The organism is Streptomyces sp. SirexAA-E, from assembly GCF_000177195.2.
In the GTDB taxonomy this organism is placed as follows: domain Bacteria; phylum Actinomycetota; class Actinomycetes; order Streptomycetales; family Streptomycetaceae; genus Streptomyces; species Streptomyces flavovirens.
The window spans coordinates 5,137,872-5,193,791 of the sequence record NC_015953.1 but is presented as its reverse complement, the minus strand read 5'-3'; the positions used below and the strand labels follow the sequence as shown (position 1 = coordinate 5,193,791).

Genomic DNA, 55,920 nt, shown 5'->3' with positions numbered 1-55,920 from the left:
CTCGATGCCCCAGTGGAGTGGCCGCCAGGGTCTCTCCACGGTGGCCACCTGGCCGAACGCGGCCAGGACGAGGGCGGCGGCCCCGATGCCGATGATGTCGACGGCCCCGTGCAGCAGCCCCTGCCGCCAGCGGTGCCGGCGGGCCGTGCCGACGAGCACCACCACGACGAGGCTGACCAGTCCTGCGGGCACCCAGCCGTACAGCAGCAGCACCGCGAGGGTGAGGGCGGCGCCGGAGCCGGTGCCGCCCCACCAGCGGTCGCGCCCGAGGGCGACGAGATGGCCGACGACGACGCCGGTGAGCACCGCGAGCGACCAGCCCGCGGTACCGTCCGGGAAGAGGGCCCGGCCGTCGCCGACCGCCTGGTAGAAGCCGGTCGCGAGCTGTGCGGTGGCGACCGCCACGACGAAGGCCCCCACTGTCGGGATCGTGCCCGTCCGCGCGGGGACCAGTTTCCTCGCGAGGTCCGCCAGACCCCTCGGCCGCGACACCGGTGCGGCGCTCTCGGTCGGTTCCATTCCGTCCCTCTCACAGCCGGCGGTGCCGATGTCCCACGGTGGCTCCCGCTCCCATGCCACCGCGGCCCGAATCCCACCACGCGGCCGGGGCACGGCAGGTGCACGTTCAACAGTAGGCCGCGAAGGGCTCCGAGGGGCAGCGCTCTTCAGCTCTTGCCCGAATGCGGACCTGACACCCGTCACCGTCTGATATGCGCCGAACGGGTGGTGTGCGTCGCCGTTTCCTTCCCTGCCCGCCCGCTTTCCTCCGTTCCTTTCCCTTCTCCCCCGCCGTCACGCGCCGGCGGTGTATCGATCGAGCCTCGATCAGGCCTCCTCGGCGGGCACGGCTGCCTCCCGGGCCGCGTCGGGCCCCTCGTCGAGGAGGACGGCGAACCCGGCCTCGTCGAGGACGGGCACCTTGAGCTGCATCGCCTTGTCGTACTTGGAGCCGGGGTTCTCGCCCACCACGACGAAGGAGGTCTTCTTCGAGACGGATCCGGTGACCTTCGCCCCGAGGCTCTGCAGCGCGTCCTTCGCCCCGTCCCTGGTGTGGGAGGCCAGGGTGCCGGTGACGACGACCGTGAGTCCTTCGAGGGGCCGGGGCCCCTCGTCCTCGCCCGCGCCCTCGTCCTCCATCCGGACCCCGGCCTCCCGCCACTTGCGCAGGATCTCGCGGTGCCAGTCCTCGGCGAACCACTGCTTGACCGAAGCCGCGATGATGGATCCGACGCCGTCGGCGGCGGCCAGCTCCGCCTCGGACGCCTCGTCGATGCGGTCGACGGAGCGGAACTGGCGGGCCAGCTCCACCGCGGCCACCGGGCCGACATGGCGGATCGACAGCCCGGTGAGGATCCGGGCCAGCGGCGCCTGCTTGGCGGCCGCGATGCCGTCGAGCAGGGCGAGGGCGTTCTTCTTCGGCTCGCCCTGCTGGTTGGCGAAGACCGTCGCGATCTTCTCCTCGCCGGTCTTCGGGTCGCGCCGGGGCAGACCGCTGTCCGGGTCCAGGACGTAGGCCCGGATCGGCAGCAGTTGGTCGATCGTCAGGGAGAACAGGTCGCCCTCGTCCCGCAGCGGCGGCTCGGACGGCTCCAGCGGCTGGGTGAGGGCCGCCGCCGCCACATAGCCGAAGTGGTCGATGTCCAGGCACTTGCGGCCGGCGAGATAGGCCACCCGCTCCCGCAGCTGGGCCGGGCAGGACCGCGCGTTGGGGCAGCGGAGGTCGACGTCGCCCTCCTTCATGGGGCGCAGCGGTGTCCCGCACTCGGGGCACTCGGCGGGCATGACGAACTCGCGTTCGCTGCCGTCCCGCAGGTCGACGACCGGGCCGAGGATCTCCGGGATGACGTCTCCGGCCTTGCGGAGCACCACCGTGTCGCCGATCAGGACGCCCTTGGCCTTCACGACGTTCTGGTTGTGCAGGGTGGCGAACTCGACCTCGGAGCCCGCCACCTCGACGGCCTCGACCTGGGCGTAGGGCGTGACCCTGCCGGTGCGTCCGACGCCGACGCGGATGTTCACCAGCTTGGTGTTGACCTCCTCGGGGGCGTACTTCCAGGCGATCGCCCAGCGCGGGGCGCGGGAGGTCGAGCCCAGGCGGCCCTGGAGGGGGATCTCGTCGAGCTTGACGACGACGCCGTCGATCTCGTGCTCCACGGAGTGGCGGTTCTCGCCGAAGTACCGGACGAACTCGCGGACGCCGTCGAGGGAGTCGACGACCTTGTTGTGCCGGGCGGTCGGCAGGCCCCAGTCGCGCAGCAGGTCGTACGCCTGGGAGAGCCGGTCGATGTCGAGGCCCTCACGGGCGCCGATGCCGTGCACCACCATGTGCAGCGGGCGGGTGGCGGTGACCTTCGGGTCCTTCTGGCGCAGTGAACCGGCCGCCGCGTTGCGCGGGTTGGCGAAGGGCTTGTCACCGGCCTCCACCAGACGGGCGTTGAGCCCCTCGAAGGCCTCCATCGGGAAGTAGACCTCGCCGCGGATCTCCACCAGGGCGGGGACGCGGTCGCCGGTGAGGCGGTGCGGGATCTCGGCGATCGTACGGATGTTGGGGGTGATGTCCTCGCCGGTGCGGCCGTCGCCACGGGTCGCCGCGCGGGTCAGCCTGCCGTGCTCGTAGGTGAGGTTGACGGCGAGGCCGTCGACCTTGAGCTCGCACAGGAAGTGGTAGCCGGGGCGGCCCACGTCCTTGGCGACGCGCTCGGCCCAGGCGGCGAGCTCCTCGTCGTCGAAGGCGTTGTCCAGCGACAGCATCCGCTCGCGGTGCTCGACGGAGGTGAACTCCGTCGTGTACGGCCCGGCGACCTTCTGGGTCGGCGAATCCGGGGTGCGCAGCTGCGGGTTCTCGTCCTCGACGGCCTCCAGCTCGCGCATCAGCCGGTCGAACTCGGCGTCGCTGACGACCGGCTGGTCCTTCACGTAGTACCGGAAGCGGTGCTCCTCGATCTGCTCGGACAGCAGCGCGTGCCGCTCCCTCGCCTCCGCGGACACACCCGTCAGCTCCCGCGCCTGCTGTTCGCCGGCCATCGTCCCGTTCCTCCCGTCGACCCGACCCCGTTACTCAGGGTTGTTCGCGAGTGACCTCGCGGCCCGGACGCAGTGGGCGAGCGCGGTCCGCGCGTAGGCGGGTGACGCCCCCGCCAGCCCGCAGGACGGGGTGATGACGACGGACTCGGCGAGAGTCCCCGGATTCAGCCCCAGCCTGTTCCACAGCGTCCTGACCCCCATGACGCTACCGCCCGGGTCCGACAATGCGGCCGAGGCGGCGTCGAGGGAGGGGACGACGCCGAGCAGGAGCTGGGTGCCGTCCTCGACGGCCTCCCCGATCGCCTCCTCCTCACGCTCGGTGAGCAGCGAGAAGTCGAACGAGACGGACCCGGCCCCGGCGCGGCGCAGCAGGGCGAACGGTACGTCGGGGGCGCAGGAGTGGACGGTCGTCGGCCCGCCGTCATTGACCGCCAGCAGGTCGCGCAGGGCCCCTTCGACGACCTGGCGGTCCACGGCGCGGTAGGTCCGGTAGCCGCTCGCGGAGCGGACGCGCCCTCGCAGTACGGCGGTGAGGGAGGGTTCGTCGAGCTGGAGGACGATCTCGGCGCCGGGGATCCTGCGGCGGACCTCGGCGAGGTGCCCGCGCAGTCCTTCGGCCAGTGAACCGGCCAGGTCGCGGCAGGCGCCGGGGTCGGCGACCATCGCCTCGCCGCCGCGCAGTTCCAGGCCCGCCGCCAGGGTCCAGGGGCCGACGGCCTGGACCTTGAGCAGTCCTTCGTAGCCCTGCGTGAACTCCTCCAGGGCGTCCAGGTCCTCGCCGAGCCAGGAGCGGGCCCGGCGGGTGTCGCGGCCGGGCCGGTCGCTGATCCGCCAGCCGCTGGGCTCGACGTGGCCGTACATCTCCTCCAGCAGTCCGACGGTCCGCCCGATCATGTCGGCACCGGGCCCGCGGGCCGGGAGTTCCGGCAGATACGGCAGTCCCTGCCCGTCGGCGAAGGATCCGACGACGGTCTTGGCGGCCTCCCGGGCGTCGCCTCCCGGCATGGATCCGATGCCGGTGGCGCCGTACGCGCTGAACTCGCTCTTCTCGCTCACCCGGAAAGCCTACGGGCCCGGGAGGGTCCGGCCGGTCGGGGCCGCGGTCCCGGTCGGGTCGGGCCGGACCCGGCCCGGGTCGCCGCCCCGGCCGTCAGCGGCCCGGGCGGACCGTCAGGTCGTTGATCTCGGCGTCCCGAGGGAGGTCGAGCGCCAGCAGGATCGTCGTGGCGACCGATTCCGGGTCGATCCAGCGGGAGGCGTCGTACTCCTTGCCCTCCTGCTGGTGGACCTTGGCCTGCATGGGGCCGGCGGTGCGGCCCGGGTACACGGAGGTGACCCGGACGCCGCTCGCGTGTTCCTCGTGGCGCAGCGAGTCGGCGAGGGCCTTCAGGCCGTGCTTGCTCGCGGCGTACGCGCCCCACTCGGCGTTCGCGGCCAGGCCGGCACCGGAGTTCACGAAGACGACGTGCCCCTGGCTGACCCGCAGCTGCGGCAGCAGCAGCCGGGTCAGCTCGGCGGGGGCGACCAGGTTGGCGTTCAGCTGGAAGTGCCACGACTTGGGCGTGAGCTCGCCGATCCGGCCGAGTTCGACGACGCCCGCGATGTGCAGGAGGGAGTCGAGCCGTTCGGGCATCGGCTGCTGGCCGAAGGCCCAGGAGAGCCGGTCGGGGTTGCCGAGGTCGCCGACGAGCGTGCGTGCTCCGGGGTGGAGCGCGGCGAGCTCCTTGGCGCGGCCCGCGTCACGGGCCAGCAGCACGAGGTCGTCGCCGCGTTCCGTCAGGCGGCGGGCGACGGCCGCGCCGATACCGGAACCGGCGCCGGTGATGAGATGAGTAGGCATGCCCACATGCTCGCATCACCGCAGGTCGGTGCGGCGTCCGCCCGGGCTCACCGCATCCCGGCGGACTCCTCCAGGTAGGCGAGCGCGCCCACTCCGTCCTCGGCGAAGAAGACCAGGTCGGTGAGGGGGACCGGCAGGAAGCCCTCGTCCTCCATGCGCTGGAACTGCTGGCGCAGACCGTCGTAGAAGCCCGCGGTGTTCAGCAGGACGACCGGCTTGGTGTGCTTGCCGTGCTTCTTCAGCTCCAGGATCTCCGTGGCCTCGTCGAGCGTCCCGGTGCCGCCGACCATGATCACGACGGCGTCGGACTTCTCCAGCAGCAGCGCCTTGCGCTCGGCCAGGTCCTTGGCTATGACCATCTCGTCCGCGTTCTCCCGGGCCTTGGCGGCGAGGAAGTCCACCGACACGCCCACGAGCCGCCCGCCCGCCTCCTGCACCCCGTCGGCGACGACCTTCATCAGTCCGCTCTCCGACCCTCCCCAGACCAGGGTGTGCCCGCCCCGGCCCAGCAGTGCGGCGAATTCACGCGCGGGCCCGGTGTAGCGGTCGTCGAGGTCGGCGGCGGAGAGGAAGACACAGATGTTCATGTCGCATACGGTACGGGCCGCCGCCGACATCCCGACCCGGGCCGGGAAGAAACGGGGGCTGCCCTCGGCTGACAAGGGAATGAGGGATATTCCAGGACACCGCATCACCGTCGAGCCCGGCACCGAGCACGTGCGCGCGGTCCGGGACGGACAGGTGCTCGCCGAGAGCCGCCGCCCGCTCGTGCTGCGCGAGACGGGCTGTCCGGTGCGCTACTACCTGCCGCCCGAGGACGTGCGCACCGAGCTGCTGACCCCTTCCGACACGCACACCCACTGCCCGTTCAAGGGGGACGCGTCCTACTGGTCGCTCCCCGGGGCGGCCGATCTCGTCTGGGCCTACCCGGAGCCGAAGGAACAGGTCGCCGGGATCCGCGGCCACTTCTGCTTCTACGACACCGAGGTCGTCCCCGACTGACCTCCGACACGTTTCTCCGCCGCACCGATGAGTTCCGCGCGGCCCACCGGTCCACCTCCACATGGACAAGACTCTCTCCTTGGACGGCACGCCGATCGCGTACCGCCGGCGGGGCGACGGGCCACCGGTGGTGCTGGTCGGCGGTGCGCTGAGCACCGCGGCGGACGGGGAACCCCTGGCGGCCCTGCTGGAGCGGCACTTCACGGTGGTCACGTACGACCGGCGGGGGCGCGGTGCCAGCGGGGACACCGGCCCGTACGCGGTGCGCCGCGAGATCGAGGACCTGGCGGCGGTGGCCGCGCGGGCGGGCGAGCGGGTGTCGGTCTTCGGCATGCTGTCGGGCGGGGCGCTGGCGCTGGAGGCACAGGCGGCGGGGGTGCCCGCGGTCCGGCTCGCGGTCTTCGAGCCGCCCTACACCCCGGGGGCCGCAGGCCGGCTCCACAAGGCGCGCTGCACGGCCCGGCTGCGCGAACTGCTCTCGGCCGGTGACCGGGCGGGGGCGGTGGCGCTGTACCTGTCCCGGACGGGCGTCCCGGAGCCGACGGTCGCCCGGATGCGCCGCGCGCCCCTGTGGTCGGGCCTGGAGGCGGTGGCCCACACCCTCGCGTACGACGACGCGGTCCTGGGTACCGGCGCGGTCCCGGGAGAGCGGTTCGGCGCCGTGACGGCGCGCACCCTCGTGGTGACCGGCGGCTTCAGCACGGAGCGGGCGCACCGAACGACACGCGCCCTCGCGGACGCGATCCCCCGGGCACGGCACCGCACCCTGACGGGCCAGACCCGCGAACTGGCGCCGCACGCGATCGCCCCGGTGCTGACGGATTTCTTCACCCGGGAGGTCTTCGCGCACCGATGACCGCCGGCGCCCGTGCCCCGTACCCCTCCACCGGCACGATCACGATGCGCGGCGGAGCACTTAAGGTGCTCCTGATCATGTGACCTCTTGATCATGTGACCTACGGAAGAGGGAGACGTCATGCGCATATCGGTGAAGACGGCGGTAGCGGGCCTGGCCGCCGTCGCGATGGTCGGGCTCGCGGGCACGACGGCCACCGCGGCCCCGCACGCCCGGAAGGACGCGGCCGCCGTGGCGCCGGCCGCCTCCTGCTACGTGCACAACGTCTCGGGGTCGGTGCTGAACATCCGTAGCGGTCCGGGCCAGACGTACTCCGTCCTCGGCACGCTGGCGGCGGGCGCCAAGCTCTCGTGCGGCTCGAAGCTGGACACCCAGACCAAGGGCCAGAGCTACACGTCGTGCGGGGGCGGGACGTACTGGTCCACGATCCGGATCAACGGCCGTGACGGGTGGGTCGCTTCGGAGTGCGTCGCGTTCGGGGCGTGACGCGGTACGACGGGCGGTAGCGGTCGGGTCCGCGGGGCGCTCCGCGGACCCTCGCACCGTCTCGGCGCCGTGCGGCGGCCGGTGCCGGGGTGGCCGCCCCGGCCCTGTCCGGTCAGCCGGACGCGGCCGCCGTCTCCCGCCGTACCGTCGTCGCGATGGTGGCCGATCCGACGACCCGGGTGCCGTCGTAGAGCACGACCGCCTGCCCCGGGGCCACGCCCCGTACCGGTTCGGTGAAGGAGACGTTCAGCGTGCCGTCGACCAGCTCCGCCGTCACCTCGGTCTCGCCGCCGTGGGCCCTCAGCTGCGCGGTGTACGTGCCGGGCCCGGACGGGGCGGTGCCGCACCAGCGGGGGCGGATGGCGGTGAGGGCGGTGACGTCCAGGGCCTCCACAGGACCGACGGTGACCGTGTTGTTCACCGGGGAGATGTCCAGGACGTAGCGCGGCTTGCCGTCCGGGGCGGGGTGGCCGATGCGCAGGCCCTTGCGCTGGCCGATCGTGAAGCCGAAGGCGCCCTCGTGGGTGCCGACCTTCGTCCCCGCCTCGTCGACGATGTCGCCCTCGGCGGGACCGCCCAGGCGGTTCGCCAGGAATCCCTGGGTGTCGCCGTCGGCGATGAAGCAGATGTCGTGGCTGTCGGGCTTCTTGGCGACGGCGAGGCCGCGGCGCTCGGCCTCGGCCCGGATCTCGTCCTTGGTGGTCAGGGTGTCGCCGAGCGGGAACATCGCGTGGGCGAGCTGCTTCTCGTCCAGGACGCCGAGCACGTAGCTCTGGTCCTTGGCCATGTCCGAGGCGCGGTGCAGCTCCCGGGTGCCGTCCTCGGTGAGGACGACGGTGGCGTAGTGGCCGGTGCAGACGGCGTCGAAGCCGAGGGCCAGCGCCTTGTCGAGGAGCGCGGCGAACTTGATCTTCTCGTTGCACCGCAGGCACGGGTTGGGGGTGCGCCCCGCCTCGTACTCGGCGACGAAGTCCTCCACGACGTCCTCGCGGAAGCGTTCCGCCAGGTCCCAGACGTAGAACGGGATGCCGATGACGTCGGCCGCGCGGCGGGCGTCACGGGAGTCCTCGATGGTGCAACAGCCGCGCGCGCCCGTCCGGAAGGACTGCGGGTTGGCGGAGAGGGCGAGGTGCACACCGGTCACGTCGTGGCCTGCCTCGGCGGCGCGGGCCGCCGCGACGGCGGAGTCGACACCGCCCGACATGGCGGCGAGCACACGGAGGGGGCGCTGGGAGGTCTGAGTCATAGCTCGTCCAGGGTACGGGGCCCCGGGAACCGAATGCTCGCCGATATGCGTTGTCGCTCCCATGGGGACCAACAGGAACGCCGGGCCGTCGGGGAAGGGACCCGGGCGCGGCATCAGCAGGCGCTCGCTGCTCATCGGCGGTGGCGCGGCCGTCGTGGGCGGCGGCGCGCTGGCCGCGGAGCAGATCCGGCGCGTCTGGTGGCGGGTGCCCGGCGTCGACAAGCCGCGCGAGCCCGGTGAGCTGGACTACGCCGGAGCGCGCTGGATCGCGGCCTCGGAGGCGAACTGGCGGCGGGCCGACCGCCCCGGCGACTACGACGTGGACCGGGTGATCATCCATGTCACGCAGGGCAGCTACGCCAGCGCGGTCAAGGTCTTCCAGGACCCGGCGCACCAGGCGGCGACCCACTACATCGTGGGCCAGGACGGCGGGGTCACGCAGATGATCCGCGAGCTGGACGTGGCGTACCACGCCGGGAACCGCTCGTTCAACGAGCGCAGCGTGGGGATCGAGCACGAGGGCTTCGTCGACCGCCCGCAGGACTTCACGACGGCGATGTACGAGTCGTCGGCGCGCCTGACGGCCTCCATATGCGCGCGGTACGGCATCCCGGTGGACCGCGAGCACATCATCGGGCACGTGGAGGTGCCGGGCACCGACCACACGGATCCCGGCCCGCACTGGGACTGGAAGCGCTACATGAAGCTGGTGCGCGCGGCGTCCACCGGCCCTTCCGCCGGTCCCTCCGCCGCCTCCTCGGGCCCTAGCTGAGCCCGGCGGTCCTGGCGCGCTCCACGGCCGGGCCGATGGCGCGGGCCAGGTCCTCGACGTCCCTCTTCGTCGAGGTGTGGCCGAGCGAGAAGCGCAGGGTGCCCCGGGCCAGGTCGGGGTCGGTGCCGGTCGCCAGCAGCACATGACTGGGCTGGGCGATCCCCGCCGTGCAGGCCGAGCCGGTGGAGCACTCGATGCCCTGGGCGTCGAGCAGCAGCAGGAGGGAGTCGCCCTCGCAGCCCGGGAAGGTGAAGTGGGCGTTGGCGGGGAGCCGGCCCCCGGGCGCCGGGTCGCCGCCGAGCAGGGCGTCGGGGACGGCCTGCCGCACGGCGTCGACCAGCGTGTCGCGGAGCGTTCCGACCTCGTGGGCGAACTCCTCGCGGCGTTCGGCGGCGAGCCGGCCGGCGACCGCGAACGCGGCGACGGCGGGGACGTCCAGGGTGCCGGAGCGCACGTGCCGCTCCTGCCCTCCGCCGTGCAGGACGGGGACGGGGGTCTGGTCCCGGCCCAGGAGGAGGGCGCCGATACCGAACGGGCCGCCGATCTTGTGCCCGCTGACGGTCATCGCCGCCAGCCCGGACCGGGCGAAGTCGACGTCCAGCTGCCCGAACGCCTGCACCGCGTCCGCGTGCATCGGTACGCCGAACTCCCGGGCGACCTCGGCCAGCTCACGGACCGGCATGACGGTGCCGATCTCGTTGTTGGCCCACATCACGGTGATCATCGCGACGTCGTCGGGGTCGCGGAGGATCGCCTCGCGCAGGGCGTCCGGGTGGACGCGCCCGTAGCGGTCGACGGGGAGGTGCTCGACTCGCGCACCCTCGTGCTCGGCGAGCCAGTCCACGGCGTCCAGCACCGCGTGGTGCTCGACGGGACTGGCCAGGACCCGGGTGCGCCGGGGGTCGGCGTCGCGGCGGGCCCAGTACAGGCCCTTGACGGCGAGGTTGTCGGCCTCGGTGCCGCCGGAGGTGAGGACCACCTCGCTGGGGCGGGCGCCGAGGGACTCGGCGAGGGTCTCCCGCGACTCCTCGACGGTACGGCGGGCGCGGCGCCCGGCGGCGTGCAGGGAGGACGCGTTGCCGGTGACGGCGAGCTGCGCGGTCATCGCCGCGATCGCCTCCGGAAGCATCGGCGTGGTCGCGGCGTGGTCGAGGTAGGCCATGATGCCCCGAGTCTACGAGCCCGCGGTGGGGCTCACGGCAGGCGCATGGCCTCACCGCCCCACGGGGCGGACCGGCCGGGGCGCGGCGGCGCCCGGGGTCAGCCCCCGAAGCTCCAGGAGACGGTGCCGTTCACGGTGACCAGGACGGCGAGGACCACCAGGTCGGCGACGCCGAGGGCGAGGCCGAGCAGGGCGCGGCCGCGCCGTGCGGTGGAGCGGGCCAGCGCCATGGACGCCATCACGATGGCGGCGGGCCCGAGCAGGATGTTCATCACGAGCAGGCCCAGCAGCCCGAGGACGAACGAGGCGACGGCGAGGGAGTCCGCCTCCCCCGAGGTCTTCGCGTGGTCGGTGGTACGGCGGCTGCGGCGGCCCGGTGCGGTGGCGAGTGCCATGGTGCGGACACCTCCGGTTCCGGTGGCGGGAAGACGGTCGGGAACGGCCGGGGAACGGCCGGACAGCGGTCAGGGTTCGGCCGGGAGGGCGGCGGTTCAGCGGGTCCGGCGGGCCAGCCCCTCACGGACGCCGAAGGCCACCAGCCACAGGCCGATCACGCCCGCGGCGGTCAGGGCCAGGGGCACCGGCAGGTGCGCGACGGCTCCGAGGACCACACCCAGCAGGAGCAGGGCGGCGACGAGGACGAACATGTGAGCCCCTTTCCGCGAACAGTTGGGAGTACGACTGTTCACTGACTTTCAAGTCTAGTACGTGTACCCCTTCCTGCCGTCGGAGAACGGTTGTTTACTGAATGGCATGAGTCACACCCCCGGCATCCGCCAGGCCCAGAAGCTGAAGACCCGCCAGGCCCTCCTGGACGCGGCGCTGACGCTGCTGGAGGAGAAGAGCCTGAGCAGCCTGGGTCTGCGTGAGGTGACGCGAGCCGTGGGGGTGGCCCCGACCGCCTTCTACCGCCATTTCGACGGGGTGGCGGCGCTCGGTGTGGCGCTCGTCGAGGAGGCCCTGGGCAGCCTGCACGGCATGATCGGCGCCATCCTGGCGGACACCGGGGACAGCGAGGAACGCTTGGACCGCAGTGTCGTCCTGATCGCCCGTCACGTCGCCGAGCAGCCCGCCCACTTCCGTTTCATCGCCCGCGAGCAGCACGGGGGCGTGGGCCCGGTCCGGGAGGCGATAGCCGCCCAGTTGCGCGCGTTCACCGAGGAGGTGGCACGGGCGATCGCCACGGAGCCTCAGTCGGCCGGCTGGGACCGGCAGGACCTGCTGATGCTGGGCGGCCTGTACGTCGACCACATGGTGCTCACCGCCTCCGCGCTGCTCGACGCGGCGGGGCCCGAGGACGAGCGCGAGGTGGTCCGCACCGCCCGGCGCCAGCTCCGGCTGGTCACCCTGGGCCGGGCGCACTGGCTGGACTCCTGAGCCAGCGCGGGCGCACGCGGGGGCGCACAAGGGGCGCACACCGCAGCGGTACCGACCCCGGGGCCGTACGGGGACAGCCCTTAGCCTCGTCGGCATGAGCGACGACTGGATTCTCGACCGGACCTTCGACAGTTCCTCGGGCGAGGTGCGCTGGGCCGTGCTCGGCCCAGCGGACGCACCGCCCGTCGTCCTGGTGCACGGGACGCCCTTCTCCTCGTACGTCTGGCGCGGCATCGCCCGTGCGCTGGCCCAGGACCACCGGGTCCACGTGTGGGATCTGCCGGGCTACGGGGTGTCCGCCCGGTACGAGGGCCAGGATGTGTCGCTGGGGGCCCAGGGCCGGGTCCTGACCGAGCTGCTCGGCCACTGGGAGCTGCCGGAACCCGCCGTGGTGGCGCACGACTTCGGCGGCTGCGTCGCCCTGCGCGCCCACCTCCTGCACGGCGCCCGCTACCGCCGCCTCGCCCTGGTCGACCCGGTGGCGCTGGCCCCGTGGGGTTCACCGGCCTACCGGCTGCTGGGCGGCCGCTCCGACGCCTTCGGCGCCCTGCCGGCAGCGCTGCACCGCGCCCTGGTGAAGGAGTACGTGAGCTCCGCGAGCCACCCGGGGCTGCGCCCGGACGTGCTCGACCGGCTCGTCGATCCCTGGTGCACCCCGGCCGGACAGCCCGCCTTCTACCGGCAGATCGCCCAGAACGACCAGCGGTTCACCGACGAGATCCAGGGCCGTTACGGGGAGCTGGACCTGCCCGTACTGATCTGCTGGGGCACCGAGGACACCTGGATCCCCGTCGCCCGCGCCCATGAGCTGGCCGCGCTCGTACCGGACGCCGAACTGCGGCTGATCGACGGGGCGGGGCACCTCGTGCAGGAGGACGCGCCGGCCGAACTGACCGCCGCGCTCACCCGTTTCCTGCGTACAGCTCCATGACGGCCGCCGCGGCCTCGGCGAGCAGCCCGCGGGCCTCGGGGGGTGAACACACCTCCAGGTTCGGCCCGAAGGAGATCAGGGAACGGGCCCAGGCCACCTCGGGCACCGCGAGCTCGGCCCGTACCCACTCCCCCGCCTCCTCCGGTTCGGGCGGCCCCGTCAGCTCCCCGGTGTGCAGGCGTACGAAGAGGTCCAGCCGCGACCGGTGGACGCGCACCCGCAGCCGTACGCCGCCGGGCCGCTCCTCGACCTGGCGGCGCAGCGCCTCCCACACGTCGGCCGGTTCCACGCCCGCCCTGCGGACCACGGGCTCCTCGGTGAGGGCCGCCTGCCGGACCCGGTCGGCACGGAAGAGCCGGGGCTCCCCGTCGAGGTCGGCGATCAGGTACCAGACGCCCGCCTTCACGACGAGGCCGTAGGGGTCCACGGTGTAGGTGCGCGGGGTGTCCGTGCCGCTGTGCCGGTAGCGCAGGCGCAGCCGGCGGTCGGCGAAGACCGCGTCGTGCAGGTCGCCCACGTCGACGGCGGTGGGCGGGCCGCTCATCCAGCGGACCGGGTCCACCAGGATGCGGCGGCTGGTCTGCTCGGCGGCGGGCCGGTGCGGGGCGGGGAGCGCGGCCATCACCTTGCGCAGGGCGGAGCCGAGCGCGGCGTCGAGGCCGAGGGCGGTGTGCGCGCCCTGGGCGGCGAGGACGAACAGGGCGCGCGACTCGTCCTGGGTGAGTCCGGTGACGTCCGTACGGAAGCCGGGCAGCAGGGCGATGCCGCCGTTGCGGCCCCGCTCGGCGTAGACGGGCACCCCGGACGCGGAGAGCGCCTCGACGTCCCGGTAGATCGTGCGTACGGAGACTTCGAGGCGCTCGGCCAGCTCGGTGGCGGGGACCAGGGCGCGGGTCTGGAGCAGCAGCAGGATCGAGAGCAGCCGGTCGGACTTCACGGGCCCATCATGCCCGCGCGGTCATCCGGCCCCCGGGCCCGGGCTCAGCCGCGCGGGGCGCGGGCCAGCTGGCGGGACTGGGCCACCAGGCGTCCGGCGCTGTCCCACACGTCGGCGTCCTCCTCCAGGAAGCCGCCCGCGAGGTTGCGGGTGGTGATGGAGACGCGCAGGTGGCCCGGGGCCGGGCGGCAGCGGATGTGGGTGGTGAGCTCGATGGTGGGTGTCCAGCCCTTCAGCCCCAGCTCGAAGGAGGTCGGCGGCAGCGCGTCGACCGTCAGCAGCAGGGAGAGCGGGTCGGCGTCACGGCCGTCCGCGAGGCCGAACCAGCCCCGCATCTCGCCCTTGCCCGACGGGGCGCCCACGGCCCAGCCGATCGTCGCCGGGTCGAGCTTGATGTCGAGCCGTTCGGTGATGGCGGAGCTGCCGGGGATCGGGGCCGGGCCGTCGCTCGGGCCGAGGCAGTACTCCCGGGGCGGGATGGCGGGCGGCTCGGCGGACGTGCGGACCTCGTCGGTGAGACCGTCCAGGTCGCCGTAGGTGGCGAGCACCCGGATGCGTTCGACCTCGGTGCCGTCCTCGGCGTACTGGAAGAGGGACGCCTCGCCGGTGGACAGGGTGCGGCCGGTCCGCACGACCTGGGTGCGGATCACGGCGGGTCCCGGGACGGAGGCCGTGAGGTAGTGCGCGGAGACGGAGAAGGGGTCGGAGTGCGGGAGCGCCTCGCCCAGCGCCCGGCCCAGCATCGCCAGCAGGTAGCCGCCGTTGACGGCCTGGATGATCGTCCAGCCCGCGGAGAGTTCGGCGTCGTAGACACCCTCCTCCCGGAGCGTCACCGCCGTGTCGCGGTCGAACTCGCTGTCACCGATGGTCGCCTGCGCGGTCTGTCGCGCCTGAGCTGCTGCCTGTGCCATGGCACGCACGGTACACCGACCGTATTACTGAGCGGTAGCTTTCTGTTTCGCTCACATGACGGCCCCGGTCTCCTCCGCCCGGGACGAGCGCCGGTTGAAGGCACGCGGGGCCCGCCAGTGGAAGCGCAGGGCGAGCAGGCGCAGCACGAAGGCGGTGATCACCGCGACGGCGCTGGTGTAGGCGTTGAGGGCGTCGAAGCGGATGCAGAGGACGACCAGGACCGAGCCGACGATCGCGGGCACCGCGTACAGGTCGCGGTCCCAGCGCAGCAGCGACGGGACCTCGTTGGCCAGCACGTCGCGCAGGACGCCGCCGCCGACCGCGGTGGCGAGCCCCAGGGCCGCGGAGGACGTGAGGCCGAGCCCGTAGTCGTACGCCTTGACCGTGCCGGAGACGCAGAAGAGGCCCAGCCCGGCGGCGTCGAAGACGTTGACGGCGACCTGGATGCGTTCGACGTGCGGGTGCAGGAAGAAGACCAGGACGGCGGCGAGCAGCGGGGTCGTGAAGTAGCCGAGATCCGTGAAGGCGGCCGGGGGAACGGCCCCGATGATCACATCACGGAAGATCCCCCCGCCCAGCGCCGTCACCTCGGCCAGGACCGCGATGCCGAAGACATCGAAGTTCTTGCGTACGGCGAGCAGCGCGCCCGAGATCGCGAAGACGAAGATCCCGACGATGTCGAGCGCATGCTGGACGGAGGGAGTGAAGAGTTCGTTGAGCACCGGACAAGTGTGCCGGTCCTACTCCCGCGACCCGCCCTCCGCGTCCCCGGCGGCCGCGTCCCCGGCATCGGCGGACTCGGCGTCGGGCTTGGGGGTGTCCTCTGCCTTCGGAGCCTCCTCGGCCTCGGCGGCACCCTCGGCCTCCCCGGCCTTCGGTGACTCCGTGGCCGTCTCCGCGACCGGCTCGTCGGCCTTGTCGGCCTCGGCCGGCTCGGCGGCGGGTGCCGACGTCACCGTGATGGCGTCCGTCACCAGCGGCGCGTCCCCCGGTGCCTGGTCCTCGCCGTTCTCCGGGTGGTGGCAGGCCACCTGGTGTCCGGTCTTCAGCTGGATCAGCGGCGGCTCGGTCGTCTTGCAGATCTGCGTCGCCTTCCAGCACCGCGTGTGGAAGCGGCAGCCCGTGGGCGGCGAGATCGGTGACGGGACGTCGCCCCTGAGCAGGATGCGGTCGCTCTTCGCGCCCCGCCTGCGCGGGTCCGGCACCGGCACCGCGGACATGAGCGCCTTCGTGTACGGGTGCATGGGCGCCTCGTACAGCGACGTGCGGTCCGCCAGCTCGACGATCTTGCCGAGGTACATGACCGCGATGCGGTCCGAGACGTGCCGGATCACCGAGAGGTCGTGCGCGATGATCATGTAGGTGAGGCCGAGCTCGTCCTGGAGGTCGTCCAGCAGGTTGACCACCTGGGCCTGGATCGACACGTCCAGCGCCGAGACCGGCTCGTCCGCGACGACGAGCTTCGGCTTGAGCGCGAGCGCCCGGGCGATACCGATGCGCTGGCGCTGACCGCCGGAGAATTCGTGCGGGTAGCGGTTGTAGTGCTCGGGGTTGAGGCCGACCAGCTCCAGCAGCCGCTGCACCTCCCGCTTCACACCGCCCTCGGGCGTGACGCCCTGGAGCCGGAAGGGGGTTCCGACGATCCCGCCGACCGTGTGGCGCGGGTTCAGCGAGCCGTAGGGGTCCTGGAAGATCATCTGGATGTCGCGGCGCATCGGCCGCAGCCGTCCGGCGGACAGGTGCGTGATGTCCTTGCCCTGGAACTCGATCGTGCCGCCGGTCGGCTCCAGCAGCCGGGTCACCAGCCGGCCCATCGTCGACTTGCCGCAGCCCGACTCGCCGACGACGCCCAGGGTCTCGCCGGGACGGACGTCGAAGCTCAGCCCGTCGACGGCCTGGACCGCGCCGACCTTGCGCTTCAGCACGCCCTTGGTGATCGGGAAGTGCTTGACCAGGCCGCTGACCTTGAGGAGCGGCTCCGGCCCGGACCCGTCCGACTGCGCCGCGGACGCCTCGGCGGCCTTCTTCTTCAGATCAGTCACAGCTTCGGCGCAATCTCTTCGGTCCAGATCTTTTCCCGCTGCTCGCGCGACATGTGGCACGCGGAGTAGTGCCCGTCGCTGACCATCTTCAGCTCGGGGCGCTCGGTGCGGGTGATGTTGTCCGCGGGGACGTCGGCGTACGGGCAGCGCGGGTTGAAGGCGCAGCCGGACGGGACGTTGATGAGGCTGGGCGGAGAGCCCTTGACCGGGACGAGCCGCTCGGTCTGCTCCCGGTCGATGCGCGGCATCGAGCCGAGCAGCCCCCAGGTGTACGGGTGCTGGGGCTGGTAGAAGACCTTCTCGGCGCTGCCGCGCTCGATGCAGCGCCCCGCGTACATGACCAGCAGGCTGTCCGCGATCTCGGCGACGACGCCGAGGTCGTGGGTGATCATGACGACCGCGGAACCGAACTCCTTCTGGAGATCGCGGATCAGGTCGAGGATCTGTGCCTGGACGGTCACGTCGAGGGCCGTGGTCGGCTCGTCGGCGATCAGCAGCTGCGGGTTGTTCACCAGGGCCATCGCGATCATCGCGCGCTGACGCATACCGCCGGAGAACTGGTGCGGGAAGTCCTCGTACCGGCGGTGCGGTTCGGGGATGCCGACGCGGTCGAGCATCTCGATCGCACGCTTCTTCGCGGCCTTCTTGTCGACCTTGTGGTGGACCCGGTGGGCCTCCACGATCTGCGCGCCGATGCTGTAGTACGGGTGCAGGGCCGACAGCGGGTCCTGGAAGATCATGGCCATCTTCTGGCCGCGCAGCTTCCGTACGCGCTCGGGGCCGGCGCCGATCAGCTCCTCGCCGTCGAGCCAGATCTCGCCCTTGATCCGGGCCCGCTCCGAGGTGTGCAGGCCCATGATCCCCAGCGAGGTCACGGACTTGCCGGACCCGGACTCGCCGACGATGCCGAGGGTCTGACCGGCCTTCAGGTCGAAGCTGACGCCGTCGACGGACTTGACCAGCCCGTCGTCGGTGTCGAAGTGCACGCTGAGGTTGCGGACGGACAGGAATTCCTTGGTGTCGCCCGAGGCGTCCCGGGGTGCGGGGACCGAACCCTTGGCGGCGTCCTGCGCCGGGGAGTCCTTCTTGCTTGCCTCGCTCATGAGAGCCTCACCCGGGGGTCGATCGCGGCGTACACGAGGTCCACCAGCAGGTTGCAGATGACGATGAAGAAGGCGGCGACCAGCGTCACGCCCATCACCTTGGGCAGGTCCGCCTCGGTCACGCCCTTGATGGCGAAGGCGCCCATCCCCTGGAAGGAGAAGACCGTCTCGGTGATGACGGCGCCGCCGAGCAGCAGCGCGAAGTCCATGCCGAAGATGGTGATGATCGGGGTGAGCGCCGCGCGCAGGCCGTGCTTGACGACCACCTTGCGCTCCTGAAGCCCCTTGGCGCGTGCGGTTCTGATGTAGTCCTCGCCCATCGTCTCCAGCATCCCCGCGCGGGTCAGCCGGGCGTAGAGAGCGGAGTACAGCAGGGCGAGCGTGCACCAGGGCAGGACCAGGCTGCCCGCCCATTCGAGCGGGCTGTCCGCGAACGGGACGTACTCCCCGTTGCCGAACAGGGCCAGCACGGCGAGACCCGTGAAGAACATGGGGAGCGAGACACCGGCGAGGGCGACGCCCATGGAGAGCCGGTCGAAGACCGAACCGCGCTTCAGCGCGGAGACGACGCCGATGGCGACACCGGAGACGACCCAGATGACGGCCGCGCCGACGGCCAGCGACAGCGTGACCGGGATGCGGTCGACGATCTGCGGCCAGATCTCGGTGTGGGTCTTGAAGGAGTACCCGAAGCACGGGGCGTTGCAGGTGACGGGGTCGGGACCGAACTGGTATTCGGCGCCGACGACGATGCCCTTCACGAAGTGCCAGTACTGGAGGTACAGGGGCTGGTCGAGCCCCAGGTTCTTCTTGACCGCGGCGATGACGTCCGGGTCGGGGCTCTTCCCGACGTACTGGGCCGCCATCGAGTCGAGGGTCTGGCCGCCGAGCCGGGGAACCAGGAAGAAGATCGCGAACGTGACTGCGCTGACCACCAGCAGCAGCAACACCGCGGCGAATACGCGTCGAATGATGTACGCAGCCACAGCCGTGCGGCGCCGGGCGGGCGGACGGGGTGGTGCCCGCCGGCCCGGCGCCTTCACCTGCCTTTCAGGGGATGCTGTCGATGAACAGGTGTTACTTGGTGGACGTCATCAGCAGGTAGTCGTACATGCCGAGGTAGGCGTTCGTGACGGTCACGTTCGCCGCGGAGTCCGGACGGTAGAGCAGGCTCTTGCGGTAGGCGAGGGGAACGACCGAGGCGTTCTCCATGACCTTCTGGTCGACCTCGCCCCACGTGGCGTTGCGCGCCTCGGTGTCGACGGTGCCGATGCCCTTGACGAGGAGGTCGTTGACGCCCTTGTCGTCCAGCTCCATCAGGTTGGTGCCACCGGAGGGCTTGATGGCCGTGCCGTTGACGATCTGGTCGAGGAAACCGAAGCCGGTCGGCCAGTCGGCGCCCCACTGCATCATCAGCATGCCCGCGTTGTTCTTGTGGACCCAGTTCGGGACGCCGGCGAAGTCGGTGAAGTACTTGTTGGCCGGGAACTGCTTGATCTCGGCGGTGATGCCGATCTTCTTCAGGCTGTTCTGGAGCTGGGTGGCCGCGAGGATCTCATCGGGGCGGTCCGAGCGGGCCGTCAGCGTGGTCTTGAAGCCGTTCGGCTGACCGCACTTGGCCAGGTGCTCCTTCGCCTTGGCGATGTCACCCTTGTTGCCCTCGGTCGGGTACAGGTCGAACTTCTTGTACCCGGCGACGCTCGGCGGGATGACCGTGGTGGCCGGGTCACCCTTGACCGAGCCGCCGATGGCGTCGATCAGGCTCTGCTTGTCGACCGCGTACTGCACGGCCTTGCGGCACTCGATGTTGTCGAACGGCTTCACGTTGACGTTCAGCGCCATGTACTGCAGGACGCCGCCGTACGGGTTGTCCGTCTTCGCCTTCTCGGCGGCCTTCGCCAGGACCTTGGGCTGGGTCTTGGACTGCAGGCCCGTGCCCTCGATGCCGGCGGTGATCGTGTCGTCCAGCAGGTGGTCGTCGATCGTGGTGGCGTTGACGTTGAACTTGAGCTCGATCTTGTCCGGCAGCGCCTTGCGGATCGGGTCCGTCTTCGGGTCCCACTCCGGGTTGCGGACCAGCGTCGCGCCCTTGCCCTCGTCGTACGCGGAGAACTTGTACGGGCCCGAGGAGACGATCTTCTGGACGTAGCTGGCGCCCTTGTCCGCCTTCTGCGGGACCGGCGCGGTCTGCGAGAAGGTGGCGAGGTAGTCCATGTCCGCGAACGGCTTGTTCAGCTTGAAGACGATCGTGTAGTCGTCCGGGGTCTCGATGGACTTGAGGCCCTCGGCCGACTTGTCCTTGTAGGGACCCTTGTACTTGTCGCCGCCCTCGAGGTAGGCCTTGAAGTACGTCGGGCCGTTGGACAGGGCCTCCGGCGCGAAGTTGGAGCGCTCGACGGCGTACTTGACGTCCTTCGAGGTGACCTCGGTGCCGTCCTCGAACTTCACGCCCTTGCGGAGCGTGTACGTCCAGGTCTTGGCGTCGGCGCTGGGCTTGCCGAGGCTGGTGGCCAGGTCGGGGACGACCTCCAGGCCCTCGTCGCCGGCGGCCGGCTTGAAGGTGACCAGGGAACGGCCGTACAGGCGGGAGAAGTTCTGCACCCAGCCGTAGTACGTGTCACCCGGGTCCAGGGAGTCGGGACCACTGGCGTGCTCGTAGGTGACCGTCCCCCCCTTCTTGTCGGTCGGGTTGACGATCGAGGTCAGAGCCGCGTCGGCCTTGGCGTTGCCGCCGCCCGATCCGCCCTTGCCGTCCGAGTCACTGCCGCTGCAGGCGGAGGCGCCGAGCGACACCGCTACGGCCACGGCTATCGCCGCTGCTGTCTTTCTGTTCTGCATGCTGAGGAAAGCCCCCTCGTTTGTCCGGTGCGGCATGGCCGCGCTTACTTGCCACGAGGGTCGAGTGCGTCGCGCAGCCCGTCCCCCAGCAGATTGAAGGCCAGCACGGTGATGAAGATCGCCATGCCGGGGATGACCATGAACATCGGGTCCACCTCGTAGAGGTCGACCGCCTGCGTGAGCATGCCGCCCCACGAGGCCTGCGGCGGCGCGATACCGACACCGAGGAAGGAGAGGGACGCCTCGAAGAGGATGTTCGTGGGGATCAGGAGCGTCGCGTAGACGAGGATCGGCGCGATCAGGTTCGGCAGCAGCTCGCGGAAGAGGATGAACGGTCCGCGGGCGCCCAGCGACCTGGCCGCCTCGACGAACTCCCTCTCACGCAGCGACAGGGTCTGCGCGCGGACGATGCGCCCGATGTAGGGCCAGCTGAAGAAGCCGATCACGAAGACCAGGACGGCGATCCGCAGCGTGAGCCCTTCCATCCCGAAGGCCTCGCCCTGCAGGGAGGCGGAGATGGAGATCGCGAAGAGGAGCAGCGGGAAGGCGAGGAACGTGTCCATCATCCGGCTGATGAAGCTGTCCACCCAGCCGCCGTAGAAGCCGGCCACGACACCCATGACGACGCCGATGACGACGGAGAGCAGCGTGGAGCCGACGGCGACGACCAGGGAGACCCAGGAGCCCTCCAGGATGCGCGCGAAGATGTCGCGTCCGGTCTGCGGTTCCACACCGAGGGGGTGGTCCCAGCTGATGCCGCCGAAGTCGCCCTTGGGCGCCAGCATCACGGGGTCGACCAGGTTCTGGTTGAAGGCGTTCGGGTCGAGACCGAGGAGGGACTGGATCGGCTTGGAGAGCACCGCGGTGAGGATCAGCAGCACGACAACGATGCCACCGGCCATCGCGGCCTTGTCCCGCTTGAAGCGGGTCCAGGCGATGCGGCCGAGCGAGCGGCCCTCGATCTCCTTGCGGCCCGCGCCTTCCAGCACCGCTTCGGGCTGCGCATCCGCCCTGGTGGTCTCGATAGGTGCCGTCATTGCGCTGGAGACCCCTCTCGGCCGACGGGTGGCCGGCCTGTGACCGCCGCTGTAGCGGCTCGTACAAACACATGTCAGATGGATGGCGCCGCGCCGAACAGCCGCTGTTTGAAAGAGGCATGAGTCGGGCAGGGACCACCTGCTGAGGGGAGTCTTCTGCTTCCACGCGATCACCCGCCAGACCCCACGGACAATGTTTGCTCAAACGTGATGCGGTCAGTGGACTTCCGTTATCCGGACAGCGGGTCTTGCTGAGCGGACCTCTCGGTCACTAATCCACGATACCGGACATGTCAGCCAACTGGGCTCGATGCATGGCCGATTGACCGAACGGTACGCAATCCGCGGGGCCCCGCGGCGCCCGCTCAGTACGCGCGGGGAGCCGGTCCGGCCGGGGGCGGGTAGCCGTAGCCGGGGGTGGGCGCCGGCGGCGGGACCGCGGGGGCGGCGTGTGCCTCACGGTCGTAGAACGGCCGGGCGTTGGCGCGCAGCCACATCGCGACGGGGTCGTACTCGTCGGACATCGAGACCGTGGAGACGGGCAGCCCGTCAGGCACGACACCGACCGACTGCTGCATCATCGCGCGGGCCGCGTCGACCGACGGGCGGCCCGTGTCGTAGAGGTCGAGGCCGATCGCGAGGTAGGGGACGCCGACGGCGGGCTGCACCCAGGCGCGGCGCAGCGAGCGCACCGCCGGTGTCCGGTGGGCGTTCTGCGACAACAGCGCGTAGAACTGCGGCAGTTGGATGGCGGGCTCGGTGAGCCGGAGCGGGCCCGCGGGCATCCGGTCGAGGCCGGTGGCGATGCGGCGCAGGTCCAGCCAGGGGATGCCCACACCGCCGCCGGGCGCGTGCGGGTTGAGCCAGATCCCCCAGCGGTCGGGGAACAGCGCGCGGGCGATGTCGCGGCCGGTGATCAGCTCGTGGGCCCTGTTCCAGCCACTGGCCGAGAGCTCCTGGGCGGAGGTCACGCACGGGGCGTAACCCAGGCCGTCGACCTCCATGTTGCCGTACTGGGCGTCGGGGGAGCCGGCCGTGCCGTGCCAGAGCAGCATCCAGACCCGGCCGTCCGCCAGGGCCCGCAGCAGCGCCTCGTACGCGTCGAGGCGCCCGGGGGTCACTTGGCGCAGCATGTGCTCGACCTGTCCGGCCGCCGCCGTGCCTGACGCACTCACCCTGGGTCCCGCCCCTCTTCGATCCGCGCTCCGGCCGCTGGGACCGTCCCGCGATGCTGTGGTGTCGCTCCGGGCACACGGGGCGACTTCGTCATCCAACCAGCTTATGCGCCGCCCCTGACACCGTCTTGACGCCACGGGCGACGCGGCTTCACCGCTCCTCCACGCCTCGGCGCCCGAGCGCCCTCAGTACTCCTCGCGCCGGTAGAACGGCCGTACCTTCTCGCGCATCCAGTCACCGACGGGGTCCTGGGCCACGTCGAGCAGGACGAGGTTGACCGGCCAGGGCACCTGGACCCGGCCGAGCGCGCGCCCCAGTGCCTCCATGGGGGCCTCCTGACCGGCGCCGTCCCAGAGGGCGAACTCGACGCCGACGAACAGGACGGGATCGCCGCCCTCGATACTGGCCAGGGTCCGGCGGGCGGTGCCGACCACCGCGGTCCCGTGGAATTCGGCGGCCACCGCCGAGAGGAAGTCGACGGGGTCCTCCTTCCAGTCCGGTTCGTACAGCCGGACCCGGCCGCCGCCCGCCGGCCCGTCCAGCGCGGTGCGCCCGGCCCGGCAGAGCTCGGCGACGGCGGGCGGCGGCAGCGGCAGCCCGACCGCGCCGCCCGGGTTGACGGCGATGCCCAGCTGCGGGGGCAGCCCCCGGGCGAACTCGCGGGCGGGGGCGACCGCGTAGGAGAGGGCGGGGCCCGCGCACCGGAGGAACTGCGCCTCGGAGCTGAAGACGGGGACGTACGCGGCACCGCCGATGTCCACCGTCGGCAGGTCGAGATCGGGGCTGTCGGGCCCGCCACCGTTCGGCAGGGGTACCCAGACCTCGCTGCGGCCGAGCACCTCGACGAGCCGTCCCCCGGCGTCGGGCACGCCCACCGACGCGGTGAGCACTTCTTCGAGCTCGTTGGCCGGCCACCCCTGCTGAGGATGCGCCTGTGCCGGAATGTCCACGGTGTCCCTGTCCCTCTCTCGCCCTGCGCTGCGCAGAAACCTTACGACCTCGCCCGCGACGGCGAACGGGGTCCCGGGGTCTGCCGACGCCGGTCCGGATTTCCGTCCGGCGCCGGTCCCGATCCCGTCCGGCCGGTCCCGATCCCGTCCGGCCGGTCCCGATCCCGTCCGGCCGGTCCGGACCCCGTCCGGATCCCGGACAGCCGGAGGGGTTCGCTCCGGCTGTGCGTCTGCGAATCGTCCGGGCGCCGCACGCACGACGGGCGTACGGAGCGTGCGGAGTGCGTGGGACGCCATCGGACGCACGGCGCGCGCCGGGGCGCGAGGACGCGCTCCTCGTCCGGCTGTCGTCGCGCCCTATGGACCCGTCACACCGGTCGTACCCGTTGCGCTCGCCGGTCCTGTCGTACCCACCGCGCCCGCCGCACCGGTGAAGGCGATCCTGACGATCGCGCCGGCCGCCTCCCGGTCGAGGAGCACGGCGGAGACGCAGCCCGGCGGCAGCAGTCCGCTCTCCGTGCCGCGCAGCAGCCGTCCGACCGCACGCCGGTGACGGGCGAACGCGTAGCCGGAGACGCCGCGTCCGCGCTCCCGCTGCCCCTGCCGGGCCACGTCCGGCGTGACGTCGAGCAGGATCAGGTGCAGGGCGCGCCCCCGCCGCCGGACGTCCCGCGCGAGCCAGCGCCGTACCCAGGCCTGCGTGCCGCAGTCGTGGACGACGACGGATCCGCCCCCGCGCAGCGCCCGCCACAGCCCTCGGTAGTGCGCGAGGCGCACCAGAGGACGGTAGAGGGGGTAGGGGAATAACCGGGGCAGCGAGCGGGCCCAGCGGTCGCGGGTGTCCTGGGAGTCGACGGCGTGCCCCAGGACCGTGCGCCGGATCAGCGTCGACTTGCCGCTGCCCGGCAGCCCGGAGACCACCACGACGTCGCCCTGGGCGAAGTCCAGCGCCCGTGGTCCGTGGCCGCCGCGCCCCCGGAGGTCGCGCACCGGGCCCTGCGGTCCGAGGCGCTCCCGGACGGGCGCGCCCGGCTGCGCGGGCATCGCCTCACGGGCGTCCCCCGGTGCCCCCGCCGCGCCCGCCGCCGTCACGTGTGGCTGCAACGTCATGGCCGTCCCCCTGCACTCGTCACCCACACCTGGCCTGCCCAAGAAGTGTAAAGAAAAGGTAATGTGGCACAACCGCTTCCGGGCGCACGTGTCGGTTCACGAACCCCTCTCGTGCTCGGGGCCCCACTCTCCCGCAATGCGTGCGATGATGGCCCCGCCAATTGCATACCGGCCGTTCGAATCCGCGCGGGAGAGTCCCGGTCACCTGTGACCTGGACGCCGAAGGAGCAAGCTCCTCCCTTGAATCTCTCAGGCCCCGTACCGCGCGGATGAGGCAGATCTGAAAAGCGGGCCGCTTCGCGCGGCTCCACCCAAGGTGCAAGCCGACCCCGTTCAGGGGCTCCCGGCGAACCTCTCAGGTTCCGATGACAGATGGGGAGGGATCATCCTCTGCCGTCATGCCCTGGAGCCGTATCCATGAGCACCGCCCCCCGCCTCACCGCCCTCGACGCGCTGCACCGTTCGCTGGGCGCGACCATGACCGACTTCGCGGGCTGGGACATGCCCCTGCGGTACGCCAGCGAGCGCGACGAGCACAACGCCGTCCGCACCCGGGCCGGTCTGTTCGACCTGTCCCACATGGGCGAGGTCGGCGTCAGCGGACCGCAGGCCGCCGCCTTCCTGAACCACGCGCTGGTGGGCAACATCGCCACCGTGGGGGTGGGCCGGGCCCGCTACACCATGATCGTCGCCGAGGACGGCGGGATCCTGGACGACCTGATCGTCTACCGCCTCGGCGAGACGGAGTACATGGTCGTCGCCAACGCGGGCAACGCCCAGCTCGTCCTGGACACCCTCACCGAACGTGTCGCCGGCTTCGACGCCGAGGTGCGGGACGACCGGGACGCGTATGCGCTGCTCGCCGTCCAGGGCCCCGCCTCCCCCGCCGTCCTGAAGTCGGTCACCGACGCCGACCTGGACGGACTGAAGTACTACGCGGGCCTGCCGGGCACGGTCGCCGGGGTGCCGGCGCTCATCGCCCGTACCGGCTACACCGGTGAGGACGGCTTCGAGCTCTTCGTGGCGCCCGAGCACGCCGAGCAGCTGTGGAAGGCCCTCACCGAGGCGGGCGCCCCGCACGGGCTGGTCCCGTGCGGCCTCTCCTGCCGCGACACTCTGCGTCTGGAGGCGGGCATGCCGCTGTACGGGCACGAGCTGACCACCGCCCTGACCCCGTTCGAGGCAGGCCTCGGCCGGGTGGTGAAGTTCGAGAAGGAGGGCGACTTCGTGGGCCGCGAGGCGCTGCGGGCGGCCGCCGAGCGTGCCGAGACGGCCCCGCCGCGCAAGCTGGTCGGCCTGGTCGCCCGGGGCCGCCGGGTCCCCCGGGCCGGCTTCGCGGTGGTCGTGGCCGGCGAGACCGTCGGCGAGGTCACCTCCGGCGCCCCGTCCCCCACCCTGGGCAAGCCGATCGCCATGGCGTACGTCGACGCGGCCCACGCCGCACCCGGTACCGAGGGTGTCGCCGTGGACATCCGGGGCACGCACGAGCCGTACGAGGTCGTCGCACTGCCGTTCTACAAGCGCGAGAAGTGACACCCGGGCCTTCCGGCCCGGCCCCGCGCCCCGGACGTGACGCGTTCCCGTCTCACACCGCAAGACCACCGTTCACCAGCACTCCCCCGCGTACAGGAGAATTCAGACCATGAGCAACCCCCAGCAGCTGCGGTACAGCAAGGAGCACGAGTGGCTGTCGGCCCTCGAGGACGGCGTGGCCACGGTCGGCATCACCGAGTACGCGGCCAACGCGCTCGGTGACGTCGTCTACGCCCAGCTCCCTGAGGTCGGTGACACGGTGACCGCCGGCGAGACCTGCGGAGAGCTGGAGTCGACCAAGTCGGTCAGCGACCTGTACTCGCCGGTGACCGGCGAGGTCACCGCGGCCAACCAGGACGTCGTGGACGACCCGTCGCTGGTGAACTCCGCCCCCTTCGAGGGCGGCTGGCTGTTCAAGGTGCGCGTGGCGGAGGAGCCGAAGGACCTGCTCTCCGCCGACGAGTACACCGAGTTCTCCGGCAACTAAAGACCCCTAGGGACCACCTGATGTCGCTTCTCAATTCCTCCCTCCATGAGCTGGACCCGGACGTCGCCGCCGCCGTCGACGCCGAGCTCCACCGTCAGCAGTCCACCCTCGAGATGATCGCCTCGGAGAACTTCGCTCCGGTGGCGGTCATGGAGGCCCAGGGCTCCGTCCTCACCAACAAGTACGCCGAGGGTTACCCCGGGCGCCGCTACTACGGCGGCTGCGAGCACGTCGACGTGGTCGAGCAGATCGCGATCGACCGCATCAAGGCGCTCTTCGGCGCCGAGGCCGCGAACGTCCAGCCGCACTCGGGCGCGCAGGCCAACGCCGCCGCGATGTTCGCGCTGCTGAAGCCGGGCGACACGATCATGGGCCTGAACCTGGCCCACGGCGGTCACCTGACCCACGGCATGAAGATCAACTTCTCCGGCAAGCTCTACAACGTGGTCCCGTACCACGTCGACGACACCGGCGTCGTGGACATGGCCGAGGTCGAGCGCCTGGCCAAGGAGTCGAAGCCGCAGCTCATCGTGGCCGGCTGGTCCGCGTACCCCCGTCAGCTCGACTTCGCCGCCTTCCGCCGCATCGCGGACGAGGTCGGCGCGTACCTGATGGTCGACATGGCTCACTTCGCGGGTCTGGTCGCCGCCGGTCTGCACCCCAACCCGGTGCCGCACGCCCACGTCGTCACCACCACCACGCACAAGACGCTGGGCGGTCCGCGCGGCGGTGTCATCCTGTCGACGCAGGAGCTCGCGAAGAAGATCAACTCCGCGGTCTTCCCCGGTCAGCAGGGTGGTCCGCTGGAGCACGTGATCGCGGCCAAGGCGGTCTCCTTCAAGGTCGCGGCGACCGAGGAGTTCAAGGAGCGCCAGCAGCGCACCCTGGACGGCGCCCGCATCCTCGCCGAGCGCCTGGTCCAGCCGGACGTCACCGAGGTGGGCGTCTCCGTCCTGTCCGGCGGCACGGACGTGCACCTGGTCCTCGTCGACCTGCGCGACTCCGAGCTGGACGGCCAGCAGGCCGAGGACCGGCTCCACGAGGTCGGCATCACGGTCAACCGGAACGCCGTCCCGAACGACCCGCGTCCCCCGATGGTCACCTCCGGCCTGCGGATCGGTACGCCGGCCCTGGCCACGCGTGGCTTCGGCACCGAGGACTTCACCGAGGTCGCGGAGATCATCGCCGCCGCCCTCAAGCCGTCGTACGACTCCGCGGACCTCAAGGCCCGGGTGACGGCGCTGGCCGAGAAGTTCCCGCTGTACCCCGGCCTCGTGTAGGTCATCCGCAGTTTGCACGACCGGTGGGGGCACCGCGCACACTGAACAGTGAGCACGGTGCCCCCGTCGCTGCCCCGCGCACCACGGGCCTCCGGGCCCGTCCCGCACCACCCGGCAGACAACGGCGTCTACCAACCCCTTAGGAGTTCCCCCGTGGCCATCTCGGTCTTCGACCTCTTCTCGGTCGGTATCGGCCCGTCCAGCTCCCACACCGTCGGCCCGATGCGGGCGGCGCGTATGTTCGCCCGCCGCCTCAAGAACGAGGGCCTGCTGGCCCACACCGCGTCGATACGCGCGGAGCTGTACGGCTCGCTCGGCGCCACCGGCCACGGCCACGGCACCCCGAAGGCGGTGCTGCTCGGCCTGGAGGGCGAGTCGCCCCGTACCGTCGACGTCGAGGGCGCCGACGCCCGGGTGGAGGAGATCCGCGCCTCGGGCCGCATCAACCTCCTCGGCATGCACGAGATCCCCTTCGACGCCGACGAGCAGCTGGTCCTGCACCGCCGCAAGGCGCTCCCGTACCACGCCAACGGCATGACGGTCCTCGCCTACGACCGCGACGGCGCCCCGCTCCTGGAGAAGACCTACTACTCGGTCGGCGGCGGCTTCGTCGTCGACGAGGACGCGGTGGCCGGCGAGAACCCGATCGTGCCGGACGACACCGTCCTCAGGCACCCGTTCCGCACCGGCGACGAGCTGCTGCGGCTCGCCGGCGAGTCCGGCCTGTCCATCTCCTCCCTCATGCTGGAGAACGAGAAGGCCTGGCGCACCGAGGAGGAGATCCGGGCGGGCCTGCTGGAGATCTGGCGGGTCATGCAGGCCTGCGTCGCCCGCGGCATGTCCCGCGAGGGCATCCTGCCCGGCGGCCTGAAGGTCCGCCGCCGTGCCGCGAACTCGGCCCGCCAGCTGCGCGCCGAGGGCGACCCGCAGGCGCACGCGATGGAGTGGATCACCCTCTACGCGATGGCGGTCAACGAGGAGAACGCCGCGGGCGGCCGTGTCGTGACGGCCCCCACCAACGGCGCGGCGGGCATCATCCCGGCCGTCCTGCACTACTACATGAACTTCGCGGCGGGCGGCTGCACCGACGCCGAGAAGGACGACAGCGTCGTCCGCTTCCTGCTGGCGGCGGGCGCCATCGGCATGCTCTTCAAGGAGAACGCCTCCATCTCCGGCGCCGAGGTCGGCTGCCAGGGCGAGGTCGGCTCGGCCTGCTCGATGGCCGCGGGCGCCTTGGCGGAGGTGCTGGGCGGCTCCCCCGAGCAGGTGGAGAACGCCGCCGAGATCGGCATGGAGCACAATCTGGGCCTGACCTGCGACCCGGTCGGCGGCCTGGTGCAGATCCCGTGCATCGAGCGCAACGGCATGGCGGCGGTGAAGGCGGTCACGGCGGCCAAGATGGCGCTACGCGGCGACGGCAGCCACAAGGTCTCCCTCGACAAGGTCATCAAGACGATGAAGGAGACCGGCGCGGACATGTCCGTGAAGTACAAGGAGACGGCGCGCGGCGGGCTCGCGGTGAACATCATCGAGTGCTGAGCGCTGCCGCGCCCCGCCGCCGTGACGCGGGCCTCTGCGAGGCGGCCGCACCCGGTGACAGGATGACCGGATGGGGACGAACGGTCACACGGTCCGGTATGTGCGGTTCCAGTCACCGCACCGCAATGAACGGAGCACGTTCACCGGGGTGTTCGGGCTGGTCAACACGCTGGCGCGGACGGGGCGGCTCACGGCCGGGCAGGAGGCGTTCCGCCGGGCGAACAACCGCTGGTACGACGCGGCGTACCCGGACCCCTCGACCGTCGATCCGGCCGTCTACGACGACACCGTCAACCCGGGCGCCGCGGCCTGGTTCAAACCGACGGCCACGCACCTGATCGAGCGGGTGCCCGGCTACCTGGGCCTTCTGGCCGCGCACGGCGTCGCCTGCCGGAAGGTGGTCTCCACGGCTCCGGGGCGGATCGTCTACGAGGACGACGTACAGATCGTCGTCGTGCCGTTCGGGCCCGAAGCGGGTGAGGATCCGGTGTCCGGCCGCTCGACGTCGTCGGAGTCGGGCTCGTAGGTGCCGGCCACCCCGGGCCCGGGCCCGTGAGGGTCGGGCCCGGGTGCTCAGGTGCGGGTGGCGTCCAGACCCGCGACGGCGAGCCGGAAGGCGCGCTCCGCGTGCGCCGCCGGGTCGGTGTAGTTCTCGGTGGCCAGGGCGATTCCGACGATCAGCGTGAGCAGGTCGTCGATGGTGACGTCCGCCCGGACGGCCTGGTCGTCGACGGCTCTGCGCAGCAGGGAGGCGCCGGCCGCCCCGATGACTCCCGCGCAGGAGTCCTGGGTGGCCTCGTCCTGGAGGGGCTCGTAGGACAGGACGTCTGCCAGTCCCCGTGCGGCGAGCGAGTAGGCGAGCAGCTCCCGTAGCCATTCCACCAGCGCGGCGCGGCTGTCGTTCTCGTCGTCGCGGAGTGTCTGAGCGCGCTCGCACAGGACCAGGACACGCTGCTTGAAGACCGCTTCGAGCAGGGCTTTGCGGGTGGGGAAATGGCGCCGCACGGTGGCTGATCCGACGCCTGCGACGCGGGCGATGCGCTCCACGGACGCCTGGGCGCCCTGGGTCGCCACCTCGGCCTCGGCCACGGCGAGGATGTGCGCGTAATTGCGGCGGGCGTCCGAGCGCTGGCCGGTCATGATCTCCTCGACGTTGATAAGTGGCGGGCCCCGCCGTATTGTAGCGAACGCGAAACGGCGGGCCCCGCCGTTTCCGTCCGCGTGATCCCGAGGAGATGCACCCATGACCACTGCCGCACCGCCGGTCCTCGTCACCGGCGCCACCGGCCGTCAAGGCGGCGCCACCGCCCGCGCCCTGCTCGCCCAGGGGACACCGGTGCGCGCCCTGGTGCGCGACCCGGACGCGCCGCGCGCGCGGGCCGTCGAAGCGCTGGGCGCACACCTGTTCGTGGGTGATCTCACGGAACCGGCGACCCTCACTGCGGCCGTGGACGGTGTGCGGGCCGTCTTCTCCGTGCAGATGCCCGCGTACACCGGACAGGGGTTCGACTTCGCGGGCGAGGTCGCCCAGGCGGACAACCTCATGACGGCCGCGCGGGCCGCCGGTGTGGAGCAGTTCGTCCAGTCCTCGACCAGCGGCGTGGGCCGGCACGTCGAGGCTCCGGGCTGGGCCGAAGGGCGGTGGGCGATCATGGAGGCCCCGCTCGGCACGAAGGCCGCGATCCAGGACCGGCTGCGCGAACTCGACTTCCCTTACTGGACGTTGATCAAGCCGTCGTTCTTCATGGAGAACTTCGAGCCGTCCATGCGGTTCTACTTCCCCCGCGGCGTCGAAGGCGGCCTGGTCACCGTCGTCAAACCGGGCACACACCTGGCACTCGTGGCGGCCCAGGACGTCGGCCGGGCCGCGGCGGCCGCCCTGTCCGCGCCCGTCGAGTTCCACCGGGTGGAACTGGAGCTCGCCGGCGACCACCTCACCATGACCGCGATCGCCGAGATCCTCTCCCGCGCCCTGGGGGTCCCGCTGACGGCACCGGACATGACGGAAGAACAGGCCCGCGCCGCCGGGATGGGCGACATGGGTGCCACGCACGCCTTCATGGACGCGGTCGGCCAGCCGGCCCGGCCGGAGTTCGCTCGCGCGCTGGGCATCGAGGTGACGGGCTTCGAACAGTGGGCGCGGGAACACCTGGGCCCCGCGGCCTGAGCGGATGCCGGGGCCGGGCCCCTGCCCGGGCGGCTGAGTGAAGCACGCCGAGGCGTACGGGTGTCCGGGACCGAGAAGTCGGCGCCCATGGCCGAGGGACTCGGCAAGAAGCCCGGCGGCGGCGACGTGGCCGGGTCCGTCAAGGCCGGCCCGGACCTGCCGGAGCGTTGGGCCGACAGGTCCAAGACGCCCTTCACCGCGTCCAGCGGATCGCACGTCTCGGTGTGGCGGAACGCCGGTTCCGTGTCCCGCTGATCGGCGCGGGAACAGTGCTTACCGGGCGGACGCCCCGCCCCCGTACCGGGCGCTCCTCGGTCAGGAGGCCGTGAGCTGCGCGTCCAAGGGCCGCCCGACGCGGAGTGCCGGGTCGCGGAGGGCCGCGGTGAGCTGCTGCTCGGCGACGGCCAGGGCCTCGTCCGCGGTGCGGGTGCCGGTGGAGACGCACAACGTGTAGGTGACGTCCTCCAGTTGGCACCGGGTCTCCTGGGACCCCTGCGCGGAGTCCTGGGCGAGCAGCTCGTGGTAGCGGTCGACGAGACCGCGCAGGATCACGGGGTGGGCCATCAGCACGGCGGTTCTTCTCCTCAGGGGCGTCGGGGCGCGGCGGGCACCGGACGGGTGCGGGCCGCTGGGAAGGGAGGGCGGACGTCGTCGTGGGACGGGCTGGCGAGGGGCCCGGCCGCTCAGGCGAACATGCCGGTGCGTAGCTTGCCGAGGGTGCGGCTGAGGAGACGGGAGACGTGCATCTGGGAGATGCCGAGCTCGGCGCCGATCTGCGCCTGGGTCATCTCCTGGCCGAAGCGCATCTCGATGATGCGCCGTTCGCGGTCGTCGAGCTCCTCCAGGAGCGGGGCCAGCGCGTGCAGGTTCTCCACGGTCTCCATGGCGGCGTCCGGCTCACCCAGGATGTCGGCGAACGTACGGGTCGCCGTGGCCGTCGCCTCGTTGGCGTCGGTCGGCAGGTCGAGCGAGCCCGCCGTGTACCCGTTGGAGGCCACGATGCCCTCGACCACCTCGTCCTCGGTGAGGCCCAGGTACTCGGCCAGTTCCTTCACCGTGGGGTCGCGGTCCAGGCGTACGGCGAGCTCCTCCTTGGCCTTCGCGAGCTCCACGCGGAGTTCCTGGAGGCGGCGGGGCACGTGGACGGCCCAGGTGGTGTCACGGAAGAATCGTTTGATCTCCCCGACGATGTAGGGGACGGCGAAGGTGGCGAACTCGACCTCACGGGAGAGCTCGAACCGGTCGATCGCCTTGATCAGGCCGACGATGCCGACCTGGGTGATGTCCTCCATGTCGCCGCTGCCCCGGTTGCGGAAGCGGCGCGCGGCGAACCGCACCAGGGAGATGTTCATCTCGATGAGGGTGTTCCGCGCGTACTGGTACTCGTGCGTGCCCTCCTCCAGAACCTGGAGCTGGGCGAAGAACAGTGTGGACAGCTCGCGGGCGTCCTTGGGGGCGATCTTCCCGGCGTCCTCGATCCAGGGCAGCTCACCGACGGATGCCGCCCCGCCGTCCGGAGCCGACACCTCGTCACTCGCCGTGGTCTCAGCGGCCCGTTCGGAGATCAATGACATGTGCCTACCCTCCCTGGTGATGCGTACTTCCTGAGAGGGCCCCTGCCCCGCTTCTCGGGGCACATGCGCGCCGAACCGAATTTTTCTTGCTGTGTGGAAACTGTTGTCTCTGTACATCGTAAGATGAGACCCAGGTGGCCGGCCCTCGCCAGTCACTCACCACACCTGACGGCCCCAGCCACCGGAGCGACCTTTCGGGCGCGCCGCGCTTGATTGGGTACAGGCCCCGTACGCTTAACGCCGACGGCTCGGGGGCCCGCGGTCGGCCCGGGTTCGGCGCGGCTCGAACGAGAAACAGGATCACGTGGACAGAATCGCTGCCGTCGAGCGGGCGTTGCGCAATGCCGCACCCGACTTGCTCCTCGATGTCGTCACGGCGGCTCTGCGGGAGCAGTACGACGTGCAGAGCGTGGAGCTGCGGCTCGCCGACTACGGGGTGACCACCCTGCAGGTGGTCGCGGAGGTGCCGCTCGTGGAGCCGGTACCCATCCACGACAGCCCGCAAGGGCGGGCCTTCGGTGCCCAGGAGCCCTATGTCGAGCCCCGGGTGGGCGACGGCCCCGTGACGGTGCACCTTCCGGTGACGGTCAGGGGGGACCGGATGGGTGTGCTCACCGTCACCACCTCGGACGACCGCACCCGGGCTGACCTGCGGGAGATGCAGGGGGTCTGCGAGGCGCTCGGCCACGAGATCCTCGTCGCCGAACGGGACACCGACCTCTACCTCCTCGCCCGCCGTGCGACGCGCCTGACACTGGCCGCCGAGATGCAGTGGCAGCTGCTGCCGGGGCGGTCGGTCACCCGGCCCGAGTTCTCGCTGGGTGCACACCTGGAGCCTGCGTACGCGATCTTCGGCGACAACTTCGACTGGTCGGTCTCCGCCCATCACCTCACACTCACCGTCACCAACGGCATGGGCAAGGGGATGGAGGCGGCGCTGCTCACCAACCTCGTCGTCAACGCGCTGCGCAACGCGCGCCGCGCCGGGCTGGACCTGCCCGGCCAGGCCAGCCTCGCCGACCAGGCGGTGTACGCGCAGTACCGGGGTGCGCTGCACGCCTCGGTCCTGCTGCTGCGGTTCGACCTGGCCACCGGCGAGGTCGAGGCCGTGGACGCGGGGTCGCCGCGCATGTGGCGGCTGCGGGGACGCGGTGTGGAGTCCGTCGCCTTCGACGCGCAGCTGCCGCTCGGGATGTTCGAGGAGACGGTCTACGTCTCGGAGCACCTGCGTGTGGAGCCCGGTGACCGGCTGCTGGTGAGCAGCGACGGGGTCTACGAGAGCGCCTCGGCCGCCGGGGAGCGCTACGGGGAACGCGCGCTGGCACGGTCGCTGTCCGCGCACCGCTTCCTGCCGTCGGCGCAGGTCCCGCTGGCGGTTCTGCGTGATCTGAAGGAGTACCGGGGCGGTGCGACCCCACTGGACGACGACGCCCTGGTGGTCTGTCTCGACTGGTACGGGCGGCAGGCCCCGAACGGTGACACGCAGGCGTGAGAGGCCGATCCGCTATCCGGTCGACCTCAGGGGTCTCGCCGCGCCGTCGTCCTGGCCGGCCGCCGCGGCCGCGCTGCGGAAACCTCTGAGCCCTTCGAGCAGCGCGCGCCGGGCCTTGGGCGGCATGGCGTCGATCGTCGACATCAGCACCTGTTCCCGGCGCATCCGCAGGTCGACGAGGTATGCCTTGCCGTGACTGGTCAGCCGCAGTTCCAGTTCGCGGCGGCTGACCGGGCTCGGGGCCCGCTCCACGAATCCCGTGGCCTGCAGCCGGTCGCACAGTCTGCTGACCGAGGGGGAGGCCGATCCCAGGGCCTCGGCGAGCATCCGCAGATTGATGCCCTCGTCACGGTCGAGCGTGTACAGCACTCGGAGCTGGGACGGGGACACCGGGCCGGTGGGCACTGCCTCGCGCCCACGCTCCCACAGGACTTCGAGCAGCTCGATGACCTCGGAACCCTCGTGGGCCGCGTCCCGGGACCGGTGGTCTGGTTCGGGGTTCAGGCCCATTTAGATGACACTCCGATCCGGCATGGTCTCACTCGTCTGTCTGGCTCCGTCCGGCCACCGGACCGAGCAAGCGTGCCGGGCATCCGATTGCGCTCGTACGGAAAGTCAGGCCACAGCCTCGCCTCAAGGGCACGCGTGTGCCACGAGTATCTTACCCCCGCCGACCCCAGGTCTCGGAGACCGTGTCCGGCCCCGGGGAGCGTCCCTCGGGGAAACAGTTGCCGTGGGGTACGCTTCCGCAGTCCAGATTCGATGAGCGATCTTCTGGCGGCCACCCATCGGATCGGCCGGAAGGTACGCCTGGGGGCAGCGCGGCACCTGCGGGTGATGCCTGTGGCCGTACCGCACCGGCTCGCTCCCACAGGTCAGGCCGCAGTCGTCCGCCCCGCCCAGGAGCACTGACGCCATGACTCACGGCACCAACCTTCTTCTCACCGTCCGGCACCCGGCCGACTCGCTCGCGGTCGTCACCGTCTCCGGCGAGCTCGACGTGGATACGGCACCGGAACTGCGCACCAAGGCCACGGAACTGATCGGGCAGGGATGCCCGCACGTCGTACTCGACATGGCACCCGTGGAGTTCTGCGACTCGTCCGGGCTCAACGCCCTGATCGCCATAGTGCAGCACGCGCACGAGCGCGGCGGGTCCTTGTCCGTGGCGGCCGCGCCCGATCAACTCACCAGACTCCTGGACATGACAGGCGTCGGTGATCTGATGCCCGTGCACGCCCATGTGGACGAGGCCGTCGCCCACCTCGGCCGGACGGCCACGGCGACCGAGGACACGCCGGACGCCTGACCGGGACGGAGTCCGCCCCGGGCCCCCGCGCGGTGCGTCGCGGGGCCGGGGCGGCGCCCGCCCGACGACCGCACCGCCTCTCGCGGCCCCCGGCCACGGCCGGGGGCCACAGCCATGCCCCGGTGAGCGCACCCGGGGCCGGCGCCCCGCACCCGCGCCGCTCCCCCTCCCTCTCGCCGCGAGGCCCCGCCCCGGGCCGACGACTCCGGGCGCGCCCTACGGCTCCCCCCGAGCGCATCGTGCGAGCACCCGACACCCGCCGCCACGGCGCGGTTTGACATGCCCGCCCCTCATAACCATCATTCCATTAATTGATTCATGGAATTGGGGGAAGCGTGACAGGGAAGAGCACGTCGACCGGGCCCGGGGGCACGTGGGCCCTGGAGGCCCGCGGCCTGGGCAGGCGCTATCGCCGCGGCTGGGCACTGCGGGACTGTTCCTTCCGGCTGCCGGCCGGACGGATCTGCGGCCTGGTGGGGCCCAACGGTGCCGGGAAGAGCACCCTGCTGGGCATGGCCACCCGGCAGGTGGAGCCCACGGAGGGCGAACTGCGCCTCTTCGGGGTGCCGGTGAGCGATCGGGAGGTGATGCCGAGGTTCGCGTTCCTCGGCCAGGACAAGCCTCTGTTCAAACGGTTCACCGTCGCCGAGACGCTCCGGATGGGCGCTGAGCTCAACCCGGACTGGGACATGGCGGCGGCGGAACGGATCGTCCGCGCGGGCAACGTGCCGCCGCACGCGGCGGTCGGCACCCTGTCCGGCGGCCAGCGGACCCGGGTCGCCTTCGCGCTCGCGTTCGGCAAGCGGCCCGATCTCCTGCTGCTCGACGAGCCGATGTCCGACCTCGACCCGCTGGCCCGCCACGAGATGAGCACCCTGCTGATGGCGGAGGCCGTCGAGCGCGGCACCACCGTGATGATGTCCTCGCACATGCTCACCGAGCTGGAGGACATGTGCGACTACCTGTTGGTCCTCGCCGAGGGCAGGGTGCGGATGGCCGGTGACGCCGACGCCCTGGTCCCCGCCCACGCGCTGGTGACCGGGGTGACTCAGGACGGGTCGCTGCCCGCCGCGCTCACCCGCCACACGGTGATCGAGAGCCGGGTGCACGGCCGGCAGTTCCAGGCGATGGTGCGGCCCCAGGGCCCGCTCACCGGTGACTGGCGGGTCTCGGAACCCAGCCTGGAGGAAGTGCTGCTCGCCCATCTCCGTTCACCGGACGCGCCCGCGCTGTACACGCCCGGCGCCGCCGTCGATCCCCAGGAGGCCAGGACCGTATGAGCACCACTTCGACCGACGCGTCCACCGGACGCGCCACGCCGCGGCGGATGGTGCGCGGCCTGAACTGGCTGGTCCTGCGCCAGCACCGGGCGGCGTTGCTCTGCCTGCTGGGCCTGACGCTGCTCGTCTCGCTCTGGATCGTGTACCAGCGCGCCCAGCTGATCGATCTGCTCGACGCGGCGGGCCGGCCGGAGGAGGGCGCAGGGCAGCCGGTCACCGGCCGGCAGTACAGCTTGCTGACGATGCTGCTGGGCGCGCTCCCTGTCGTCCTCGCCGTCTTCCTCGGCGCCCCACTGGTCGCCGCCGACACCGAGCAGGGCACCGCCCAGCTCGTCACCACCCAGTCCGTGACGCGCCGCCGCTGGCTGGTCGCGAAGCTCGGCTGGTGCTTCGGCGCCACCCTGTTGGCGTGCGCGGTGCTCTCCGCGCTCTTCACCTGGTGGTGGCGGCCGTACCGTTCGGTGCTCTCGATCTCGTGGCTGGACGCCGAGGTGTTCGACAACACCGGCCCCGTCCTGCCGGCCCTCGCGCTGTTCCTCACCGCCGCCGGGGTGACCATCGGTGTCCTGCTGCGCCGGGTGCTCGCCTCGATGGTCGTCACGTTTGTCTTCGCCGTGGCGGTGGAGACGGCCTGGAGCATGATCCGGCAGAATCTCGCCCCGACACGCATGGTCACCTACCCGCTGGACAGCGAACTGCCCGCCCGCCTCTCCGAGTCGTACGAGGTGGAGCGGTGGGTCGGCACCGCCGACGGAAAGCTGTACGGATGGGGATCGTGCGTCGAGGCCACGGAGAAGGCACAGGAGGCGTGCCTCGCACAGAAGGGCATCGTCGACAACGTCATCGAGTACCTCGGCCAGGACCAGATGGCGGCCATGCAGTGGACCGGGGCGGGCATCCTCCTGGCCGGCACGGCGGCGCTCACCGCGTTCGTCGTCCTGCGGTCGGCCCGGCGCCCGCTCTGAGGGCCTGCCCCTTTCTCCCGCACATGAGTTCTCCCGCAAACAAGTTCTCCTACACATGAGTCGATATCGGAGCGGAAGGTGATGCCGGTGGTCGTGTTCCGCATCGACCGGCGCAGTGGAGTGGCGACGTACCTCCAGATCGTCCGTCAGGTCGAGCAGGCCCTGCGCATGGGCGCGTTGGAGGAGGGGGACCGGCTTCCCACGGCGGCCCAGGTCGCCGCCACCACCAAGGTCAACCCGAACACCACGCTCAAGGCCTATCGCGAGTTGGAGCGGGCGGGGCTGGCCGAGGTCCGCCAGGGGGCGGGCACATTCATCACCCGCTCGCTGGCGCAGCCCGGTTCGGGCCCCGACTGGCCGCTGCGTTCGGCGCTGAACGAGTGGATGCACCAGGCGCGGGCCGAGGGACTGGGCGGCGCGGAGGTCCAGGAACTGTTCCGGGCGTCCTTCGAGGAGGCGTACGGGGACGGGTCCGGCTGAGCCCGTCCGGGGGGCTCCGGCATCCCGCCGAGCCCCCCGGGCCGGCGCCGGCCCGGTGCCGGACACCCCCGCCACCGAGTCACAAGATGCTCAGTGATGACCAGTTGTTCGCTGCGATCATGCAGTTTCGGTCACATACGACTTCCCTCCGCCACCCACACGGGGTTCACTGGTCGTGACGCATGGTGACGCGGGCGGTTTCCACCGTTCCGCGCACCCGGCCGGACCGACCGGCCCCGGGGGCGGAAGGAGGTCCGCGTTGGCCGTCTCACCTCGTACAGTGACCCTTTGGCCAGAGCCAACGGGCGCCCGACGCCCCACTCCGGCTGTCCGTCCCCGGTGCGTCACGTCGATCGGTTCTCCGATCCCGGCGTCCATCCGCATCATTTCGACGAGGGGCACCAATGAGCCAGATTGTTTTACCGGTGTTTCATATGCCGTTCCAGAGCGCGGGATGCAATCCGGGCATGGAGGAGACCAAGGCGGCGGCCTGGCGGTGGGCGGAGGAGAACGACCTCGATCTCTCCCCCGTCGCCCGGAAGAAGATGCTCCGCACGCGCCCCGAACTCTGGATTTCGCTCATATTCCCGCGAGCCTCCCAGGAGGATCTCGATCTCTTCTGCCAGTGGCTTTTCTGGGCGTTCCTGGTGGACGACGAGTTCGACGACGGACCGGCCGGCCGCGACCCGCGGATGTGCGAGAAATCCATCGCCCGGCTGGTGGACGTACTGGACGGGGAGAAGCCGCTGGTCCCCATGGAGCACGCGCTCGAAGGACTGCGGGACCGCACCTGCCGCGACCGTTCGCCCGCCTGGAACCGGCAGTTCCGCCGCGACACCGCCGCCTGGCTCTGGACCTACTACGCGGAGGCGGTGGAGCGAGCGGCGGGACAGGTGCCGAGCCGGGCCGACTTCGCCCGGCACCGCCGGGACTCCGTGGCCATGCAGCCCTTCCTGGATCTCCATGAGATCACCGCCGGGATAGATCTTCCGGAATCCGCCCGCAGCCTGCCCGCGTATATCGCCCTGCGCACCGCGGTCACCGATCATTCGGGTCTGTGCAACGACATCTGCTCCTTCGAGAAGGAGGCCGTTCTCGGATATGAGCACAACGCGGTCCGGCTCATTCAGCGGGACCGCAGGACCACGCTCCAGGAGGCCGTCGACGAGGCCGGAATTCAACTGGCACGCATCGCCGAGCGAGTCCAGCGGGCCGAGAGGGAACTCGTCGAGGAAATAGCGGCGGCCGGCATCGAAGGATCCACCAGGGCGGCCCTGGAGTGCTGCGTACGGGACTACCGGGGCCTGGTGCGCGGCGACTTCGACTACCACGCGCGCGCCGAACGCTACACACGTCCCGATCTGGTCGAGGTGGACCGCAGGGACACCCTCTCGCGGCACTTCGCCGCCTGACGGCGCACGCGGGACGGCCACAGGGCCCGGCGACCCGGCGACAGGTCCCCGGGCCCTGTGGATCGCGACAGGCCCGTCCGTGGAACGCGGGCAGGGGACGGGGATCGACGGCCGCGCCGCGCGGGACGCTCGAGAATCGGCCAGTCTTGCCGTGCCGCCGCGTCGGCGTCGCCCACCCGGGGAGCGCGCAGCCCCGCCGGGCCGGTACCTCAGGTGAACAGCTCCGTCGCCGTCACCGCGCGCAGTCCCCGCCGATCGATCTCGGTGAGCAGGAGGGGCAGTGCGGCGACGGTGTCCCGGGTGCCGAAGTGCAGGCTCACCACCGACCCGTTGCGCAGTTCGCCGGTGACCTTGCGGGTGACCGCCGCGACTCCCGGCGAGGTGAGGTCGAGGGAGTCCACGTCGTAGGAGAGGACGTGCGGGTAGCCGGCCCGGCGGGCGAGGTCCTCGACGAGCGGGGTGGCGCGCCGGCTGCGCGAGGGCCGGAACCAGGTGCCGATGGAGCCGGTGAGGCGGCGCAGACGTCGGGCGCAGTCGGTGATCTCCGCGTACGCCCGCGCCTCGTCCAGCGCGTTGACGTCGGGGTGGCTCTGGGTGTGGTTGCCGAGTTCGTGGCCGCCGTCGAGGATCCGGCGGGCCATCTCGGGGTGGGCGTCGAGCCAGTCGCCGACGGCCAGGACGGTGAGCCGGGCGCCCGCCCGCTCGGCGTCGGCCAGGACCCTGAGGGCGAGGGCCGGGTCACCCTCGCCGCCGAAGGTGAGGGCGACCCGGGGCCTGGCACGGGAGCCGTGCTCGATCTGGCCGGGCAGGCTCGCGAAGCGGCGGGGAGCCGCGGCCATCCGGCCCGGGCCCTCCGTCTGCCGGGCGCCGTCCGCCTGCCGGGCGCCGTCCGGCTCCGGTGCGGAGCGCGGCCCCTCCGGTGCGGAGCGCGGCCCCTGCGGGGCGTGGGCGCCCCGGCCGCCGTCCGCACAGCCGGTGGCCGCGCCGGTCAGCAGGGCGCCGGCGGCGGCGCGCAGGGCCGTGCGGCGGAGCACCACCGTCCTGCGACCGTCCATGGCGGCCCCCCCCCTGGTTCCGGGCGGGAGCGGGCGCTCCCGTGACCCGGGACACGGTAGGGCCCGACCGGTGGCACACGGGGCACGACACTTCGCTGAGGTGATCAATGAATCACTCGCCCAGCCCCTCCAGGTACGGCAAAAACCAGGCAAGTGACCCATCACACCTGTGATTCAGAAGCGAAATAGACCGTTTTGCCCAACAGTGCACCAAGTGGGGTTTTGGCACCGGCGTCGCCCATCTGCCATAGTCGGTGACACGACCTCCTCCGACCCGAGCCAGGTCCCACAAGCGGCCGTGGACACACCCCCCATTCCACGGCCCCCCACAGAAGCCCCCGAAGCGCCGCACCCCGGCCGACGGGGGCTTCTGGTGTGCGTGGGGATCAGCGGTCGGTGGTGCGCATCTCGAACCAGGTGGTCTTGCCGCGCGGCAGCAGGTCGACACCCCAGCGGTCGGAGAGCTTGTCGACGAGGAAGATGCCGCGCCCACTGACGTCCATCTCCCGGACGGGCATGAGGCAGGGCAGGCCGCGCGAGGGGTCGCGCACCTCGATACGGACCCAGCCCCGGCGGCGCAGCATCCGCAGCCCGAAGACCCGCGCACCGGTGTGCCGTACCGCGTTGCCGACGAGTTCGGAGACGAGCAGCACACCGTGCTCGGCGGTCTGCGGCGAGAGTTGCCACTGTCGCAGCATCACGCAGGAGGTGATCCGCCGGGCAGTGGCCGCGGACTGCGGGCGCGAGGGCAACCGCACCTCTTCCTCCGTCGGATTTCCGAACAACTCCAGTTCTTTGAACGCCTGTTCGTCATCCGCGGCCGTACTCCAGCGTGCCGCTGCCGCACTGCTGCGCGGTCGCGGCTGCTCCACACCCTCCAGGCCCGCCATGCCCCCCATCATGGCCGCCGCGCGGGCGCTCCGTGGCCGTTCCCGGCGAATCCAACACCCGCACACAGCCCTTCCGGTCCAGCTGCTTGGCATATGCCAGAGGCAGGAAGAAGGGTCGAAAACCGCTCCCAACTGGGGCGACGCGCGACCTTCGGGTAATTGCAGGAGCCGGAGGAGGCACGGGACCTTAAGGCTCCCTTAAGGTCCCGCCGATCCGCCCGCACGGATGAACAGGCGTCACCGCGTATCCCCACGTACGGGCGGTTGACGCTCCGTCACCGGAAGGTGGCCTTGCCCGGCCCCTCCTCCACGAAGCTGCGCATCCCGCGCTCCCGGTCCTCTGTGGCGAACAGGCCCGCGAACCAGGTCCGTTCGATCGTGAGCCCGGTGTCGATGTCCGTCTCCAGCCCGGCGTCCACGGACTCCTTGGCGGCCCGCAGCGCCAGCGCCGGCCCCTTGGCCAGCCGCGCGGCCCAGGCGTGCGCCCGCTCGTACACCTCGGCGGCGGGCACCACCCGGTCCACCAGGCCGAGCGTCAGGGCCTCGTCCGCCTTGACCTGACGGCCCGTGAAGATGAGGTCCTTGGCCTTGGACGGACCGATGAGCCGGGCGAGGCGCTGGGTGCCGCCGGCGCCGGGGATCAGCCCCAGCAGGATCTCGGGCTGTCCGAGCTTGGCGGTGTCGGCGGCGATCCGGAAGTCGGCGCAGAGCGCGAGTTCGCACCCGCCGCCCAGCGCGTAACCGGTGACGGCCGCCACCACGGGCTTGGGGATGCGCGCCACGGCGGTGAAGGAGTCCTGGAGGCCCTTGGAGCGCTTGACCATCGCCGTGTGGTCCATCGCCTGCATCTCCTTGATGTCCGCGCCCGCCGCGAACACCTTCTCCCCGCCGTAGAGGATCACGGCCCGCACGTCGTCGCGCCGCGCCGCCTCGTCGGCGAGCTCCCGCAGCCGGTCCTGGACGGCGACGTCCAGGGCGTTCATCGGCGGACGGTCCAGCCTGATCGTGCCGACGTTGTCGCGTACTTCGAGGGTTACGGTCATGAGAGGCAGGTTAACCGCCGCTAACGGCGGCGGGCCCGGTGCCGTTGGTCACAGCACCGGGCCCGCCGCGCGGAGGGTACCTACTCGGTCCACTCCGCCCAGTCCATGTTCCAGCCGTTGAGGCCGTTGTCCGGCTGGATCGTCTTGTCGTCGGAGTTCTTCACGACGACCACGTCGCCGATCAGCGAGTTGTCGAAGAACCAGGCGGCCGGGGCCTTTCCGTCCCGGCCTCCGCGCACGTCCCGCAGGCCGACGCAGCCGTGGCTGGTGTTGGTCGAGCCGAAGATGCTCGACGGACCCCAGTAGTTGCCGTGGATGAAGGTGCCCGAGGTGGACAGCCGCATCGCGTGGGGGACGTCCTTGATGTCGTACTCGTCGCCGAAACCGACGGTGTCACCGTCCATGCGGGTCACCTCCAGCTTCTCGCTGATGACCATCTGACCGTTGTACGTGGTCGTCGGCCTCGCGCCCGCCGAGATCGGGATGTCCTTGATCTGCTTGCCGTCCCGGACGACCTTCATGCGGTGCGAGCGCGCGTCGACGGTGGAGACCTGGCTGCGGCCGACGGTGAACGACACGGTCTTGGCCTGCTTGCCGTAGACCCCCGGCCGTCCCTCGACGCCGTCGAGGTCGAGGCGCAGGGTGACCTTGGTGCCCGCGGCCCAGTACTTCTCCGGGCGGAAGTCGAGGCGGTCGTTGCCGAACCAGTGGGGCTCGATCTCCACGGCCGGCTCCGCCGTCACCTTGATCGCCTTCTCGACGGCCTCGGGGTCGGTGATGCCCCGGGTGAAGTGGATCGACACCGGCATGCCGACGCCGACCGTCGAACCGTCCTCGGGGGTGTACTGCCCGATGAAGGTGTTCTTCGGCACGAGCGTGGTGAAGGTGGTGTCCTTGGCCGACTGGCGGCCCTTCTCGTCCTCGGCCACCGCGTGCACCGCGTACTTGGTCGCCGCGGCCAGATGCCGGTCCGGCACCCAGCTCAGTCCGTCGGCGGCGATCACGCCCGCGACCTCGTTGCCCTTGGGGTCGGCGACCTTCACGGTGCTCAGCTTCCCCCGCGCGGCCGTGATCTGAAGTTCACCGCTGGTCGCCACACCGTCGGCACCGTCCTTCGGCGCGATGGTCACCACCGCCTGCGAGGCGCTGGTGTCCGCGGTCTTCCGCGGGGCGGCCTTGGCGTCCTCACCCTTGTCGGCGGCGGCGCCGCTCCCCCCGCACGCCGTCACCAGCAACAGCAGGGCGCCGAGTACCAGTGCCAGAGGCCCATGAGCCCCGCGCACGTCCCGTCCCCTGCCGGCCCCGGCCGATGCCCCCGATATCGGCAGCCCGTTCATCGTGGTCGTCTCCCCTCGCACGGCCTGGCCCCGCCATGGCCCGCACTCCCGCGCGCTAGATGTGCACGCTCGGCGCAAGACAATCACACCGGGCGCGAGGAGAACTCCCCCGGAATGTCACCGTTGTGTCCCAACGCGCCCCCGTCATCCCCGAGAAGCCGGCCGGCGGTCCCGGGGAGGTCTTCCCCGGGACCTGTGCAGGTCGGGACGGTGGTCAGCGCAGCGCGGAACCCGCCTTCCACTGCGGCCACCCGAGATTCCAGCCACTGAGGCCGTTGTCCGGGGCGACCGTCTTGTCCGTGGAGTTGACCACCTCGACCACGTCGCCGACGAGGGTCCGCTCGAAGAACCATCCGGCCGGGGTGTCCGAGCTCCCGCCCTTGATGTCCCGCAGTCCGATGCAGCCGTGGCTGGTGTTGTCGGAGCCGAAGATGTCGGGGGATTCCCAGTAGTTGCCGTGCAGGAAGGTGCCGGACTTGGTGAGCCGGATGGCGTGCGGGACGTCCTTGATGTCGTACTCGCCGCCGAAGCCGACGGTCCGCCCGTCCATCCGGGTCACCTCGTGCAGCTCGGAGACCACCATCTTCCCGTTGTACGTCGTGGTCTTCTCGGCGCCCGCCGTGATCGGCACCGTGCTGACGACCTCGCCGTCGCGCCGCACCTCCATGGTGTGGGCCGCGGCGTCGACCACGGACGTCTGCGAGCGGCCGACCCGGAAGGTCACCTTCTTGCGCTGGCTGCCGTAGACGCCCGGGGCGCCCTCCACGTCCCGCAGTCCGACGTCGACGGTGACCTCGGTGCCCGGCTCCCAGTACTGAGCGGGCCGGAAGTCCAGCCGCTCCGTGCCGAACCAGTGGCCCACCACCTCGACCTGCGGCTCGGTGGTGATCCGGATCGCCTTCTCGACCGCGGCGCGGTTCCTGACCGGCCGGTTGAAGTCGAAGGAGACGATCATGCCGGTGCCCACGGTCGACCGGTTCTCCGGCTTGAAGTAGCCGATGAAGCGGTCCTTGGGGACCAGGGTGGTGAAGGTGGTGCTGCGGGCCGAGCGGCGGCCGTCGCCGTCGACCGCGACGGCCTCGACGCTGTACTTCCCGGCGAGCCCGAGCCGGTACTCCTTGTCTTCCGGCGCCCAGGACCGGCCGTTGCCGGCGATCTTCCCCGGCACCTCCTCCTGCTCCGCGTCCTCGATCCGTGTCACCTTGACCCGTTCGAGCCGGCCGTCGGGGACGGTCACCTCGATCCGGTCGTCCGCGCCCACGTTCTCGGCACCGTCCTTCGGGACGATGCGGATGGCGTCCCCCGGCGCGCGGCCGTCCCCGAAGAACGACGTCGCCTGGGTGCAGCCCGTGAGTACGGCCAGCACGGTGAACAGTCCTGCCCATGTCAGCACGGCGGCCGAACCCGCCCGTGCTCTCTTCGCTTCGTGGTTCACGCTCCCCCCAACGACGGGCCCGCCCCGGGGAAACGTGAGTGCGGGCCCGGCCGTGGGCAGAACAGGGGGGAGGACACCACCAGGAAGGGCCGTGGCCCAGGCGCCGCACGCCCTTTCCCCGGGGGGCCCGTCCGACGAGTCGCGGGAGGCTGAGAGGTGTCGAGCACAGCCGAGCAGGAGGAAGCGCCGCGTACGACGGGGCGGCCGGCGGCGGGCGGAGGGGCACCGCGGCGGGAACCGGACGGACCACCCGTATGGCCGGGTGCCCCGATGCCGCTCGGGGCCCGCTTCCGGGTCGGCCCGGACGGGGTGGCCGGCACCAATTTCGCCCTCTGGGCGGCCGGGGCGGAGGCCGTCGAGCTCTGCCTGTTCGACGCGGCGGGCCGTGAGACGCGGCTGCCGCTGACCGAGCTCACCCACGAGATCTGGCACGGCTTCGTCCCCGGGGTGGGTGCCGGGCAGCGCTACGGGTACCGGGTGCACGGCCGCTGGGACCCCTGGACCGGCGCCCGGTGGAACGCGGCGAAGCTGCTCCTGGACCCGTACGCCCGCGCGGTCGACGGAACGTTCACTCTGCCGCCCGAGGTCTACGGGCACGTCCGGGACTGGCCCGATCAGCACGTCGCGGACACCGTGCGCGACGACCGCGACTCGGCCCCGTTCGTCCCCAAGGGGGTCGTCGTCCATGACGACGACGACTGGGCCGACGACCGCCGCCCCAAGACGCCCTGGGCCGACACGGTCATCTACGAACTGCACGTGCGCGGCTTCACCAGGCTCCACCCCGGCATCCCTCCCGAGCTGCGCGGTACCTACGCCGGGCTCGCCCATCCCGCCGCGATCGGCCATCTGCGGCGGCTCGGGGTGACGGCCGTCGAGCTGCTCCCCGTCCACCAGTTCGCCCACGAGGACCACCTGCTGCGGCGCGGGCTGCGCAACTACTGGGGGTACAACTCCATCGGCTACTTCGCCCCGCACGCCGACTACGCGGCGAGCGGCACGGCCGGCGGCCAGGTCGGCGAGTTCAAGCAGATGGTCCACGCCCTGCACGACGCCGGGATCGAGGTGATCCTCGACGTCGTCTACAACCACACGGCGGAGGCCGGCGAGCTCGGCCCCATGCTGTCGCTGCGGGGCATCGACAACCGCGGCTACTACCGCCTCCAGGACGACGCCCGCCGCTACGCCGACTACACCGGCTGCGGCAACACCCTGCACGTGGTCCAGCCCCATGTCCTGCGGCTGATCACGGACTCCCTGCGCTACTGGGTGACCGAGATGGGCGTCGACGGCTTCCGCTTCGACCTGGCGGCGGCGCTGGCCCGTTCGATGCACGACGTCGACATGCTCTCCCCGTTCCTCGCGGTGATCGCCCAGGACCCGGTGCTGCGCCGCGTCAAGCTGATCGCGGAACCGTGGGACGTGGGCAACGGCGGTTACCAGGTGGGCGCCTTCCCGCCGCTGTGGACCGAGTGGAACGACCGCTACCGCGACGCCGTACGCGACTTCTGGCGCGGCGCCCTGCCCGACGTGCGCGATCTCGGCTACCGGCTCACCGGCTCCAGCGACCTGTACGCCTGGGGCGGCCGTCGCCCGTACGCCTCGGTCAACTTCGTCACCGCGCACGACGGTTTCACCCTGCGCGACCTGGTGAGTTACGAGCACAAGCACAACGAGGCCAACGGCGAGGACAACCGCGACGGCACCGACGACAACCGCGCCTGGAACTGCGGCGCGGAGGGCGAGAGCGACGACCCGGACGTGACCGCCCTGCGCCGCCGCCAGCTCCGCAACCTGCTGACCACCCTGCTCCTGTCGACCGGGGTCCCGATGCTGGTGGCGGGCGACGAGATGGGCCGCACGCAGGGCGGCAACAACAACGCCTACTGCCAGGACAACGAGACGGGCTGGCTGGACTGGTCGCTGCTGGAGCAGCCCGAGTGGCGGGAGCTGACGGAGCTGACGTCCCGGGTGCTGGCCCTGCGCCACACCCACCCGGTGCTGCGCCGCCGCGCGTTCTTCGCGGGGACGCCGCAGGCCCCGGACGGGCTGCGGGACCTGGCGTGGTTCACCCCCGAAGGCACGGAGATGACCGAGGGCGACTGGTACGCCCCGGCCGCCACGCTCGCGCTGTACCTCTCGGGGCGGGACATCCCCGGCCGGGACGCCACGGGCGGGCAGGTCACCGGCGACAGCTTCCTGGCGGTCCTGCACGCCGGGCACGCCCCGTGCGAGGTCCGGCTGCCGGGGCCGCCCTGGGCCACGGCGTACGAACTGGTCCTGGACACCTCACGGGAGGACCAGTCGGCCGCCCCTGGAACGGTCCGCCTCGGAGGGACGGTGCTGAGCGTCCCGGGCCGCTCGGTGCTGCTGCTGCGGGTGCGGGAGTAGGGCGTGTCTCGGAAGTGGCGCCGTCCGCCCGGAGGGCGGGTCCGGCGGCGTCCGGTGCGTGCGATCGCACGGCGGAGGGCCGCCCCGGTACCGGATGTACCGGGGTGATCCCGACAACGCGGCGAGGGTGCATGCCAGGCGTCGCCGGACAGGCGGGACTTCCGGAACACGCCCTGGCCGGGGCGCGGGGTCTCAGCCGAGGATGCCGCGCTCGTAGCCGAGGGCCACGGCGGCGGCGCGGTCCTTGGCGCCCAGCTTGGCGAAGACATGGGTGAGGTGGGTCTTCACGGTCGCCTCGCTGATGAACAGGACGGCCGCGATCTCACGGTTCGATGTGCCCTTGGCGACGAGGGCGAGCACCTCGCGCTCCCGGGTGGACAGCGCCTCCCCGCCGGGGGCCGCGGGGGTCCGTACCCGGGTGATCAGACGGGAGGCGACGGCCGGTGAGAGCACCGTCCGCCCGTCGGCGGCGGCGCGTACGGCGGTGAAGAGCTCCTCGCGGGGCGCGTCCTTGAGCAGATAACCGGTCGCGCCGGCCTCGATCGCGGGGAGCGTGTCGGAGTCGGTGTCGTACGTGGTCAGCACGAGCACCCTGGACCGGGCGCCGAGCCGGGTGAGCTCGGCGATGGCGGCCACTCCCCCGCCACCCGGCATCCGCAGGTCCATCAGCACGACGTCGGGATCCACCCGGCGCACGAGCTCCACGGCGGCCACCCCGTCGGCTGCCTCGCCGAGCACCTCGAAGCCGGGGGCGGAGGAGAACATCCCGCGCAGGCCGTCCCGTACGACGGGATGGTCGTCGACGAGGGCGAGGGTGATGACGCGTCGGGTGGCCGGTTCCTCAGTCATGTCGTGCCTCACGGTAGCGTCCCGTCATCCGCGCCGGACCAGGGGGACCCTGGCGGAGACGGCGGTGCCCAGCCCGGGGCCGGTCTCCACGGTGACCGTGCCCGCGATCCGTTCGGCGCGGGCCCGCATCCCGCCCAGGCCGAAGCCGCCCGCGCCGCTGTACGGCGGGAGCGCGGTCGGGTCGAAGCCGCGTCCGTCGTCGCGTATGTCCAGGGTGACCTCGTCACCCATGTAGGAGAGCGTGACCCCGGCGCGGGTCGCCGACGCGTGCCGGGCCGCGTTGGCGAGGGACTCCTCCGCGATCCGCAGCAGGGTCGCCCCGACCTCGTCGTGGAGGGGTTCGACGGTCCCCGTGACCGTGAACTCGGCCCGGACCGCGTGCCGTCCGGCCCATGCGGCCACCGTCTTCCCGAGCGCCTGGGGCAGGTCGTCGTCCTCCAGCGCCGCGGGCACCAGGTTGTGCACGGAACGGCGGGCCTCGCCGAGGCTGTGCCGGGCGAGTGCCGACGCCCGGTCGAGGTGCTGCCGGGCCAGCGCGGGGTCGCTCCCGGCGGTGGAGGTGACGGCCTGGAGCTGGGTGATGATTCCGGCCAGGCCTTGGGCGAGGGTGTCGTGGATCTCGGCCGCGAGACGGCGGCGTTCGTCGGCGATCCCGGCCTCCCGGGCCTGGAGGAGCAGTTGGGCGTGCAGGGTGGCGTTCTCGGCGAGGGCCCGTTCGAGGCGGGTGTTGGTGCGTTCCAGCTCGGTGATGGTCTCCTTCTGGCGGCGGGCCTTCGCCGCCTCCCGCGCGTCGAGGTCACCGAAGAGGAACGCGAGTGCCGCGTGCAGCGCGAAGAGCGCGAGGAAGGCGGCCCAGTTGAGGAGGGAGACCGGCGGCAGCCCGCTGCCGGACTGGGAGCCGGCCATGGTGGCGGCGGTGAACAGGAGTCCGGCGCGCACGAAGCGCTTCGGCAGCAGGGTGCCCGCGTCGAAGTAGCCGAGGATGGCGTAGACGGAGAAGAACGGGTTGCACCAGCAGAGCGCGAAGCCGATCGCGGACCGCAGGACGTAGTACACCCGCCCGGACCACGACCCCGCGGGCAGCCGGGGCCGGGACCGGTTCCACCACACCTGGAGGGCCCAGGCCGCGGCGGCCAGGCCTCCCGCCGTGTACGTCTGGGCCCGGGACATTCCGACGAGACCCGCGGAGAGCCAGGCCATCAGGACGGCCAGGCCGATCATCGCGTGCGGGCCGTAGCGGTGGAACTGCTCTCTGCGCTGCTCCGCCGTCGTACCGCCACTCATGATGTCCCCCCTCGGCCTGGTGCCCACAGTCTCCCCCAGGGCCGCGTCACTCCCAGCGGAAGAGCCGGGTCGACGCCGCGCCCAGCACCGCGGTCCACACCACCATGACCCCGAGGTGCGTCCAGCCGGGCCAGTCGCCCAGGGCCGCCTGGTCGAGGGCCTGGGAGGCCGCGCCGAACGGGGTGAACTCGACGATCCGGCGGAGCAGGTCCGGCATGGTCTGGACGGGCACCCAGACCCCGGCCGTGAACATCATGACCAGGTACGCCACCGAACCCACGGCGGCCGCCACCTTGGACGTCCGGGACAGGGCGCAGACGGTGGCGCCGAGGGCGAGGACACAGGCGACGGCCAGCAGGAGGGCCGTCGCGTAACCGGCGGACTGCCGCGGCAGCCCTACCCCGAAGGCGAGCCGGCCGACGGCCAGGACGAGGACGGCGGAACCCAGCGCGGCCGCGCCGTGCAGCACGATCTGCGCGGTCAGCAGGGCGGAGGGGCGGACGGGGGTGGCCGACATACGGCGCAGGATGCCGCGCTCGCGGTAGCCGGTGAGGACGGGAGGCATGGCCTGGAGTCCGGCCATGATCATGGCGAGGAGTACGGCCACCGGGACGTAGAGGTCGATGACGCTGCGTCCGCCGAGGGCCTCGTCGTCCTTCCGGAAGGAGGGGATCAGGCCGAGGATCGTCAGCAGGGCGGCCGGGAAGACCAGGATCCAGAAGAGGCTGCCCGGTTCGCGCAGGAAGAGGCGGGTCTCCGCCCTGAGGACGGCGGCGAGCGGTCTCCCGCCCGGGTCGGTGGCGCCGAGGGTCGCGGTCATGGTCAGGTGTCCTGCTCCGTGAGGTCGAGGAAGGCGTCGTCGAGGCTGGTCTCCAGGACGCGCAGTTGGCGGGCGGTGATGCCGTGCGCGGCCAGCAGCGAGATCACGGCGTCGGCGGTGTCGTCGTCGCCGTGGACGGTGATCCGGCCGTCCGGTCCGTCGGCCGAGACGGACACGGCCCCGGGCAGCCGGGAGAGTTCTCCCGTGTCCGGGAGCGGCTGCGAGGGGGTGAAGGAGATGACGGTGGAACCGGTGGACCGGTCGATCAGACCGGCCGGGGTGTCGAGGGCCACGACACGGCCCTTGTCGATGACCGCGACCCGGTCGCAGAGCCGCTGGGCCTCCTCCATGAAGTGGGTGACCAGCAGCACGGTCACCCCGTTCTCCCGTACCTCCTCGATGAGCCGCCAGGTGTCCCGGCGGGCGCGCGGGTCGAGGCCGGTGGTGAGTTCGTCGAGGACGACCACCTTCGGGTTGCCGATGAGCGCGAGGGCGATGAACAGACGCTGCTTCTGGCCGCCGGACAGCTTGCCGAAACGGCGGTCGAGATGGGCGTCGAGGCCGAGCCGCTCGGCGAGGGCCCAGCGGTCGGCGGGCTCCGGGTAGAAGGAGCTGTACAGCTCCAGCGCCTCGCGCACGGTCAGTTTGGGCTGGAGCCCGCTCTCCTGGAGCTGGGCGCCGAGCAGCCGGGTGACCTGTTCGCGGTCGGTCACCGGGTCGAGGCCCGCCACCCGGACGGTGCCGGCGTCGGGGACGCGCAGCCCCTCGACGCACTCGACGGTGGTGGTCTTCCCCGCCCCGTTGGGTCCGAGGATCCCGAAGATCTCCCCCTCGTCGACGTGGAAGCTCACCCCGTCGACGGCAAGGCGCCCCCCGTAGGCCTTGCGTACCTCGTTCACTTCGATGATCGGCATGCCGTCGAGGATTCCGGCGGGCGGGCGGCGGCGGTATCCGCCGACCCGCTCGAGACGCCGTCAGCCGATCGGTTGACAGGCCGCCCCGTCCGGTTGATGCGCGGCCACGGACGGCCGGTGCGGCCACGGACGTCCGGAAAATCACGTGAGTCCTGTCAGTGGTGAACCTTAGGCTCGCTCCTGATGCCCGAAACACTTGCAGAGCCCACGGACCGGTCCGCCGTGCGCTCCCTCCTGCGTCTGTGGCCCTATGTCCGACCGGTGCGGGCGCGCTGGTTCACCGCCGCGTTCGTCGCGGTGCTCGCGTCCTGCCTGGGTCTGGTGATCCCCCTCGTCCTGAAGTGGATGGTGGACGGTCCCGTCGCCGACCGGGACCCGGGCGGGGTGTGGCTGGGCGCGCTGTACCTGCTGCTGCTGGGGCTGGTGGAGGCGGGCCTCTTCGGTCTGCGGCGGTGGCTGGTGGCACGCCCCCTGGCCGGGGTGGAGGCGTCGATGCGCGCCGATCTCTACCGTCACCTCCAGCGGCTCCCGGTGGCGTTCCACGACCGCTGGCCCTCCGGGCAGCTGCTGTCACGCGGGACCACGGACCTGATGCTGCTGCGGATGTTCCTGGCGTTCCCGTTGACCTTCCTGCTGGTCAACGCCACGACGATCCTGGTCGGTTTCGTCATCCTGTTCGCCCAGGAGTGGTCGCTGGGCCTGGTGCTGCTGGCGCCCGCGGTGCCGCTGATGATCCTGTGCTCCGTCTTCGAGACGAAGTACTCACTGGTGGCGCGGAAGGCGCAGGACCAGGTCGGCGACCTGACGACGGTCGTCGAGGAGAGCGTGCTGGGCATCCGCATCGTCAAGGGGTTCGGCCGCAACCGCAGCCAGGCACGGGCCTTCCGGGCGCTCGCGCAGCGGCTGCGCGGTACGGAGCTGGTCAAGGCCCGGCTGCTGGCGGGGATCTGGGCGCTGATCACCACCATCCCGGAGCTGGCCATCGGGGCCGCGCTGGTGCTGGGGACGATCCAGGTGGCGGACGGCGGGCTGTCGGCCGGCACACTCGTGGCGTTCCTGTCGACGGCGCTGGCGCTGCGCTGGCCGGTCGAGTCGATCGGTTTCCTGCTGGCGATGAGCCAGGAGTCGGCGACGGCCGCCGACCGCTTCTTCGAGGTCATGGACGTCGCGGAGGAGCCGTCGACGGCGGTCGAGGGCGGGCGGGAGCCCGGGGACGGCGGGTCGGGTCTCGTCTTCGAGGGCGTCGAGTTCCGCTACCCGGACGCCGATGCCGCCTCCGTCCCCGTCCTGTCCCGGATCGATCTGCGGATCCGTCCCGGGGAGACGATGGCCCTGGTGGGGGCGACCGGTTCAGGCAAGACCACGCTGACCGCGCTCGTGCCCCGGCTGCACGAGATCACCGGAGGCCGCATCCTGCTGGACGGTGAGGACATCGCGGACATGGAGCGCTCCCGGCTGCGCGAGCTGGTGTCCGTGGCCTTCGAGGAGCCGACGCTCTTCTCGGCGACCGTCGGGGAGAACGTGCTGATGGGCGCGGACGGCGCGAGCGAGGAGGAGTTGCGCCGGGCCCTGTCCGTCGCCCAGGCCGACTTCGTCCACGACCTGCCCCAGGGCGTCGACACCCAGGTCGGCGAGCAGGGGCTGAGCCTGTCGGGCGGTCAGCGCCAGCGCCTCGCGCTGGCCCGTGCCGTCGTCGGCAGGCCGCGTTTCCTGGTGCTCGACGACCCGCTCTCCGCGCTGGACGTGCACACGGAGGCCCTGGTGGAGGCGGCGTTGCGGCGGGTGCTGGAGGAGACGACAGCCCTGGTCGTCGCGCACCGGCCGTCCACGGTGATGCTGGCAGACCGGGTGGCGCTGCTGTCCGGCGGCCGGATCAGCGCCGTCGGCACCCACCAGGAACTGCTGCACCACAACGCCGAGTACGCCTGGCTGATGTCGGGCGCGGACGGCGCCATGGACGCGGACGACCACGCCGGTGTCCCCACTGCCGAGGAGAGCAGCACCCGATGACCAGTACCACAGCGGGCGGCCCCGTCCTGGCCGACGAGGACCCGCCCGGCAAGAAGCCCGCCCCCCAGGACGTCCCCGGCGCCTTCGACGCGTTCGACCGGGACGACCTGCCCACTCCGCCCGGCGCGACCTGGGCGCTGCTGACGTCGCTGCTCGGTCCGCTGCGCGCCAGGGTGGTCGTCGCCTCGCTCGTGCTGCTGGTCCAGCAGGCCGCCGTCCAGGCCGGGCCGCTGCTCGTCGCGTTCGCCATCGACCGGGGTGTGCCCGCGTTCCGGGACCACGACCACGGACCGCTGATCGCCGTCGGCGCCGGGTACGCGGTGTGCTCGGCCGGGGCCGGGCTGCTCCAGTACGCGTTCATCCGGGCCGCCGCCCGGATCAACCAGGACGTGCTGCTCGACCTGCGCGGACGCATCTTCCGCCACTCCCAGGCGCTGAGCGTGGACTTCCACGAGCGGTACACCTCGGGGCGGCTGATCTCGCGCTCGACCACGGACGTGGAGTCGCTGCGCGAGCTGCTGAGCGAGGGGTTGCAGGAACTCCTCGGCGTGGTGCTGTCGTTCGTGTCGATCACGCTGATGCTGTTGTGGCTGGACCTCGGGATCGGCGCCATCGCCGTGGCCTCCTTCGGCCCGCTGTACGTGCTGGTGCGCTCCTACCGGCGGCGCGCGGCGAAGGCGTACGCGGGACGGTCCACGGCCATCGCGGCCGTGATCGTGAAGTTCGCCGAGACGATGAACGGCATCCGTCCCGTGCAGGCCTTCCGCAGGGAGCGGGCCAACGAGGCGGACTTCGCGGTGCTCAACCACCGGCACGAGCGGCGGAACGGCGACGCGCTGCTGGAGATGGCCCGTTACGTCGTCGGGTCCCGGCTCGTCGCGAACACGGCGGTGGCCGGGATGGTGCTGTGGGGGGCGTACCGGGTGGCGTCGGGCACGCTGGAGCTCGGGGTGCTGGCCGCGGCGGTGCTGTATCTGCGGCGGCTGTACGACCCGATCGACCGGCTCGCCATGTTCCTCAACTCCTACCAGTCGGCCGCCGCGTCGCTGGAGAAGATCGCCGGTCTGCTGGCGCAGACGCCCATGGTCCCGGAGCCGGCCGCGCCGAAGGAGCTGCCCGCCCTGACCGGTGGGATCCCTGGCCGCGAGGTGCGGTTCGAGGGGGTGCGGTTCGCGTACCGCACGGGCGGTGAGGTGCTGCCCCGCTTCGATCTGACCGTCCCCGCGGGTCAGACCGTGGCGGTGGTGGGCTCGACGGGCGCGGGCAAGTCGACGCTCGTCAAGCTGCTCGCCCGCTTCTACGACCCGACCGACGGCCGGGTCCTGCTGGACGGCACCGACCTGCGGGACCTGCCGACGCCCGAGCTGCGCCGGGGCGTGGTGATGGTGACCCAGGAGGCGTTCCTCTTCTCCGGGACGATCCGGGAGAACATCGCGATCGGCCGCCCGGAGGCCACACCCGAGGAGATCGAGCGCGCGGCCAAGGCCATCGGCGCGCACGACTTCATCAGCGGCCTGCCCGACGGTTACGACACGGACGTACGCAAGCGGGGCGGCCGGATCTCCGCGGGTCA

At 71.7% G+C, this 55,920-nt stretch carries 55 protein-coding genes and 1 riboswitch (2 of these 56 running past the window's edge); of the genes, 22 read left to right on the top strand and 33 right to left on the bottom strand.

Features of this window, described 5'->3' with window-relative positions; all coding sequences use genetic code 11:
- The 5 genes from SACTE_RS23335 to SACTE_RS23315 form a co-directional block, all read right to left on the bottom strand.
- Positions 1-519, bottom strand: partial view of a bifunctional diguanylate cyclase/phosphodiesterase gene (locus SACTE_RS23335; protein ID WP_014048480.1) — the beginning only. The gene continues 1,656 nt to the left of window position 1, outside the view; only the first 519 of its 2,175 coding nucleotides appear in the window; it begins with the start codon at positions 517-519; its stop codon lies beyond the left edge, outside the window.
- Between the two features lie 306 nt (positions 520-825).
- Positions 826-3,024, bottom strand: coding sequence for an NAD-dependent DNA ligase LigA (ligA, locus tag SACTE_RS23330; RefSeq protein WP_014048479.1), 2,199 nt, complete (start codon positions 3,022-3,024; stop codon positions 826-828).
- A 30-nt stretch (positions 3,025-3,054) separates the two neighbouring features.
- Positions 3,055-4,080, bottom strand: a complete 1,026-nt coding sequence (locus SACTE_RS23325) for a methionine synthase (RefSeq protein ID WP_014048478.1) — start codon at positions 4,078-4,080, stop codon at positions 3,055-3,057.
- 94 nt (positions 4,081-4,174) lie between these two features.
- Positions 4,175-4,864, bottom strand: coding sequence for an SDR family oxidoreductase (locus SACTE_RS23320; RefSeq protein ID WP_014048477.1), 690 nt, complete (start codon positions 4,862-4,864; stop codon positions 4,175-4,177).
- A 47-nt stretch (positions 4,865-4,911) separates the two neighbouring features.
- Positions 4,912-5,451 carry a TIGR00730 family Rossman fold protein gene (locus SACTE_RS23315; RefSeq protein ID WP_019992310.1) on the bottom strand — a complete coding sequence of 180 codons (540 nt, stop codon included), beginning with the start codon at positions 5,449-5,451 and terminating at the stop codon, positions 4,912-4,914.
- Between the two features lie 79 nt (positions 5,452-5,530).
- Here SACTE_RS23315 and SACTE_RS23310 point away from each other — a divergent pair, with 79 nt between their 5' ends.
- From SACTE_RS23310 to SACTE_RS23300, 3 genes are all read left to right on the top strand, one after another.
- On the top strand, positions 5,531-5,866 hold the full coding sequence (locus SACTE_RS23310; RefSeq protein WP_014048475.1) for a DUF427 domain-containing protein: 336 nt from the start codon (positions 5,531-5,533) through the stop codon (positions 5,864-5,866).
- 61 nt (positions 5,867-5,927) lie between these two features.
- On the top strand, positions 5,928-6,722 hold the full coding sequence (locus tag SACTE_RS23305) for an alpha/beta hydrolase (protein WP_014048474.1): 795 nt from the start codon (positions 5,928-5,930) through the stop codon (positions 6,720-6,722).
- 120 nt (positions 6,723-6,842) lie between these two features.
- Positions 6,843-7,208, top strand: a complete 366-nt coding sequence (locus SACTE_RS23300; RefSeq protein WP_014048473.1) for an SH3 domain-containing protein — start codon at positions 6,843-6,845, stop codon at positions 7,206-7,208.
- A 112-nt stretch (positions 7,209-7,320) separates the two neighbouring features.
- On the opposite strand, the gene mnmA is transcribed toward SACTE_RS23300, so the two are convergent.
- On the bottom strand, positions 7,321-8,454 hold the full coding sequence (mnmA, locus tag SACTE_RS23295) for a tRNA 2-thiouridine(34) synthase MnmA (protein WP_014048472.1): 1,134 nt from the start codon (positions 8,452-8,454) through the stop codon (positions 7,321-7,323).
- A 61-nt stretch (positions 8,455-8,515) separates the two neighbouring features.
- Between mnmA and SACTE_RS23290 the strand changes: the two genes are divergently transcribed.
- Positions 8,516-9,226: a peptidoglycan recognition family protein gene (locus SACTE_RS23290; RefSeq protein WP_014048471.1), complete on the top strand. Its 711-nt coding sequence runs from the start codon at positions 8,516-8,518 to the stop codon at positions 9,224-9,226.
- Here SACTE_RS23290 and SACTE_RS23285 read toward each other — a convergent pair.
- The 3 genes from SACTE_RS23285 to SACTE_RS34670 form a co-directional block, all read right to left on the bottom strand.
- The gene (locus tag SACTE_RS23285; protein ID WP_014048470.1) at positions 9,219-10,388 is read right to left on the bottom strand and encodes a cysteine desulfurase family protein; all 1,170 of its coding nucleotides are present in this window, start codon (positions 10,386-10,388) and stop codon (positions 9,219-9,221) included. The two genes, SACTE_RS23290 and SACTE_RS23285, sit on opposite strands and share 8 nt — an antisense overlap.
- A 98-nt stretch (positions 10,389-10,486) precedes the next feature.
- Positions 10,487-10,783 carry a hypothetical protein gene (locus SACTE_RS23280; protein WP_014048469.1) on the bottom strand — a complete coding sequence of 99 codons (297 nt, stop codon included), beginning with the start codon at positions 10,781-10,783 and terminating at the stop codon, positions 10,487-10,489.
- 96 nt (positions 10,784-10,879) lie between these two features.
- Complete coding sequence (locus SACTE_RS34670; protein ID WP_014048468.1) at positions 10,880-11,035, bottom strand: hypothetical protein; 156 nt, start codon at positions 11,033-11,035, stop codon at positions 10,880-10,882.
- Positions 11,036-11,141: 106 nt separating this feature from the next.
- On the opposite strand from SACTE_RS34670, the gene SACTE_RS23270 reads away from it, so the two are divergent.
- Positions 11,142-11,765 carry a TetR family transcriptional regulator gene (locus SACTE_RS23270; protein ID WP_019992312.1) on the top strand — a complete coding sequence of 208 codons (624 nt, stop codon included), beginning with the start codon at positions 11,142-11,144 and terminating at the stop codon, positions 11,763-11,765.
- A 94-nt stretch (positions 11,766-11,859) separates the two neighbouring features.
- Positions 11,860-12,696: an alpha/beta fold hydrolase gene (locus SACTE_RS23265; protein ID WP_014048466.1), complete on the top strand. Its 837-nt coding sequence runs from the start codon at positions 11,860-11,862 to the stop codon at positions 12,694-12,696.
- Here SACTE_RS23265 and SACTE_RS23260 read toward each other — a convergent pair.
- From SACTE_RS23260 to SACTE_RS23210, 11 genes are all read right to left on the bottom strand, one after another.
- Entirely contained in the window at positions 12,668-13,633 is a 966-nt protein-coding gene (locus tag SACTE_RS23260) for a YafY family protein (RefSeq protein ID WP_014048465.1), read from the bottom strand. The two genes, SACTE_RS23265 and SACTE_RS23260, sit on opposite strands and share 29 nt — an antisense overlap.
- Positions 13,634-13,677: 44 nt before the next feature.
- Positions 13,678-14,544 carry a thioesterase family protein gene (locus SACTE_RS23255; protein ID WP_014048464.1) on the bottom strand — a complete coding sequence of 289 codons (867 nt, stop codon included), beginning with the start codon at positions 14,542-14,544 and terminating at the stop codon, positions 13,678-13,680.
- Between the two features lie 51 nt (positions 14,545-14,595).
- Positions 14,596-15,267 (bottom strand): trimeric intracellular cation channel family protein, encoded by a 672-nt coding sequence (locus SACTE_RS23250; protein ID WP_014048463.1) that lies wholly within the window; start codon positions 15,265-15,267, stop codon positions 14,596-14,598.
- Between the two features lie 18 nt (positions 15,268-15,285).
- Positions 15,286-16,587 (bottom strand): dipeptide ABC transporter ATP-binding protein, encoded by a 1,302-nt coding sequence (locus SACTE_RS23245; RefSeq protein ID WP_014048462.1) that lies wholly within the window; start codon positions 16,585-16,587, stop codon positions 15,286-15,288.
- A complete protein-coding gene (locus SACTE_RS23240; RefSeq protein ID WP_014048461.1) occupies positions 16,584-17,690 on the bottom strand; it encodes an ABC transporter ATP-binding protein in 1,107 nt (368 codons plus the stop codon). Before SACTE_RS23240 ends, SACTE_RS23245 begins: the two co-directional genes overlap by 4 nt.
- Positions 17,687-18,676 (bottom strand): ABC transporter permease, encoded by a 990-nt coding sequence (locus SACTE_RS23235; protein WP_014048460.1) that lies wholly within the window; start codon positions 18,674-18,676, stop codon positions 17,687-17,689. Before SACTE_RS23235 ends, SACTE_RS23240 begins: the two co-directional genes overlap by 4 nt.
- Before the next feature lie 91 nt (positions 18,677-18,767).
- The gene (locus SACTE_RS23230) at positions 18,768-20,528 is read right to left on the bottom strand and encodes an ABC transporter substrate-binding protein (protein ID WP_014048459.1); all 1,761 of its coding nucleotides are present in this window, start codon (positions 20,526-20,528) and stop codon (positions 18,768-18,770) included.
- Positions 20,529-20,572: 44 nt separating this feature from the next.
- On the bottom strand, positions 20,573-21,565 hold the full coding sequence (locus SACTE_RS23225; protein WP_014048458.1) for an ABC transporter permease: 993 nt from the start codon (positions 21,563-21,565) through the stop codon (positions 20,573-20,575).
- 365 nt (positions 21,566-21,930) lie between these two features.
- Positions 21,931-22,740: an enhanced serine sensitivity protein SseB C-terminal domain-containing protein gene (locus tag SACTE_RS23220; RefSeq protein ID WP_019992316.1), complete on the bottom strand. Its 810-nt coding sequence runs from the start codon at positions 22,738-22,740 to the stop codon at positions 21,931-21,933.
- 186 nt (positions 22,741-22,926) lie between these two features.
- Positions 22,927-23,691, bottom strand: coding sequence for an enhanced serine sensitivity protein SseB (locus SACTE_RS23215; RefSeq protein WP_014048456.1), 765 nt, complete (start codon positions 23,689-23,691; stop codon positions 22,927-22,929).
- A 357-nt stretch (positions 23,692-24,048) separates the two neighbouring features.
- Positions 24,049-24,801, bottom strand: a complete 753-nt coding sequence (locus SACTE_RS23210; protein ID WP_014048455.1) for an AAA family ATPase — start codon at positions 24,799-24,801, stop codon at positions 24,049-24,051.
- A 177-nt stretch (positions 24,802-24,978) separates the two neighbouring features.
- Positions 24,979-25,075, top strand: a riboswitch (glycine riboswitch).
- Between the two features lie 143 nt (positions 25,076-25,218).
- Here SACTE_RS23210 and gcvT point away from each other — a divergent pair.
- From gcvT to SACTE_RS23185, 5 genes are all read left to right on the top strand, one after another.
- On the top strand, positions 25,219-26,334 hold the full coding sequence (gene gcvT / locus SACTE_RS23205) for a glycine cleavage system aminomethyltransferase GcvT (protein WP_014048454.1): 1,116 nt from the start codon (positions 25,219-25,221) through the stop codon (positions 26,332-26,334).
- Between the two features lie 109 nt (positions 26,335-26,443).
- Complete coding sequence (gene gcvH, locus SACTE_RS23200) at positions 26,444-26,821, top strand: glycine cleavage system protein GcvH (protein WP_014048453.1); 378 nt, start codon at positions 26,444-26,446, stop codon at positions 26,819-26,821.
- A 20-nt stretch (positions 26,822-26,841) separates the two neighbouring features.
- Positions 26,842-28,101 (top strand): serine hydroxymethyltransferase, encoded by a 1,260-nt coding sequence (glyA, locus tag SACTE_RS23195; RefSeq protein WP_014048452.1) that lies wholly within the window; start codon positions 26,842-26,844, stop codon positions 28,099-28,101.
- 153 nt (positions 28,102-28,254) lie between these two features.
- Entirely contained in the window at positions 28,255-29,640 is a 1,386-nt protein-coding gene (locus SACTE_RS23190) for an L-serine ammonia-lyase (RefSeq protein WP_014048451.1), read from the top strand.
- A 70-nt stretch (positions 29,641-29,710) separates the two neighbouring features.
- Positions 29,711-30,166, top strand: coding sequence for a hypothetical protein (locus SACTE_RS23185; RefSeq protein WP_014048450.1), 456 nt, complete (start codon positions 29,711-29,713; stop codon positions 30,164-30,166).
- Between the two features lie 47 nt (positions 30,167-30,213).
- Here the strand turns inward: SACTE_RS23185 and SACTE_RS23180 are convergent, their stop codons facing one another.
- Positions 30,214-30,780, bottom strand: coding sequence for a TetR/AcrR family transcriptional regulator (locus tag SACTE_RS23180; RefSeq protein ID WP_014048449.1), 567 nt, complete (start codon positions 30,778-30,780; stop codon positions 30,214-30,216).
- Positions 30,781-30,883: 103 nt separating this feature from the next.
- Between SACTE_RS23180 and SACTE_RS23175 the strand changes: the two genes are divergently transcribed.
- Together SACTE_RS23175 and SACTE_RS34410 are read left to right on the top strand one after the other, a co-directional pair.
- Positions 30,884-31,807, top strand: coding sequence for an NmrA family NAD(P)-binding protein (locus SACTE_RS23175; protein ID WP_014048448.1), 924 nt, complete (start codon positions 30,884-30,886; stop codon positions 31,805-31,807).
- Between the two features lie 60 nt (positions 31,808-31,867).
- Positions 31,868-32,062 (top strand): hypothetical protein, encoded by a 195-nt coding sequence (locus SACTE_RS34410; RefSeq protein WP_019992319.1) that lies wholly within the window; start codon positions 31,868-31,870, stop codon positions 32,060-32,062.
- Positions 32,063-32,122: 60 nt separating this feature from the next.
- Here SACTE_RS34410 and SACTE_RS23165 read toward each other — a convergent pair whose 3' ends face one another.
- Both SACTE_RS23165 and SACTE_RS23160 read right to left on the bottom strand, forming a co-directional pair.
- Complete coding sequence (locus SACTE_RS23165; protein ID WP_014048447.1) at positions 32,123-32,377, bottom strand: DUF5133 domain-containing protein; 255 nt, start codon at positions 32,375-32,377, stop codon at positions 32,123-32,125.
- A 113-nt stretch (positions 32,378-32,490) separates the two neighbouring features.
- Positions 32,491-33,381, bottom strand: coding sequence for a SigB/SigF/SigG family RNA polymerase sigma factor (locus SACTE_RS23160; RefSeq protein ID WP_014048446.1), 891 nt, complete (start codon positions 33,379-33,381; stop codon positions 32,491-32,493).
- Between the two features lie 304 nt (positions 33,382-33,685).
- On the opposite strand from SACTE_RS23160, the gene SACTE_RS23155 reads away from it, so the two are divergent.
- A complete protein-coding gene (locus tag SACTE_RS23155) occupies positions 33,686-34,873 on the top strand; it encodes a PP2C family protein-serine/threonine phosphatase (protein ID WP_014048445.1) in 1,188 nt (395 codons plus the stop codon).
- Between the two features lie 12 nt (positions 34,874-34,885).
- On the opposite strand, the gene SACTE_RS23150 is transcribed toward SACTE_RS23155, so the two are convergent.
- On the bottom strand, positions 34,886-35,383 hold the full coding sequence (locus SACTE_RS23150) for a MarR family transcriptional regulator (protein WP_014048444.1): 498 nt from the start codon (positions 35,381-35,383) through the stop codon (positions 34,886-34,888).
- A 406-nt stretch (positions 35,384-35,789) separates the two neighbouring features.
- Between SACTE_RS23150 and SACTE_RS23145 the strand changes: the two genes are divergently transcribed.
- The 5 genes from SACTE_RS23145 to SACTE_RS23125 all read left to right on the top strand — a co-directional run bounded on the left by SACTE_RS23145 (position 35,790) and on the right by SACTE_RS23125 (position 40,319).
- Entirely contained in the window at positions 35,790-36,182 is a 393-nt protein-coding gene (locus SACTE_RS23145; RefSeq protein ID WP_014048443.1) for an STAS domain-containing protein, read from the top strand.
- Positions 36,183-36,517: 335 nt separating this feature from the next.
- Positions 36,518-37,462: an ABC transporter ATP-binding protein gene (locus SACTE_RS23140; RefSeq protein WP_014048442.1), complete on the top strand. Its 945-nt coding sequence runs from the start codon at positions 36,518-36,520 to the stop codon at positions 37,460-37,462.
- A complete protein-coding gene (locus SACTE_RS23135) occupies positions 37,459-38,427 on the top strand; it encodes an ABC transporter permease (RefSeq protein WP_014048441.1) in 969 nt (322 codons plus the stop codon). Before SACTE_RS23140 ends, SACTE_RS23135 begins: the two co-directional genes overlap by 4 nt.
- A gap of 81 nt (positions 38,428-38,508) precedes the next feature.
- On the top strand, positions 38,509-38,907 hold the full coding sequence (locus tag SACTE_RS23130; RefSeq protein ID WP_014048440.1) for a GntR family transcriptional regulator: 399 nt from the start codon (positions 38,509-38,511) through the stop codon (positions 38,905-38,907).
- A gap of 434 nt (positions 38,908-39,341) precedes the next feature.
- Complete coding sequence (locus SACTE_RS23125; RefSeq protein ID WP_019992322.1) at positions 39,342-40,319, top strand: terpene synthase family protein; 978 nt, start codon at positions 39,342-39,344, stop codon at positions 40,317-40,319.
- Positions 40,320-40,528: 209 nt separating this feature from the next.
- Here the strand turns inward: SACTE_RS23125 and SACTE_RS23120 are convergent, their stop codons facing one another.
- From SACTE_RS23120 to SACTE_RS23100, 5 genes are all read right to left on the bottom strand, one after another.
- Entirely contained in the window at positions 40,529-41,374 is an 846-nt protein-coding gene (locus tag SACTE_RS23120) for a polysaccharide deacetylase family protein (RefSeq protein WP_014048438.1), read from the bottom strand.
- 386 nt (positions 41,375-41,760) lie between these two features.
- Positions 41,761-42,276, bottom strand: coding sequence for an ATP-binding protein (locus tag SACTE_RS23115; RefSeq protein WP_019992323.1), 516 nt, complete (start codon positions 42,274-42,276; stop codon positions 41,761-41,763).
- Positions 42,277-42,539: 263 nt separating this feature from the next.
- Positions 42,540-43,307 carry an enoyl-CoA hydratase-related protein gene (locus tag SACTE_RS23110; protein ID WP_014048436.1) on the bottom strand — a complete coding sequence of 256 codons (768 nt, stop codon included), beginning with the start codon at positions 43,305-43,307 and terminating at the stop codon, positions 42,540-42,542.
- A gap of 80 nt (positions 43,308-43,387) precedes the next feature.
- Entirely contained in the window at positions 43,388-44,644 is a 1,257-nt protein-coding gene (locus SACTE_RS23105) for an Ig-like domain-containing protein (RefSeq protein ID WP_014048435.1), read from the bottom strand.
- 214 nt (positions 44,645-44,858) lie between these two features.
- A complete protein-coding gene (locus tag SACTE_RS23100; protein ID WP_014048434.1) occupies positions 44,859-46,079 on the bottom strand; it encodes an Ig-like domain-containing protein in 1,221 nt (406 codons plus the stop codon).
- Positions 46,080-46,349: 270 nt separating this feature from the next.
- Between SACTE_RS23100 and glgX the strand changes: the two genes are divergently transcribed.
- On the top strand, positions 46,350-48,470 hold the full coding sequence (glgX, locus tag SACTE_RS23095) for a glycogen debranching protein GlgX (RefSeq protein ID WP_019992326.1): 2,121 nt from the start codon (positions 46,350-46,352) through the stop codon (positions 48,468-48,470).
- A 192-nt stretch (positions 48,471-48,662) separates the two neighbouring features.
- Here glgX and SACTE_RS23090 read toward each other — a convergent pair whose 3' ends face one another.
- Genes SACTE_RS23090 through SACTE_RS23075 form a run of 4 tightly spaced genes read right to left on the bottom strand, consistent with a single transcriptional unit; the run spans position 48,663 to position 52,337 of the window.
- Positions 48,663-49,319 (bottom strand): response regulator transcription factor, encoded by a 657-nt coding sequence (locus tag SACTE_RS23090; RefSeq protein ID WP_014048432.1) that lies wholly within the window; start codon positions 49,317-49,319, stop codon positions 48,663-48,665.
- A gap of 24 nt (positions 49,320-49,343) precedes the next feature.
- The gene (locus SACTE_RS23085) at positions 49,344-50,603 is read right to left on the bottom strand and encodes a sensor histidine kinase (RefSeq protein WP_014048431.1); all 1,260 of its coding nucleotides are present in this window, start codon (positions 50,601-50,603) and stop codon (positions 49,344-49,346) included.
- A gap of 46 nt (positions 50,604-50,649) precedes the next feature.
- Positions 50,650-51,423 (bottom strand): ABC transporter permease, encoded by a 774-nt coding sequence (locus SACTE_RS23080; protein WP_014048430.1) that lies wholly within the window; start codon positions 51,421-51,423, stop codon positions 50,650-50,652.
- A gap of 2 nt (positions 51,424-51,425) precedes the next feature.
- Positions 51,426-52,337 carry an ABC transporter ATP-binding protein gene (locus SACTE_RS23075; protein WP_014048429.1) on the bottom strand — a complete coding sequence of 304 codons (912 nt, stop codon included), beginning with the start codon at positions 52,335-52,337 and terminating at the stop codon, positions 51,426-51,428.
- A 183-nt stretch (positions 52,338-52,520) separates the two neighbouring features.
- Here SACTE_RS23075 and SACTE_RS23070 point away from each other — a divergent pair, with 183 nt between their 5' ends.
- Positions 52,521-54,347, top strand: a complete 1,827-nt coding sequence (locus tag SACTE_RS23070; RefSeq protein WP_014048428.1) for an ABC transporter ATP-binding protein — start codon at positions 52,521-52,523, stop codon at positions 54,345-54,347.
- On the top strand, positions 54,344-55,920 hold the 5' portion of the coding sequence (locus SACTE_RS23065) for an ABC transporter ATP-binding protein (protein WP_014048427.1). The gene runs 301 nt beyond the window's last position; 1,577 of the gene's 1,878 nt are visible here — the first part of the coding sequence; it begins with the start codon at positions 54,344-54,346; its stop codon lies beyond the right edge, outside the window. The genes SACTE_RS23070 and SACTE_RS23065 overlap by 4 nt, the downstream gene beginning before the upstream one ends.

Bases quoted from the DNA above. Each gene is read 5' to 3' on its own strand.
- ligA (WP_014048479.1), bottom strand. From the start codon at position 3,024: ATGGCCGGCGAACAGCAGGCGCGGGAGCTGACGGGTGTGTCCGCGGAG.
- SACTE_RS23320 (WP_014048477.1), bottom strand. From the start codon at position 4,864: ATGCCTACTCATCTCATCACCGGCGCCGGTTCCGGTATCGGCGCGGCC.
- SACTE_RS23315 (WP_019992310.1), bottom strand. From the start codon at position 5,451: ATGAACATCTGTGTCTTCCTCTCCGCCGCCGACCTCGACGACCGCTAC.
- SACTE_RS23310 (WP_014048475.1), top strand. From the start codon at position 5,531: ATGAGGGATATTCCAGGACACCGCATCACCGTCGAGCCCGGCACCGAG.
- SACTE_RS23305 (WP_014048474.1), top strand. From the start codon at position 5,928: ATGGACAAGACTCTCTCCTTGGACGGCACGCCGATCGCGTACCGCCGG.
- SACTE_RS23300 (WP_014048473.1), top strand. From the start codon at position 6,843: ATGCGCATATCGGTGAAGACGGCGGTAGCGGGCCTGGCCGCCGTCGCG.
- mnmA (WP_014048472.1), bottom strand. From the start codon at position 8,454: ATGACTCAGACCTCCCAGCGCCCCCTCCGTGTGCTCGCCGCCATGTCG.
- SACTE_RS23290 (WP_014048471.1), top strand. From the start codon at position 8,516: ATGGGGACCAACAGGAACGCCGGGCCGTCGGGGAAGGGACCCGGGCGC.
- SACTE_RS23285 (WP_014048470.1), bottom strand. From the start codon at position 10,388: ATGGCCTACCTCGACCACGCCGCGACCACGCCGATGCTTCCGGAGGCG.
- SACTE_RS23280 (WP_014048469.1), bottom strand. From the start codon at position 10,783: ATGGCACTCGCCACCGCACCGGGCCGCCGCAGCCGCCGTACCACCGAC.
- SACTE_RS34670 (WP_014048468.1), bottom strand. From the start codon at position 11,035: ATGTTCGTCCTCGTCGCCGCCCTGCTCCTGCTGGGTGTGGTCCTCGGA.
- SACTE_RS23270 (WP_019992312.1), top strand. From the start codon at position 11,142: ATGAGTCACACCCCCGGCATCCGCCAGGCCCAGAAGCTGAAGACCCGC.
- SACTE_RS23265 (WP_014048466.1), top strand. From the start codon at position 11,860: ATGAGCGACGACTGGATTCTCGACCGGACCTTCGACAGTTCCTCGGGC.
- SACTE_RS23255 (WP_014048464.1), bottom strand. From the start codon at position 14,544: ATGGCACAGGCAGCAGCTCAGGCGCGACAGACCGCGCAGGCGACCATC.
- SACTE_RS23240 (WP_014048461.1), bottom strand. From the start codon at position 17,690: ATGAGCGAGGCAAGCAAGAAGGACTCCCCGGCGCAGGACGCCGCCAAG.
- SACTE_RS23230 (WP_014048459.1), bottom strand. From the start codon at position 20,528: ATGCAGAACAGAAAGACAGCAGCGGCGATAGCCGTGGCCGTAGCGGTG.
- SACTE_RS23225 (WP_014048458.1), bottom strand. From the start codon at position 21,565: ATGACGGCACCTATCGAGACCACCAGGGCGGATGCGCAGCCCGAAGCG.
- SACTE_RS23210 (WP_014048455.1), bottom strand. From the start codon at position 24,801: ATGACGTTGCAGCCACACGTGACGGCGGCGGGCGCGGCGGGGGCACCG.
- gcvT (WP_014048454.1), top strand. From the start codon at position 25,219: ATGAGCACCGCCCCCCGCCTCACCGCCCTCGACGCGCTGCACCGTTCG.
- gcvH (WP_014048453.1), top strand. From the start codon at position 26,444: ATGAGCAACCCCCAGCAGCTGCGGTACAGCAAGGAGCACGAGTGGCTG.
- glyA (WP_014048452.1), top strand. From the start codon at position 26,842: ATGTCGCTTCTCAATTCCTCCCTCCATGAGCTGGACCCGGACGTCGCC.
- SACTE_RS23185 (WP_014048450.1), top strand. From the start codon at position 29,711: ATGGGGACGAACGGTCACACGGTCCGGTATGTGCGGTTCCAGTCACCG.
- SACTE_RS23180 (WP_014048449.1), bottom strand. From the start codon at position 30,780: ATGACCGGCCAGCGCTCGGACGCCCGCCGCAATTACGCGCACATCCTC.
- SACTE_RS23175 (WP_014048448.1), top strand. From the start codon at position 30,884: ATGACCACTGCCGCACCGCCGGTCCTCGTCACCGGCGCCACCGGCCGT.
- SACTE_RS23160 (WP_014048446.1), bottom strand. From the start codon at position 33,381: ATGTCATTGATCTCCGAACGGGCCGCTGAGACCACGGCGAGTGACGAG.
- SACTE_RS23150 (WP_014048444.1), bottom strand. From the start codon at position 35,383: ATGGGCCTGAACCCCGAACCAGACCACCGGTCCCGGGACGCGGCCCAC.
- SACTE_RS23145 (WP_014048443.1), top strand. From the start codon at position 35,790: ATGACTCACGGCACCAACCTTCTTCTCACCGTCCGGCACCCGGCCGAC.
- SACTE_RS23135 (WP_014048441.1), top strand. From the start codon at position 37,459: ATGAGCACCACTTCGACCGACGCGTCCACCGGACGCGCCACGCCGCGG.
- SACTE_RS23130 (WP_014048440.1), top strand. From the start codon at position 38,509: ATGCCGGTGGTCGTGTTCCGCATCGACCGGCGCAGTGGAGTGGCGACG.
- SACTE_RS23125 (WP_019992322.1), top strand. From the start codon at position 39,342: ATGCCGTTCCAGAGCGCGGGATGCAATCCGGGCATGGAGGAGACCAAG.
- SACTE_RS23120 (WP_014048438.1), bottom strand. From the start codon at position 41,374: ATGGACGGTCGCAGGACGGTGGTGCTCCGCCGCACGGCCCTGCGCGCC.
- SACTE_RS23115 (WP_019992323.1), bottom strand. From the start codon at position 42,276: ATGATGGGGGGCATGGCGGGCCTGGAGGGTGTGGAGCAGCCGCGACCG.
- SACTE_RS23110 (WP_014048436.1), bottom strand. From the start codon at position 43,307: ATGACCGTAACCCTCGAAGTACGCGACAACGTCGGCACGATCAGGCTG.
- SACTE_RS23105 (WP_014048435.1), bottom strand. From the start codon at position 44,644: ATGAACGGGCTGCCGATATCGGGGGCATCGGCCGGGGCCGGCAGGGGA.
- glgX (WP_019992326.1), top strand. From the start codon at position 46,350: ATGCCGCTCGGGGCCCGCTTCCGGGTCGGCCCGGACGGGGTGGCCGGC.
- SACTE_RS23090 (WP_014048432.1), bottom strand. From the start codon at position 49,319: ATGACTGAGGAACCGGCCACCCGACGCGTCATCACCCTCGCCCTCGTC.
- SACTE_RS23085 (WP_014048431.1), bottom strand. From the start codon at position 50,603: ATGAGTGGCGGTACGACGGCGGAGCAGCGCAGAGAGCAGTTCCACCGC.
- SACTE_RS23080 (WP_014048430.1), bottom strand. From the start codon at position 51,423: ATGACCGCGACCCTCGGCGCCACCGACCCGGGCGGGAGACCGCTCGCC.
- SACTE_RS23075 (WP_014048429.1), bottom strand. From the start codon at position 52,337: ATGCCGATCATCGAAGTGAACGAGGTACGCAAGGCCTACGGGGGGCGC.
- SACTE_RS23070 (WP_014048428.1), top strand. From the start codon at position 52,521: ATGCCCGAAACACTTGCAGAGCCCACGGACCGGTCCGCCGTGCGCTCC.